Annotated in this window: 31 protein-coding genes (1 of these 31 cut by a window edge); 18 read left to right on the top strand and 13 right to left on the bottom strand. The window is 40.3% G+C overall.

Translation table 11 applies throughout. The features are described from left to right. Positions 1–536 carry the final stretch of a GMC family oxidoreductase gene (locus tag KTJ10_RS03880; RefSeq protein WP_262441392.1) on the top strand. 1,135 nt of this gene lie to the left of the window's left edge, so 536 of the gene's 1,671 nt are visible here — the last part of the coding sequence; its start codon lies beyond the left edge, outside the window; the stop codon is at positions 534–536. 63 nt (positions 537–599) lie between these two features. On the opposite strand, the gene KTJ10_RS03885 is transcribed toward KTJ10_RS03880, so the two are convergent. The 3 genes from KTJ10_RS03885 to KTJ10_RS03895 form a co-directional block, all read right to left on the bottom strand. After that, positions 600–2,798: an OsmC domain/YcaO domain-containing protein gene (locus KTJ10_RS03885; protein WP_262441393.1), complete on the bottom strand. Its 2,199-nt coding sequence runs from the start codon at positions 2,796–2,798 to the stop codon at positions 600–602. A gap of 251 nt (positions 2,799–3,049) precedes the next feature. Next, positions 3,050–4,330: an OprD family porin gene (locus KTJ10_RS03890; RefSeq protein WP_262441394.1), complete on the bottom strand. Its 1,281-nt coding sequence runs from the start codon at positions 4,328–4,330 to the stop codon at positions 3,050–3,052. A gap of 31 nt (positions 4,331–4,361) precedes the next feature. Further along, positions 4,362–5,708 (bottom strand): MFS transporter, encoded by a 1,347-nt coding sequence (locus KTJ10_RS03895; RefSeq protein ID WP_199112041.1) that lies wholly within the window; start codon positions 5,706–5,708, stop codon positions 4,362–4,364. A 372-nt stretch (positions 5,709–6,080) separates the two neighbouring features. On the opposite strand from KTJ10_RS03895, the gene KTJ10_RS03900 reads away from it, so the two are divergent. From KTJ10_RS03900 to KTJ10_RS03920, 5 genes are all read left to right on the top strand, one after another. Beyond that, complete coding sequence (locus KTJ10_RS03900) at positions 6,081–7,766, top strand: arylsulfatase (RefSeq protein ID WP_262441395.1); 1,686 nt, start codon at positions 6,081–6,083, stop codon at positions 7,764–7,766. 25 nt (positions 7,767–7,791) lie between these two features. Further along, a complete protein-coding gene (locus tag KTJ10_RS03905; protein WP_262441424.1) occupies positions 7,792–8,745 on the top strand; it encodes a formylglycine-generating enzyme family protein in 954 nt (317 codons plus the stop codon). A 12-nt stretch (positions 8,746–8,757) separates the two neighbouring features. Then, entirely contained in the window at positions 8,758–9,945 is a 1,188-nt protein-coding gene (locus KTJ10_RS03910) for an OprD family porin (RefSeq protein ID WP_262441396.1), read from the top strand. A gap of 234 nt (positions 9,946–10,179) precedes the next feature. After that, positions 10,180–11,256 (top strand): aromatic ring-hydroxylating oxygenase subunit alpha, encoded by a 1,077-nt coding sequence (locus tag KTJ10_RS03915; protein ID WP_262441398.1) that lies wholly within the window; start codon positions 10,180–10,182, stop codon positions 11,254–11,256. A 12-nt stretch (positions 11,257–11,268) separates the two neighbouring features. Beyond that, positions 11,269–12,213: a PDR/VanB family oxidoreductase gene (locus tag KTJ10_RS03920; RefSeq protein WP_068563220.1), complete on the top strand. Its 945-nt coding sequence runs from the start codon at positions 11,269–11,271 to the stop codon at positions 12,211–12,213. A gap of 38 nt (positions 12,214–12,251) precedes the next feature. Here KTJ10_RS03920 and KTJ10_RS03925 read toward each other — a convergent pair whose 3' ends face one another. The 3 genes from KTJ10_RS03925 to mhpT all read right to left on the bottom strand — a co-directional run bounded on the left by KTJ10_RS03925 (position 12,252) and on the right by mhpT (position 14,831). Beyond that, on the bottom strand, positions 12,252–12,950 hold the full coding sequence (locus KTJ10_RS03925; RefSeq protein WP_199978442.1) for a GntR family transcriptional regulator: 699 nt from the start codon (positions 12,948–12,950) through the stop codon (positions 12,252–12,254). A gap of 123 nt (positions 12,951–13,073) precedes the next feature. Continuing rightward, the gene (locus KTJ10_RS03930; protein ID WP_017386391.1) at positions 13,074–13,529 is read right to left on the bottom strand and encodes a MarR family winged helix-turn-helix transcriptional regulator; all 456 of its coding nucleotides are present in this window, start codon (positions 13,527–13,529) and stop codon (positions 13,074–13,076) included. 69 nt (positions 13,530–13,598) lie between these two features. Then, positions 13,599–14,831: a 3-(3-hydroxy-phenyl)propionate transporter MhpT gene (gene mhpT, locus KTJ10_RS03935; protein WP_262441399.1), complete on the bottom strand. Its 1,233-nt coding sequence runs from the start codon at positions 14,829–14,831 to the stop codon at positions 13,599–13,601. A gap of 248 nt (positions 14,832–15,079) precedes the next feature. Here mhpT and KTJ10_RS03940 point away from each other — a divergent pair, with 248 nt between their 5' ends. From KTJ10_RS03940 to KTJ10_RS03975, 8 genes are all read left to right on the top strand, one after another. Beyond that, a complete protein-coding gene (locus KTJ10_RS03940) occupies positions 15,080–15,919 on the top strand; it encodes a p-hydroxycinnamoyl CoA hydratase/lyase (protein WP_169538806.1) in 840 nt (279 codons plus the stop codon). 37 nt (positions 15,920–15,956) lie between these two features. Then, entirely contained in the window at positions 15,957–17,408 is a 1,452-nt protein-coding gene (locus KTJ10_RS03945) for an aldehyde dehydrogenase (protein WP_262441400.1), read from the top strand. Positions 17,409–17,489: 81 nt separating this feature from the next. Beyond that, positions 17,490–19,376, top strand: a complete 1,887-nt coding sequence (locus tag KTJ10_RS03950; RefSeq protein ID WP_262441401.1) for a feruloyl-CoA synthase — start codon at positions 17,490–17,492, stop codon at positions 19,374–19,376. 74 nt (positions 19,377–19,450) lie between these two features. After that, on the top strand, positions 19,451–20,590 hold the full coding sequence (locus KTJ10_RS03955) for an acyl-CoA dehydrogenase family protein (RefSeq protein WP_262441402.1): 1,140 nt from the start codon (positions 19,451–19,453) through the stop codon (positions 20,588–20,590). 79 nt (positions 20,591–20,669) lie between these two features. Continuing rightward, positions 20,670–21,920 carry an OprD family porin gene (locus tag KTJ10_RS03960; protein WP_262441403.1) on the top strand — a complete coding sequence of 417 codons (1,251 nt, stop codon included), beginning with the start codon at positions 20,670–20,672 and terminating at the stop codon, positions 21,918–21,920. 57 nt (positions 21,921–21,977) lie between these two features. Then, positions 21,978–22,514, top strand: coding sequence for a DUF3237 domain-containing protein (locus tag KTJ10_RS03965; RefSeq protein WP_262441404.1), 537 nt, complete (start codon positions 21,978–21,980; stop codon positions 22,512–22,514). A 40-nt stretch (positions 22,515–22,554) separates the two neighbouring features. Then, positions 22,555–22,944: a PaaI family thioesterase gene (locus tag KTJ10_RS03970; RefSeq protein ID WP_262441405.1), complete on the top strand. Its 390-nt coding sequence runs from the start codon at positions 22,555–22,557 to the stop codon at positions 22,942–22,944. 33 nt (positions 22,945–22,977) lie between these two features. Further along, the gene (locus KTJ10_RS03975) at positions 22,978–24,729 is read left to right on the top strand and encodes a tannase/feruloyl esterase family alpha/beta hydrolase (protein WP_262441406.1); all 1,752 of its coding nucleotides are present in this window, start codon (positions 22,978–22,980) and stop codon (positions 24,727–24,729) included. Positions 24,730–24,793: 64 nt separating this feature from the next. On the opposite strand, the gene KTJ10_RS03980 is transcribed toward KTJ10_RS03975, so the two are convergent. The 4 genes from KTJ10_RS03980 to gudD all read right to left on the bottom strand — a co-directional run bounded on the left by KTJ10_RS03980 (position 24,794) and on the right by gudD (position 29,773). Next, entirely contained in the window at positions 24,794–25,507 is a 714-nt protein-coding gene (locus KTJ10_RS03980; protein ID WP_005042034.1) for a FadR/GntR family transcriptional regulator, read from the bottom strand. A 241-nt stretch (positions 25,508–25,748) separates the two neighbouring features. Beyond that, positions 25,749–27,335, bottom strand: coding sequence for an aldehyde dehydrogenase (NADP(+)) (locus KTJ10_RS03985; protein WP_262441407.1), 1,587 nt, complete (start codon positions 27,333–27,335; stop codon positions 25,749–25,751). Positions 27,336–27,364: 29 nt separating this feature from the next. Then, positions 27,365–28,276 (bottom strand): 5-dehydro-4-deoxyglucarate dehydratase, encoded by a 912-nt coding sequence (gene kdgD / locus KTJ10_RS03990; RefSeq protein ID WP_000339250.1) that lies wholly within the window; start codon positions 28,274–28,276, stop codon positions 27,365–27,367. Positions 28,277–28,438: 162 nt separating this feature from the next. Beyond that, positions 28,439–29,773: a glucarate dehydratase gene (gudD, locus tag KTJ10_RS03995; RefSeq protein ID WP_262441408.1), complete on the bottom strand. Its 1,335-nt coding sequence runs from the start codon at positions 29,771–29,773 to the stop codon at positions 28,439–28,441. 285 nt (positions 29,774–30,058) lie between these two features. Between gudD and KTJ10_RS04000 the strand changes: the two genes are divergently transcribed. The 3 genes from KTJ10_RS04000 (at position 30,059) to KTJ10_RS04010 (ending at position 34,056) form a co-directional block, all read left to right on the top strand. Beyond that, positions 30,059–31,417 (top strand): MFS transporter, encoded by a 1,359-nt coding sequence (locus KTJ10_RS04000; protein WP_000369460.1) that lies wholly within the window; start codon positions 30,059–30,061, stop codon positions 31,415–31,417. 70 nt (positions 31,418–31,487) lie between these two features. After that, complete coding sequence (garD, locus tag KTJ10_RS04005) at positions 31,488–33,035, top strand: galactarate dehydratase (RefSeq protein ID WP_262441409.1); 1,548 nt, start codon at positions 31,488–31,490, stop codon at positions 33,033–33,035. A gap of 124 nt (positions 33,036–33,159) precedes the next feature. Beyond that, the gene (locus KTJ10_RS04010) at positions 33,160–34,056 is read left to right on the top strand and encodes a DMT family transporter (protein ID WP_199997046.1); all 897 of its coding nucleotides are present in this window, start codon (positions 33,160–33,162) and stop codon (positions 34,054–34,056) included. Positions 34,057–34,071: 15 nt separating this feature from the next. On the opposite strand, the gene KTJ10_RS04015 is transcribed toward KTJ10_RS04010, so the two are convergent. After that, a complete protein-coding gene (locus KTJ10_RS04015) occupies positions 34,072–35,142 on the bottom strand; it encodes an AraC family transcriptional regulator (protein WP_262441410.1) in 1,071 nt (356 codons plus the stop codon). Positions 35,143–35,271: 129 nt separating this feature from the next. Here KTJ10_RS04015 and KTJ10_RS04020 point away from each other — a divergent pair, with 129 nt between their 5' ends. Continuing rightward, positions 35,272–36,732 (top strand): coniferyl aldehyde dehydrogenase, encoded by a 1,461-nt coding sequence (locus KTJ10_RS04020; protein ID WP_262441411.1) that lies wholly within the window; start codon positions 35,272–35,274, stop codon positions 36,730–36,732. A gap of 150 nt (positions 36,733–36,882) precedes the next feature. Here KTJ10_RS04020 and KTJ10_RS04025 read toward each other — a convergent pair whose 3' ends face one another. Next, a complete protein-coding gene (locus KTJ10_RS04025) occupies positions 36,883–37,467 on the bottom strand; it encodes an imm11 family protein (RefSeq protein WP_262441412.1) in 585 nt (194 codons plus the stop codon). A gap of 9 nt (positions 37,468–37,476) precedes the next feature. After that, on the bottom strand, positions 37,477–40,797 hold a 3,321-nt coding region (locus KTJ10_RS04035; RefSeq protein WP_410468409.1), incomplete at its 5' end, for a DUF637 domain-containing protein.

Here is a 40,797-nt window from a genome sequence, read left to right on the forward strand (position 1 = left end):
GCCATCCATTTATTTTCCTTCGCATGAGTAATCCGGTCAGTTTTGCACGTCAGACTTTAATTTTCTTGGTGATGCAAACAGCTGATGCCTCAATTAATATGCGCTTGAAACGTAATTGGTTCTGGCCTTTTGGCAAGGTGTTATCGAGCGAAGGTAAAAAGCTACCTGTGTATATTCCGCAGGCCAATGCATTTACCGAAAAAGTTGCCAAAATGTTTAATGGCCACCCCATGACGACTATTACCGAAATTTTGTTTAACGTACCTTTTACAGCCCACTGTATGGGTGGTTGCGCAATTGCTTCAAGTCCAGAGCGTGGCGTAGTAGATGGACAAAACCGTGTCTTTAACTATAAAAACTTATATGTTGTAGATGGTTCAATGTTAGGTGCAAATTTAGGGGTTAACCCAAGTCTCACCATTACAGCTCTTGCAGAACGCGCAATGTCTTATATTCCGGCTAAACATACTTTGGGTGAGCAACAAGATCATAGAGTAGAGGCAGAAACCATAGAGATCACCAAAGCTTCTGCTTAAACTGCGAGTTGTTTTATAAAAAAAGCCTATTAAAAAATAGGCTTTTTTCTTTCGCTTTTTAAATTACACCGCTACGGCTTTAGCACGAGCTGCATGCAACTTTTTATAGCTCTCGATCAGACGTAAATGGCGATCAAGTCCTTCTAGTTTCATGCTTGTTGGTGTTAAACCATAGAAACGAACGCTACCATCGACAGAACCTAATACCGCGTCCATTCGTGTATCACCAAACATACGACGGAAATTAGTCAGGTAGTCTTCAAGCTCTAGTTCTTCATCTAACATTACTTCAAGCACCACATTCATGCACTGATAGAACAAGCCACGCTCAACGGTGTTGGTGTTGTATTGCAAGTAAGTTTCAACGAGCTCTTTTGCTTCTTCAAATTGTTGTAAAGCAACATAAATTAGCAATTTCAATTCTAAGATAGTGAGTTGACCCCAAACTGTATTGTCATCAAATTCGATACCAATGAGTGTGGTGATTTCAGTGTAATCGTCTAACTCGCATTCCTCTAAGCGCTCAACCAATGCCTCAAGCTGCTCATCATCTAAACGATGTAGATTTAGAATATCTTCACGGAATAAAAGTGCCTTATTGGTGTTGTCCCAAATCAAATCTTCAACGAGATAAATTTCTGAGTAATCCGGTACTAAAATACGGCAAGCAGTCGCACCTAAGTGCTCATAGACTGCCATATATACCTCTTTGCCCATCTCTTCGAGAATACCAAACAGTGTTGCAGCTTCTTCTGCATTCGACTCTTCGCCTTCGCCAGAAAAATCCCATTCAACAAAGTCATAGTCAGATTTAGAACTAAAGAAGCGCCAAGATACCAAACCGCTTGAGTCAATAAAGTGCTCAACAAAGTTGTTTGGCTCAGTAACCGCATTACTTTGGAAAGTCGGTTGAGGTAAATCATTTAAGCCTTCAAAACTACGACCTTGAAGTAATTCGGTCAGACTACGCTCCAATGCAACTTCAAAACTTGGATGCGCACCGAAAGACGCAAACACCCCACCCGTACGCGGGTTCATTAAAGTCACACACATTACAGGGAACTGACCACCTAACGATGCATCTTTCACTAATACAGGGAAGCCTTGCTCTTCTAGACCTTTAATACCAGCAACAATACTTGGGTATTTTGCTAATACGTCTTCTGGAACATCTGGAAGTGCAATTTCACCTTCTAAAATTTCACGTTTAACAGCACGTTCAAAAATTTCTGACAAGCATTGAACTTGGGCTTCTGCCAAAGTGTTACCTGCGCTCATACCATTACTTAAGTACAAGTTTTCAATTAAATTTGATGGGAAATAGACAACTTCACCGTCAGACTGGCGCACAAAAGGTAACGAGCAAATACCACGCTCTACATTGCCTGAGTTGGTGTCATATAAATGTGTACCAAGTAACTCATCATCTGGGTTATAAATCTCAAGACAATATTCATCTAAGATTTCTTTAGGTAATTCACCATTTGGACCCGGTTTAAACCATTTTTCATCTGGATAATGCACAAATTCAGCATTGGCAATATCTTCACCCCAGAACTGGTCGTTATAGAAGAAGTTACAGTTTAAACGCTCAATAAACTCGCCTAATGCAGACGCTAAAGCACTTTCTTTAGTCGCACCTTTACCATTGGTAAAACACATCGGAGACTGTGCATCACGAATGTGTAATGACCACACATTTGGCACGATATTACGCCAAGACGCGATTTCAATCTTCATACCCAAATTTGCCAAAATAGATGACATATTGGCAATGGTTTCTTCTAATGGCAGGTCTTTACCTTGAATATAGGTATGGCTTTCTGAAGTTAGACTTGGCAATAACAATGCTTGTGCATCTGCATCGATGCTTTCAACTTCTTCAATAATAAATTCGGGACCCGTTTGAATCACTTTTTTAACAGTACAACGGTCAATCGAACGTAAAATCCCCTGGCGATCTTTCTCTGAAATATCGGCTGGTAATTCAATTTGAATTTTAAATGTTTGCTTATAGCGGTTTTCAGGGTCAACAATATTATTTTGCGATAAACGAATATTATCGGTTGGGATATCTCGAGCGGCACAATACACTTTTACAAAGTACGCGGCACACAATGCTGACGATGCTAAAAAATAGTCAAATGGGCCCGGTGCCGAACCGTCACCCTTGTAGCGAATTGGTTGATCGGCAATTACCGTAAAGTCATCGAACTTAGCTTCCTGTCGAAGATTGTCGAGATAATTAACCTTGATTTCCATGCTGGCACCTAAATATTTTTATGTGTCAGCACAGACACATAAAATTCTAAATATTGAAAAATAAGCCGAATCACAGCGAAGAAATTGACTTAAAAAAATGAGAGATTAAAGCCATGTGTTTAATGAACGACTCAAGTGGCTTTAATAAGATTGGCGGTATTATAGAGGGATTTTGTGAAGTTGATAACTAAAGTTAAAACATTGCTGCTCACAATGTTTTAACTTGTCTTTAATTTAATAAATATTGAGTGTTAAAACTTAAAAGTGTAATCGACATTTAACCGCGTTTCATTTGTCGAATGAAAGGTCATATTGGTAGGCATATCGTTGCGATAGTGAGAAAAACGAGCTCGCACTCCCAAACCTTTTAACTTACCTTCAGGAATTTTATAGCCTAAATCAAATTCCATCGACTCTTCTTTAAAACGCTGATCACCATATTGCAGTAAATCAATGTCTTCGCCTTTTGCATAGCGAGTCATAAAGCGCAGACCGTTTAACGAAACATCCCCTAGTCGTGCATTTTTAAAGTCATATTCATAACGAATCGAATAGACTTTTTCATCTTTATTTGAGTAGTCAGAACTCATAAAATCAAGCACAACCGGACTTTCGGTTCCCGACAAAAACGGCAAACCAGTCGAGCCAAATGACTGCATGTAGCCCAAAGAAACTGTATGGTTTTGATAGTTCAAACCAAATAAGCCACTAATATGTCGGTTATCGACCTCTCCTATTTTTTTACTTCCAGTTTCTTCACTATTAAAAAAACGCACGTCGCTTAAAAAATTAAGTTGATCATTTAAAGGTTGTTTGCCGTTAAAACCTAAAAATTGTTGCTGGTAAATGTCTTTGAGTTCAGCATGGTAAGCCCGTAGACGATAATCCTTTAACTGATAGCTTCCACCTAATGTATAAAAAGAATCAGTAGTTGCCGCCTTGTCAAAACGATGGTTGATATTGTCTGTTCCAACATCGGTATAACGAATCGAATCACGTTGACGTACTTCATCGACATAAAAGCCTTCGAGTTGAAGATTTGGAATTTCATTTGAAACAAAACGGATACCACGGTAAGTCTGAGGGAACAAACGCGCTGGCGATGAAAAAATGGTCGGTAATTGTGGAACTAAGTCCCCCACAAAAAGTTCATTTTTCCTAAATTTAGCCTTTCCTGTAATGCCTATTTTTCCATAATAATCATCACGCGAGTTATCGGTATTCACTGGTAATAAGCCACTACGCGCATAGTCATCAGCACGACTTTCCATCAGGTTAAAACCTGCCATTGCCAGTACATCAACACCAAACCCAACCGTACCTTCAGTATAACCAGACTGTCCTTTAAAAATTAAACCCTGCGCCCAATCTCTGGCTGCTGTATAGGGATATGGGTCCTTTTTATAGTCTCGGTCAAAGTAAAAATTACGTAGTGTTAGCTCAGCTTTACTGTCTGCAAGAAATTCGGCATGCACAACTTGACTAAATAATGGGCACAAGCATACCCCCACCCATACTGGTGTCTTTTTCATTTTTTATCTCAACTATTTAATTTTTAATGGATTAAGGTGCTGTTTTAAGCGAGTAGTTCTGCTCTTTCTTACTTCGGTAAAAAGCACTACCCAAACTTAAAATCAGGAAAATAGCCAAAATAAACACCACACCGTAATAGGCGTAAAGCGTTGCGGGTGCTATACCTTTATCCAGAAAGATACCTGCAACCGTTGGCGATAAAATTGCCCCAATTCGTCCAAAACCAATTGCATAGCCCACGCCGCGACTACGGATTTCAGCATCATAAATTGTTGGAGAAATCGAATATAAACCTGCCACACAGCCATTAATGAGTGTGCCAAGTAATAACCCTACCATGAGTGCAATGCTGACTTGAGATGAGACAGCGACAAATAGGAAAACACATGCCGAGGTTAGTCCTAAAAACAGGCTTAAGGCATAGAAGATTTTCATACGTGATGCCAATAAACCAATAATGGCTGCCCCGAAAATCCCACCAATACTAATTAAAATACCGGTACTTACGCCTTGCTCTGGTGACATTCCCATTGAAATTAGAATTTTTGGTGTCCAGCTCATGACAAAGTAAAAGCCAAACATCACTAAAAAGAATGCAAACCACAAACAAAGCGTTTGAAATCCAAGTTGTCCAGCAAATAATTTGCCCAGCTCACTGCCATTTTGTGTGCTGATTTTTTCATAACGCGGCATAACTGGTAATTCGTTTAGCCCCATACGATTTACAGTTGCATTAATTCGTTCTAGTGCCTGTTTTGGTCGTTTCGCGAGTAAGTAATCTAAAGATTCAGGTAATAACCACGCGCTGATCAGCAGCATTGCAATGGTAGTAACCCCACCTGCTAAAAAGATTGAGCGCCAACCTAAATGCTCAATCAATGCCAGTGATAGTACCCCGCCAAGTGTCGCGCCAATTCCATAACCAGTAGACATTAAACTAACAGCAAGACTGCGCCAGCGAGCATTGGCATATTCACTTGCCAATACATTACTACTCGCAAGGATGCCCCCCACCCCAATTCCGGTAATAAACCGAAGTGCAGCTAACATGCCGTGGCTTTGTACAAAAGCACAGCCCAGCATGCTAAGACCTGCAATTACAAGACAAACTAAGATGAGTAAACGGCGACCGATTTTATCGGCTAAAGGCGCGAGAAAAATTGAACCAGCAGCCATTCCAAAAAGGCCAGCACTTAACAACAAGCCAATTTGTGCGCCTGAAAGTGACCATTCTGCTGACACGGATGGAGCAGTAAATGCCATTACCATCACGTCAAAGCCATCAATAATATTGAGACAAATACAGATCAAAATGACGAACCATTGATAGCGGCTCATATTGTTTTGATTGATCTCACTTAGAACGTCTCTTTCCATTTGTGTATCTCCCTTGGATAAGACATACACACGACATTGCTGATATGAGCGATTGGGTGGTTATGCACATCCGTATCCATAATGACCTAGAGGAATATTTGTTTTTTGAGCATCCTGCTCTTTTTCTATACTGAATATTTGGATCCAAAAAATCAACTAAAATTATAAACAGATTATTAAAAAGTATATAAACACATAAATTATATAAGTATAAAATTATTAAAAACATAAAATTAGAATGCTTGAATATTTTTATGGATCCATATTAAAAAATCTATTATGATCGATTCCAGAGCATTTTTTAGCCAAAAAAGCTCAGTTCATTTTTATGGAATGCAAGATGCATTTTTAAAACTTCAAAGGATTGTTGTTATGAAACTCAAAAGAGTAAGCCAGCTTACATTGGGACTTTTTTTTGCCAGCCAATTGTTTTACACAGCGCAAGCAGCACCTCCCAAAAATCAACAACCACCTAATATCATGATTATTTTGGCTGATGATCTTGGATTTTCAGATATTGGTGCTTATGGTGGCGAAATTAAAACCCCTCATATTGATAGTCTGTTAAAGCAAGGAAAAATGCTTTTTAATTTTCATGCTTCATCAATGTGTTCACCTACTCGTGCACAGCTTATGACAGGTGCAGATAACCACTTGGTAGGTTTAGGTGCCATGTATGAAACTTCAAAACGACAAGAAAAATTGGTTGGAGCAGATAGCCCGCGTGCACTCCTCAAAATTGATGGCTATTCAGGTCATTTAACGCAAAATGCTTATACACTCGCAGAGATTTTAAAGACACAAGATTATTACACCTTCATGGTTGGTAAATGGCACTTAGGCTATGCTCCCGAACAAAACCCTAAAGCCCGTGGTTTTGATCAATCTTTTGCTCTGCTCGATGGCTTTGATTTACATTTTAAAGACCAGCCTAAAAACTATCCGCGCAATACTCAATATACTGAAAATGGTCAAAAAGTCACACTGCCTGATAACTACTACTCGACCGACTTTTTTACACAAAAAGCTTTTGAATATTTAGACAAAAATAAAGCGCAAAAACCATTTTTTGCCTACCTAGCCTATACCGCTCCACACTGGCCACTACAAGCACCTGCTCATTATAGAGACCTATATAAAGGTAAATACGATCAAGGCTACGATGCAATTCGTAAACAACGCTTTGAGAGACAAAAGCAATTAGGATTGATTCCTGCAAATGCAGAATATCCAGTCGAGCGTGGTAACCAAGCTTTAGGCACCAAAAGCTGGAATGAACTCACCCCACAAGAGCGCAAATATGAAGCGCGCAAAATGGAAGTTTATGCGGGCATGGTTACCCAATTAGACGACCGTGTGGGCGATGTCATTCAATATCTTAAAAAGCATCATTTATATGACAATACTTTGATTGTGTTTATGTCAGATAACGGCGCTGAAGGTGGTGATCATAATTTCCCAATGGGTGATGCCGACAATCGCTATGAAAATATAGGTAACGCCAGCTCATATGTTTACATGGGACCACGCTGGGCCGAAGTGAGCAGCACACCATTTACGTACTGGAAGTCAGCCGCTTCAGAAGGCGGAGTAAGAGTTCCATTTATTGTTAAGTCACCTGTGCAGATTTCCAAACAACATGGAATTAACAATAACTTTGCGACAGTCAGAGACATATTCCCAACTGTGATGGAGCTAGCGGGGATTCAAAATAATCAGGTTTATCCAACTTCAAGCACCAAAATTAAACCATCTGGTTTTAGTCTGATCCCTGCGTTTAAAGATAATACTGCCCGTATTCGTCCTGTTAATTATTATGACTTTAAAGAACTACATGGCAGCCGCTACGCTAAAACTGACGAATGGAAACTTGTTGAAAACTCACCTTCTAAATTTAAGAGCCATGGTTGGGAACTCTACAATTTAAAAACAGATTTTAATGAGCAACATAATCTTTATGCAGCCCATCCTGAGATCGTCAAAGTCTTAAATGATAAATATTTAAGATATGCAGACGAAAATGGTGTTGTGGATTTTGAGCAATATAACAAAAAGTAGAGAAAACCAGATGAAACAGATCATGATGCTTTCATCGTTCCTCTTACTTTGTGCATGCCAAAAAACCACGCCTCAACTAGAACAGACCACCTTGCCCGACTTAGGCAGCAAAGCTAAATGTAATTCTTATTCGGGCCTTCCTTCGGGTTGGCCTAAAAATAAAGAAGCAGGCATGGTCAAGCTTCCGCAAGGAAAAATTGTTTTAGGCACCACACAAGGTTATGAAGATGAACGCCCCTTAAATTTACAGGCAACTTCCGTTCCCGCTTTTTTAATTGATGCGACTGAAGTCACTAATGCTCAATTTCAAGAGTTTGTTAAACAAACGGGTTATGTCACCGATGCAGAGAAGCAAGGCGGCGCAGCTATGTTTGTACAACCAGATCATCTAGTTGAAGAATTACAATGGTGGAAATTTGAAAAAGGGGCCAATTGGAAACATCCATGGGGCTTAAACAATCCTAAACAACCCGCGCCTCATGAGCCTGTTCGTATGGTGACATGGAATGATGCCTACGCTTATGCAAACTGGCTAGGTCATGACTTACCGACTGAGCTTGAGTGGGAATATGCAGCCAAAGGTTTTCAGCAAAATTCCGATATTGGCCCGACCCACGAAGGCCATATTGTAGCCAATTTCTGGCAAGGCGAATTTCCTTATAAAAACATTCAGGAAGATGGTTTTAAGGATATTGCCCCTGTGGGTTGTTTTAGTAAAAACCCCTTTGGTTTGTATGACCTGATTGGCAATGTATGGGAATGGACGCAAACACCCTATACAGGACCACGAGACCATCATATGGGAGATCCATCGAAATATCGGCAAAGTCACGAACAGATTTTGCAATATACGATTAAAGGTGGATCTTATTTATGCGCAACCAATTATTGCGCACGTTATCGCGCTGCCGCGAGGCATCCACAGGAACTCGACCTTGCAACTAGCCATGTCGGATTTAGAACAGTAAAACGCTTTTAAACGGATTTAAAAATGAAGCATATTTTTATTTATGGGATTTTCTTCTCAGGGACAACCCTTGCCTGCTGTTTAGCTCATAGTGAAGTAGATGGTAATTTTCAAAATACACTCACACTAAAAACATTCAACTTCGACAGACAATATGAAAATGGTACTAGCCCCGATACTCATAGCTTGAGTCAAGGCTTGATTTATCGTGGTGACTGGACCACCAAGCTTAATGAGGTTCAGCTCCACCTCAATCCAAGCATCCAATATGCATATCGCCTAAGTAACGACCAACACACCAATGATATGGTCATACCCTTTGACCCTAACACTAAGAAACAAGCGCAAGACCAAGTTAAATATGGCTTAGGAGCTGGTGTTGAATATCAAAACTTTCGCATGAATGTAGGTGAAATCACTCCCGATTCACCACTTACGCCACAAGTAGACACACATCAATTACGTGTGAACTATAAAGGCTTAGAATTAAAATATAAGACACCGCAACAAAATTTCGAGCTGGGTTTGATTAACCGTTATTCGCCAAAAAATGAGGAGGATTACCACAAACTCGCCATATCAAAACATGAATCTGACGGGCTCTATTTCTTTCAATGGGACGGCAAAACACCTAGATATCATTGGAAATTTTACAATGGTTACTTAACAGATCTCATCAATCAAAGTTACTTTGCTTTTGATTATCAATGGACAAAACAGCACACCACAAAATTACGTGTGTTTCGCCACGATGATGTCGGCAAATCAAAGCTTGGCGAATATGACAATACATCTGTAGGTGCCATGCATTTCATTAAACATGGAAACTTTACAACTGGAATTGGCTATCAAGAAAACTTTGGCAAAGATGGTATTCCAAAACTCGACAATATGCCCATCCCGCACATGGTGAACTGGACCTTAGGCGCGTTTACCAAAACAGATGAAAAATCTTATCATTTCGTTGCCTCGTATGACTTTAAAGACTACATCAAGGGTCTAAAAGTAACCTACAAATATATTTATGGCGATTCATTTCAAACAATGAATCAAAATGATTTTGAACAAGAAAGTGATGTATTGATTCAGTACGATCTAAATGCTTGGATTAAAAATCTTAAGTTTCTTTTCTTAAATATTAACTACGACACCAAACATGGCAAAAGTCTGGATGAACAGCGCATGATGCTTCACTACACGGTTAATTTCTAAATCTCTACACTCCCATAATGGCTTAACCGTAGCCATTATGGATCCAAATTAAGATGAATAAAAAATTTCAATCTAAAATTCAAAGTAAATACAAAAGTCTTTAATAGCAATTAAAAATATACAAATTAACCAACTCTAAAGAACAATATTTTTGAATAAATATACTGCTTATCAATTGACCAATATTTTTATTTGTTATAAATTGGATCCAATAAGTGATAAGGAGTCGTCACAATGTTTATTAAAAATGCTTGGTATGTTGCCTGCCGTCCAGAAGAAATCCAAGACAAACCATTAGGTCGCACCATCTGTGGTGAAAAAATTGTTTTTTACCGTGGCAAAGAAAATCAAGTTGCAGCCGTTGAAGATTTTTGTCCCCATCGCGGTGCCCCACTTTCACTTGGCTATGTAGAAGATGGAAACCTTGTGTGTGGATATCATGGCTTAGTGATGGGCTGTGACGGAAAGACCGTTTCAATGCCAGCCCAACGTGTAAATGGTTTCCCTTGCAATAAATCATATGCAGTTGTCGAAAAATTCGGTTTTATTTGGATATGGCCAGGCGAGAAAGCTTTAGCAGATGAAGCAAAACTGCCAACTTTAGAATGGGCAGATCATCCTGAATGGAGCTATGGCGGAGGCCTGTTTCACATTCAGTGTGACTATCGCTTGATGGTCGATAATCTGATGGATTTAACCCACGAAACCTATGTTCACTCAAGCAGCATCGGACAAAAAGAAATTGATGAAGCCCTGCCAGTCACTAAAGTTGACGGTGATCATGTGATTACTGAACGCTATATGGAAAATGTGATCGCACCTCCATTTTGGCAAATGGCCCTTCGCGGTAATCACTTGGCGGATAATGTACCAGTTGACCGTTGGCAACGTTGCCACTTCTTTGCGCCAAGTAATGTTCATATTGAAGTAGGTGTAGCGCATGCCGGACATGGTGGTTATCACGCACCAAGTGACAAAAAAGTTTCCTCAATTGTGGTTGATTTTATTACACCAGAAACTGAAACCTCTCACTGGTATTTCTGGGGAATGGCACGTAACTTCCAGCCAAACAATGCTGAACTCACCGATCAAATTCGCGAAGGCCAAGGCAAAATCTTTACTGAAGATTTAGAAATGCTGGAGCAACAACAACAAAATATTTTAAACAACCCACATCGCAAGTTACTGATGCTCAACATCGACGCAGGCGGTGTCCAGTCCCGTAAGGTGATTGAGCGACTACTTGCCGAAGAAAATAAAACACCTCCTGAAACGTCCGCACAGAAGTTTCCAAACATTCGGATTATTTAAAGGAGCATGAACATGGACGTTATTATTCAAAAAATTCACCAGCTTACCCCGACCATTCGTGCGTTTGAATTGGTTGCAGCAAATGGTACAGCGCTGCCGAGTTTTGAAGCAGGTGCGCATATTGATGTGCACCTAAAAAACGGCCTCACCCGTCAATATTCACTTTCAAACTGCTGCACTGAAAAGCATCGTTATGTGATTGGCGTTTTACATGATGCCAATTCACGCGGTGGCTCACGTTGCATCCACACCGAATATCGTGAAGGCGATCATTTAAAAATTGGTGAGCCGCGTAATTTATTTGAGATTCACCCTCAAACCAAACAAGCGGTTTTATTTGCGGGTGGTATCGGTATTACACCTATTTTGTCGATGGCGTATCGGCTTAAGTCGGCCAATATTCCTTTCGAATTGCACTACTTTGTTCGTAGTCATGAAATGATTGCCTTCTATGGCAATTTAACCGAGCACTTTGGCAAGCAAGTTCATTTTCACATTCAAGACCAACCAGACACCGAATGTAATATGGCTGAGGCTTTGGGCCAATCTTCACCTGATAAACACTTATATGTATGTGGACCTACAGGGTTTATGCAGTTTGTCATGAGCTCGGCCGAACAAGCGGGTTGGCATAGCGAACAGTTACATCAAGAGCATTTTGTTGCTCAAAAGATAGATACGTCCAACGATGAAGCTTTCACTATTGAAGTGAAAGGTACGGGCCGCCGAATTGAAGTATTACCAGAGCAGACAGCAACAGAAGCATTAATTGCAAATGGTTTTGATATTCCTGTTTCGTGTGAACAAGGTATTTGTGGTACGTGCATTACCCGTGTAGTAGAAGGCACTCCAGATCATCGAGATATGTTTATGACCGATGAGGAACATGCATTGAATGACCAGTTTACGCCCTGCTGTTCTCGTGCAAAAACTAAACATCTTGTGATTGAGCTTTAATACTCAAGTTCCTTTATTCAGAAATAAAGGAACTTCTTTCACCTTAAAGCACTGAGAACATTTCTTAGTGTTTCACCCAAAATCACCACACTACTGTGTTCACGCATTAAGGTTTCAGCACGCCCTGCCTGACGATGTACCAACGCATCGAAAATCGAACAATGCTGCAAATGTGCATAATGCAAACGGCGATATTCCGACAAAGCTTGATTCTGGTCATAGGTAATGGCTTGAGCAGACGCCATCGGTAATTGATTATTTTTAGCCAAGGCTTGTATGAGCGCAACGTTTTGTGCTCCCTCAATAATCGTGTCATGAAAAATGACATTAAAATGGTGATAACGTTCCAGTTCAGCATCGCCAAACTCGTCTGTTTCATTAAAGAGTTTTTCAGTTTCTTGAATGCAATGTTGCAGTGTCTTTTTCTGTTCTTCGCTTAAGCCTTGTTCTGCCAAAGTTTTTGCAGCCAACCCTTCAAGCACACCGCGCACTTCGAGAGCGTCATGAACAAGTTGCTCTGAAATTTCACGAACCGTGTAACCACGAGTTGGGTTTTTAATGAGGAGACCTTCTTGCTCGAGCAAGCGAAAGGCAATACGAACAGGCTGCCTTGAAACACCAAGTAACTCGGCAGTCGGAATTTCGGCAATTCTGGCACCGCCTTCAAGTTCCCCTGAAATAATCATTTTTCTTAGTTTAAGTAAAACTTGTTGTCCTGAAGACATTCGCTGCCACACATCACCAAAAACGTCACTTCGATGCTAGCAAGTTCATTTGCAAAATGAAATAAATTTTCTGTGTGAATCAGTGCTTAAGCATTTCTGTAGATTTTAAAAAATTAATTTACAAACCACATTCAATTAAAGATTTTTAAGATTATTGACCATAATATCGAGATTATTACGGATTAAATAAGCCAAGTTAATATCAATGCCCTCAAGCATTTTTTCTTCAACTTTCAAAACCACTTCATTACATTTATTTAGCTTATCAATACCACTGTCTGTCAGTGTAATTAAAATACGGCGGCCATGTGTTGGGTCAGGTTTTTTCTCAATCCAGCCATTCACCAGTAAATCTTGCAAAATTTTGTTGGCAGATTGCGGCTTTATAAAAGAGCGCTCAGCAAGCTTGGCATTGGATAAATTACTTTTTGAAGCTAAAACAGAAAGTGCAGTAAATTGCGGTAAGGTAATTTCAAGCTCTTTTAAATGTTCTGTTAAATGTTTACTAATAATTCGGTCAACACGAGCAATCATGTAACTTAACTTAGGCTCATCTTCTACTTTTTTTGGAACTAAATTCGAACGTACCATAACCTTTCAATCATCATAAGAAAAACTGTAGTGAAAGTATGAGGATCTACCCCATACTTTCGTTAAAACTTAGCGAGCACCTGAGCTTTGTACTAAATGTACAGGCTGTTTAGGTTTTTTGACAAGAAGTAATGCAGAGATCGCTGCAATTAAAATCACTGGAATGCTTGAACCAATCACGATGGTCGAGCTTTGTCCAAGCGAGAGTAAAAGACCAGCCATTAAAGGCCCTGCAAAAGAACCAATACGCCCGATTGCAACTGCTGCACCTACTCCAGTTCCACGCATTTCGGTTGGATAATACATGGCTGCCAGACCATACAACGCCGATTGTCCACCCACAATGAATAAGCCACAACCCACTGCCGAAAGTGCTAGTAAAGCCACTGTTGGAGAAATTGCTAAACAGCACAGTGAGAATAAAATGCCGAGATAAATCAGCTTAATCACAAAGCTCATGCGTAATTTATCAAGCAATACGCCCATGAGGATTGAACCTAAAATTCCGCCAACGTTGTAGCCCATCTGTACATAGTTTGCCTGTAGTTTTGATAGACCTTGCGCACCCATCAGCAATGGCAACCAGTTCAACAAGAAATAAAGTACCACCAGCGTACAGAAAAAGCTTATCCAAAGCTGAATGGTTGACATACGACGTTCTTTGGCAAATAAAACTTCAAAGAATGGTGTCGTTTTTTGCGCTTGAACTTTTCGTTGCAGGTAGTCATTTGACTCTGGTAAAAAGCGCATAATCAGTGGAATGAGTAAAATAGGCGCAATCCCACCAATATAGAAAATATGACGCCACTCTGCATCGCCTGCCAACGACATAGCAACAACAGAAGTGAGTAATCCGCCAAAAGGAATACCGCTATACATAATGCTCACTGCGGTGCCTTTGTGCTGGTCAGGTACAGCTTCAGAGGCAAGTGTAATCATCATTGGTAATGCCCCACCCATTCCTAAACCAGTACAAAAACGAATGAGTAATAGCAAACTAAAGTTAGCAGCATAAGCCGTTAGCAAAGACATAATTCCAAAAAGTAAAATACTGAAAATCAGAATTTTCTTGCGCCCGACAATATCGGCAAATCTGCCGCCTAATATGGCACCTGGTAGTGTTCCTAAAATTGCAGCACTAAATGCCCACGCCATCTGGGCATTGTCTAACATAAACTCAGCCCGCATTCGTGGAGCGGCTACCCCCATTGATTGAAGATCAAAACCTTCAAAAATTGCTATGGCAAAGCACAGTAGCAAAGTGATTTTTGCCCTTGAAGGCTGTCCTGATATTTTTTCCATTGTGTTGTCCTTTATTGACTAGTCGTTCCATTTAGCCCTTTGTGTATTATTGTTTAAACACACCAAAAATATCAGTTAAACTTACTAAAAAATCAACATATTTTTATGTTAAATTAATTTAAATAATAATTAATATTTAAAATACAATGAATTAAAAAATATTTATGAAATTTTATAAAAAAGACTTGAATGTAAGTTTAACTGATATTAGATTAAATCCCAGAACAGCAAAAAATCATTCAAGGAGTATGAAGATGAGTTATGAAAACCGCTGGGAAACAGTAGATGTTAAAGTTGAAGATGGAATTGCATGGGTCACCCTAAACCGTCCGGAAAAGAAAAATGCCATGAGCCCAACACTCAATCGCGAAATGATTGATGTGCTCGAAACGCTTGAGCTTGATCAAGATGCGCGTGTTCTAGTTTTGACGGGTGCTGGTGACTCTTGGACAGCGGGTATGGATTTGAAAGAATATTTTCGTGAAGTCGACACTCAGCCTGAAATTTTCCAAGAACGTATTCGCCGTGACTCATGTCGCTGGCAGTGGCAACTTCTTCGTATGTATTCAAAACCAACCATTGCTATGGTCAACGGCTGGTGCTTTGGAGGCGGTTTCTCACCTTTAGTAGCTTGTGATCTCGCAATTGCAGCAGATGAAGCAACTTTCGGTTTATCTGAAATTAACTGGGGTATCCCACCGGGTAACCTTGTAAGCAAAGCAATGGCAGATACCGTAGGTCATCGTGCATCTTTGTACTACATCATGACGGGTAAAACCTTTAGTGGTAAAGAAGCTGAAACCATGGGCCTTGTGAATAAAAGCGTACCGCTTGCTCAATTAAAAGCAGAAGTGACTGAACTTGCAAATTGCTTACTTGAGAAAAATCCTGTGGTTCTTCGTACCGCTAAAAATGGCTTTAAGCGTTGCCGCGAACTGACATGGGACCAAAACGAAGACTACTTATATGCCAAGCTTGATCAATGTATCCACCGCGATACGGAAAACGGCCGTCAAGAAGGTTTGAAACAATTTTTAGATGAAAAATCAATTAAACCGGGTTTACAGAGCTACAAACGTACTGGTTAACTTTTGATACTTTAATGGCAATGTAAGGACGCACCCCATGCAAAATGTACAGTTACTTATTCACGGTCAATCTGTTGATGCATCAAATCAGGCAACTTTTGAGCGTATTAGTCCAATTGATGGAACGGTAGCAACTAAAGCTGCTGCTGCAACATTGGAAGATGTTGATCGTGCAATCGATTCGGCACAGCAAGCTTTTAAAGTATGGTCGAAACTCTCGCCTACTGAGCGCCGTTTACGCTTATTAAAAGCAGCCGATTTAATGGACCAAAAAACCGAGCAATTCATTGAAACTGGAATGCAAGAAACAGGTTCAACTGCAACATGGTATGGGTTTAACGTTCACCTTGCTGCCAACATGTTACGTGAAGCAGCAGCAATGACCACACAAATTGACGGAAGCCTGATTCCGTCAGATGTGCCGGGCAATCTTGCGATGGGTGTGCGAGTTCCTTGCGGTGTCATTGTTGGCATTGCACCTTGGAACGCCCCTGTCATTTTGGCAACACGTGCACTTGCCATGCCTTTGGCTTGTGGTAACACGGTAGTGTTAAAAGCCTCAGAAGCCTGCCCAGCAACACACCGTCTCATTGGTGAAGTGTTACATGAAGCGGGTCTGGGTGAAGGTGTGGTGAATGTGATTACGCATGCCGCCGAAGATGCACCACAAATCGTGGAGCGCTTAGTGTCTCATCCAGCCGTGAAACGCATTAATTTTACCGGCTCAACCAAAGTCGGAAAAATTATTGCCGAGACTGCTGCCAAATATTTAAAACCAGTTTTACTCGAACTCGGTGGGAAAGCCCCTGTTATGGTTTTAAATGAAGCTGACATTAATGAAGCCGTAAATGCAGTTGCTTTTGGAGCATTCTTTAATCAGGGTCAAATCTGTATGTCGACCGAACGTGTTTTGGTTCAAGACAATATTGCCGACCAATTTATTGAAAAACTGATTGAAAAAACCCGCTCTATTCAGGCAGGTAATCCAACCTCAAAACACAATGTACTCGGTGTTTTAGAAAGTCGCCGTGCTGCAAGCCGTATTCAGCATTTGCTAGAAGATGCCCAAAACAAAGGGGCTGACTTACCTTTAGGTATCCATATTGAAGACACCACTATGCAACCGACACTGGTTCTCAATATTAAACCTGACATGCTGCTTTACCGCGAAGAATCATTTGGACCTGTATGCACAGTTCAACGTTTTTCAAGCATTGAAGAAGGCATAGCACTGGCAAATGACAGTGAGTTCGGCCTTTCTTCGGCAGTGTTTAGCCAGAATATTTCACAAGCATTAGAAGTCGCTAAACAGATTGATTCTGGTATTTGTCATATTAACGGCGCAACCGTACATGACGAAGCTCAAATGCCATTTGGCGGAACAAAATCGAGTGGTTACGGACGTTTTGGTAGTAAAGTCTCTGTTGCCGAATTTACCGAACTACGCTGGATTACTATTCAAACTCAAACACGTCATTACCCGATTTAGTCAGGCTAATGCGAATACCGACAGATTAAATAAAAATTGCATGATGCAAAAAATAAAGCGCAGTGATGCGCTTTCCATGGAGTGAAAGAAATGCAAATGAATGCCACTCAATCACAAGACCGCGAACGGTTCGTAAAACTAGGGCAACATGATATTCATTATCACCATAAAGATGACACGCTCTATATCAGCCCAAAAGAGCAATTAAAACCGTATCCACAAAAACTGACAGATCGGTTAATTCATTTTGCACAAACCAAACCCGACCATATTTTTGCAGCAAAACGCAATGCTCAAGGCGAATGGGTCAAACTGAGTTATGCAGAAGTTCTACAACGCGCATGGCACATTGCTCAAGCTTTGCATGACCGTAATTTAAGCCAAGAACGACCACTCATCATTTTAAGTGGTAATGATCTCGAACATTTAACACTCTCTATGGGTGCCATGCTGGCGGGTGTGCCTTTCTCTGCTATTTCCCCTGCCTACTCTCTTATTTCTCAAGACTTTGGCAAACTCAAACATGTGTTTGAAGTACTTACCCCAGGCATGGTCTATGCCAGCGATGGACAAGCCTTTGCTAAAGCTATTCAAGCATGTATTACATCCGACATTGAAGTGGTGACCAATAAAGGAATTGTGGGCGATCAGATTTGCACATCTTTTCAGTCGCTGTTAGATACACCAGTTTCAAATGTTCAAGAATTTTACCAAACCCTTGATGAAAACCAGATTGCCAAATTCTTATTTACATCAGGTTCAACTAAATTGCCTAAAGCTGTACCGACCACACATTTAATGTTGTGTGTTAATCAGCAAATGCTATTGCAGACTTTCCCTGAGTTTGAAGAAACGCCGCCTGTCCTACTCGACTGGCTGTCTTGGCACCACACATTTGGCGGCAGTCACAATGTCGGCATCGCACTCTATAACGGCGGTACGATTTACATTGATGATGGCAAACCCGTTGCAGGAAAATTTGACGAAACTATTCGTAATCTCAAAGAAATTTCTCCAACCGTTTATTTAAATGTGCCAAAAGGCTGGGAAGAACTCACCGAAGCGTTAGAAAAAGATGAAGAATTAAGAGACCGCTTTTTTGCCAAAGTTAAAATTTTATTCTTTGCAGGTGCAGCGCTTTCAGAAGCGGGCTGGAACAGACTCGATAAAATTGCTCAGCAACATTGCGGAGAAAAAATTCGCATCATGAGCGGATTGGGTATGACCGAAACTGCTCCCTCTTGTGCTTTTACAACTGGCCCACGCGTAATGGCTGGTTTTATTGGTTACCCTGCTCCGGGATGCGAAATTAAGCTAGTTCCATGTGGTGACAAACTTGAATTCTGTGTTCGTGGCAAACACGTCATGAAAGGCTATTGGCGCTTAAAAGCAGACCAGCAAAGCACTGTGTTTGATAATGAAGGCTTTTTCCATACGGGCGATGCCGTTCGTTTAGTCGATGTCAATGATCCCACCAAAGGCCTAATGTACGACGGACGAATTGCCGAAGACTTTAAACTCAATACAGGTACTTTTGTGAATGTGGGCACATTACGCAACAAAGTGCTTATTCAAGGTAATTTACTCATCCAAGATGTTTGTATTACTGGTTCAAACCTGAATGTGGTTGGCTTTTTGATTTTTCCAAAATTAGAAGCGTGTGCTCAACATGCAGGTCTTAAGCTTGGTGAACATTCTGCAACAGAGATATTACAACACCCTAAGGTTCAGCAATGGTTCCGCCAATTTTTAACGACCTTTAATAAAGATGCGACTGGCAGTTCAAATACAGTCTCAATGCTTTATTTAATGACCGAACCACCTCAACTCGATGCCGGCGAAGTGACCGATAAAGGCAACCTCAATCAAAGCAGTATTACGAAACGTCGTGCCGCTTTAATTGATGAGCTTTATCAAAAGCAGACTGATAACCCGCTGATTATTCGGGTACCCACCTTAAAGCAATAAGCAATTGAAATAAAAAAGGAAGCTCAAACTTCGGTTTGGGCCTTAGCCTCACTTTTGCCTAAAAAAGGTTCAACATGCCACACGATACAGAATTTGAACTATTTCGGGATAGCTATCGCAGGTTCTTAAAAGAACAGGTTGCCCCGTATTATGAACAGTGGGAACACGATGGCCTTATCCCACGTGATCTATGGCTTCGTCTTGGGGAAAATGGCTTTTTGTGCGTAGATGTTCCCGAAGAATACGGTGGCTACGGTGCTCCTGTTCATTACTCCCTCATGCTGGTTCAAGAAACAGCTCAAGCGGGCTTTGCGTCTTTGGCAGTTGCGATTGGCGGGCAAAATGAGCTGGTCTCTCCTTATCTGCAAAATATCGGATCCGAAGAGCAAAAACGTTATTGGTTACCGAAAATGGTGACAGGTGAAGTCGTCACTTCAATTGCCATGACCGAAGCCAATGCTGGTTCAGACCTACAGGCTATACGCACTCAAGCGATTTTAGAAAATGATCATTACCGTATTAATGGTTCAAAAACTTTTATTTCAAATGGTTTGCATGCCGACCTGATCGTTTTAGTAGCGAAAACTGATCCTCAAGCTAAAGCAAAAGGCATATCAATTTTATTAGTCGATGCCACTTTAGACGGCGTTAAAAAAGGTCGGTCTTTGCAAAAAATCGGGCTGCATGCCCAAGATACAGCCGAACTATTTTTTGATGATGTTTGTGTGCCTGCAACTCAGCGTTTGGGTGAAGAAGGACAAGGCTTTGCTTATTTAATGCAAGAGTTACCTCGCGAACGTTTGAGTATTTCCATGATGGCTTTGGGGTCAATTTTAGGCGCCATCGAACTGACCCAAGACTATGTATTAGAGCGTAAAGCTTTCGGACAACCTTTAAGCCAAATGCAAAACACACGCTTTGTGCTGGCAAACGCGCAAATCAAAGCCAAAGCCGCTCAAGCTTTTGTAGACCAATGTGCAGCGCTGTATCAACAACACGAGTTAAGCGTGACTCAAGTTGCCGCACTGAAATGCTTTATCACCGATGTCCAATGTGAAGTGATTGACCAATTACTCCAGCTTTTTGGTGGCTACGGTTACATGCAGGAATATCCGATTTCACGCTTTTTTGTGGATGCGCGGGTACAAAAAATTTATGGGGGAACCAATGAAATTATGAAAGAAATCGTCGCCCGAGAACTGCTCGGAAAATAATTCGATTTAAAAGCCGAATAAGGCACACAACAACTATGCCTTGTTGAAAACAAAAAATGATATTTCAGGAAGAAATGCTATGTCGAAATTATGGATATACTCCACCCTTATGCTCTCAGGTTCAGTGTGGGCTGGCAGTTTTATTGATAACAGTTCAGTAGAACTCACCACGCGAAATTTCTATTTTGACCGCGACTACCAAGAGCAATCTGCTTACCCTGCCGCCAAGGACTGGACACAAGGGTTTATTCTTAAAGCCAATTCAGGTTATACCGAAGGGACTGTCGGTTTTGGGCTGGATGTACTTGCGACGGCAGGCTTTAAACTCGATGCCGATGCCGAACACGGAGGAACAGGAAACTTACCTAGAGACACCCGCACCAACGAACCTGCCGACTCTTACGGAGAAATTGGAGTCACAGCAAAAGCGAAAATGAGCCAGACCGAGCTACGCATCGGTACATTAATGCCAATGAATCCTGTTTTAGTAGCTTCACCTGCTCGTTTGCTTCCTCAAACCTATCGAGGCATTTCACTGACCAGTAAAGATATTAAAGATTTTGATTTACAGGCAGCCTACCTCGATAAAGTAAATCATCGTGATTCGACCAACTATGAAAAAATTAAAATTTCTGGGGTGAATGGACGATTTAAAAGTGCCGAAACTGATGGACTTTATTATTTAGGTGGAAACTATCAGTTTAATCCTGCACTCAAACTCACCGCTTTTTACATGGATGTTGATGATCTTTATAACCAAACCATGGTCGGCGCTTTACACCAACATAAAATTAATGACACTACCAACTTTAGTTCACAATTACGTTACTACCGCAGCCGCGATGACGGACAAGCAAAAGCAGGCTTAGTCGATAATGACCTTTATCATGCGCATTTCGAACTTAAACATCAAAACCATAAATTTATTTTTGGAACTTTCCAGCATCACGGCGACACCGCCTTTCCGTATTTGACTGGAGGTGAAACTGGGCTTCTCATTGACACATGGCCGGGTGAGTTTTTAAACCCAAAAGAAAAAGCCTATAGCTTCCGTTATGAATATGACTTTAAAGTTTATATCCCGGGTTTACGTTTTATGACTCGTTACACCACAGGTCACAATATTTATGCACCTAACTTAGGCGGAACCAATTTAAAAGAACGTGAAACAGACTTTGATTTAGGCTACACCGTTCAAAGTGGCTGGTTGAAAAATCTAGGGTTACGCGCGCGTTATGCCATTTATGACAACAACATGCTCTCTACAGCCAACATCAAACCTGTCAACGAAACCCGCATCAACATCGACTACACATGGAAATTTAAATAATTCAAAACGAGAGGTTCTGTCACACATAGAACCTCTTTTTATTTCGGGAAATTCATCATGAAGAAAGTTGTAACGTTACTCTGCGGAATTTGTTTCATTGGCCTAACTCATGCCGAAACACAATATAGCCCGCCACCTATTCAGCTTGAGCCTTTAGCAAAATTTAGTGTTGATCTAAATGCGCCTGTTTGGGAGTTAGGCACCACCAGTGATGCAGGTAAACGCCGAATTATTCCCATTACAGGTGGGACATTTGAAGGGAAATCACTTAAAGGCCGTATTTTAAATAATGGCGCAGATTGGCAAATTGTCGACAGTAAAGGGCTAGCCATTATTGATACGCGATATCTATTAGAAACCAATGATGGTGCGCTTATTTACCTTCAAACCAAAGGTTACCGACATGGCTCGGCAGAAACACTAAAACAGCTTGCTCAAGGCAAAGATGTCGACCCGAAAAATTACTATTTCAAAATTACCATGCAATTTGAAACCAGCTCACCTAAATATTCATGGCTTAACCAGACCGTTGCGGTAGGTAGTGCAATGCGTTTGGGCAAAGCGGTTATTTATGATGCCTATACGCTGAAATAATAACTTTTATAACACTTACAAAAAGGATGGAGCCTTCATTATGGATCAAAAAACTTTAGAACACTTACCACCCATCCATCACCATTTAGGTGGACACAATATCCATTGGAATGAACAAAACACTGAACTCACCATCCACTACACGGCGCTAGAAAGCTTTACCAATCCACGCGGCACCGTTGAAGGTGGCATGATCTGTGCCATGCTTGACGATGTGATGGGACTTTTTGCATTTTTCGCCAATAACCGTAAACCAGCTACTACCATCAACTTAACAATGGATTTTTTAAGGCCCTGTGCTGTGGGTGAAGTCATTACAAAATGCCGATTCATTAAACAAGGCAAAACTGTACTAAATCTCGAAAGTGAAGCTTGGCAAAACAACAAAATGATTGCACGAAGCACAGCTAATTTTTTGGTTTTAGATTAATTGCAAACATTCATTCAATAAGGATATGAATAAATGAATTACACCAACAATAAGCGAATTTTGGCCCACTCCGCTTTAGTACTTGCCATGCTTGGTTCTTTGGCAGGCTGTGGAAGTAATAATGATGATACAACGGTTCCCTCAACAACCAAACCACCGCAGTTATCTCCTGCTGTAGGCGCAAAACTAACTGGAAGCTGTTCAGACTTACTTGGATTTAAATATAACAATACTGTCATTAGCTCAGCTACCCTTCAAGAAGCAGGCACATTGACTGTCGCCAATAAACCGATTGGCGCACATTGTTTGGTCAAAGGTTATATGGATCAACGGGTAAGCCCTGTAGATGGACAAACCTATCAAATTGGTTTTGAAATGCGCTTACCTGTTGATTGGAACGGCCGTTTTCTCTATCAAGGCAATGGTGGAACCGATGGTAATTTAGTTCCTGCAACGGGTCAGGTCGGCAGCGGTGGCCCACTCACCAATGCCCTGCATGATGGTTTTGCTGTTATTTCTTCCGATGCCGGACATAATGCTTCACAAAATCCAATGTTTGGTTTAGACCCTCAAGCCAGAATTAACTACGGCTACGGTGCAATTACCAAACTCACGCCTATGGCAAAAAACCTAATTAAAGCAGCATATGGTAAATTGCCAGACCGCTCCTATGCAGGTGGTACATCTAACGGCGGACGTCATGCCATGATTGCTGCAACCCGTTTAGGCGATCAATATGATGGAATTTTAGCAAGCACACCGGGTTTTCATTTACCTCGTGCGGCCGCAGCTCAACTCTACACAGCACAGCAGCTTCGTCGTGTCGCAACAGATGAAAATGATTTAAGTACCGCTCTTACCCTTTCAGAGCGCAAAGTATTAGCAAAAGCAATTTTAGATCGATGTGATGCTTTAGACGGTGTTGCAGATGGCTTGGTTCAAGATGTCGAGGCTTGCCGTACGGCTTTTGATATTCACAAAGATGTACCCGTTTGTTCAAGCACACGTGATGGTACTTGTTTAAGTACCGAACAAATTGATGTATTAGCCAACATTTACCGTGGTCCTGTAAATTCGGCTGGACAAGCACTTTATGCAACCCAACCTTTCGACCCCGGTTTAGTTGGCAGTAACTGGGCAAGCTGGAAATTCGAATCTTCGGTGGGAACAGCACGTGACCCCGTTGCAGTCGGCATTCTTTTTCAGGTTCCACCAGACCCAACTGTGACTCAAAACTCTAGACAATTTGCCTTTAATTTTAACTTCGATACTGACTATCCAAAACTCTCGGCAACTAATGATATCTACACCGAAAGTTCGATGTCATTCATGATACCACCCGATGAATTGAATCTAGATAAACTCCGTAATCACGGTGGAAAAATGATTGTGGTACAAGGCACAGCAGATGGAGTTTTCTCTGTAGATGACACTCAAAATTGGTACGATCAACTGCTACAACACTATAAAAATGATGCAAAAGGCACAGCACCTGAATTCGCACGTTTCTTTAGAGTTCCGGGCATGAACCATACCCGTGATGGCATTGCGACTGACCAATTTGATGCATTGACTGCTTTAGTCAACTGGGTGGAATATGGGCAAGCACCTGACAAAATTATTGCAACCGCACGCGGCGCAGGTAACCCGAGTGGTCAAATCAATACTGAGCTTCCAAAAGATTGGGCGCCAGACCGCACCCGTCCACTTTGTCCTTACCCACTGATTGCCCGTTACAATGGTCAAGGTGATAGCGAAAAAGCTGAAAACTTTAGCTGTAAATAGCACCCTAAAAATTAAAAGAGAGCTTAAATAAGCTCTCTTTTTTATCTTAGTCTTAGCTCAAGCTTTACTGCTTAAACTTTTTAATACTTTTAGACAAATGAGCTCGCATCATTTGTCGGGCCAATAAACCGTCCTGATCGACAATTGCGTTATAAATATTGACATGATCATGATGAACCGCTTTTAAATATTCTTCACGGTTTTCAGGGCTTTGCTCAATAGATTTTAAGCGTGCACGCGGTATAATTTTTTCACCGAGATACTTTAGAAAATCAACGAAATATTGGTTTTCAGAAGCTTCAGCAATGGCAATATGGAAATCATAATCAGCTTTTACCGTGCCATCATTTGCATCTGATGAAATATGACGTTCAAAGTCTTCAAGCGCAGCTTTCATTTTATCAATATGGATTTGCTTACGGCGCTCAGAGGCTAAAAAAACAGCTTCAGACTCAAGGCTAATTCGAAGCTCAAGTAAAGAAACAATATCGTTAATAGTTTCTAAACTGGCATTAGACAGCAAAAAATTCTGTTCAACAGTTTGCTCTTTTACAAAAGTACCAATCCCGTGACGAGTTTCGACAAACCCTAAAGAACGCAATTCAGTAATTGCTTCACGAATAACGGAACGGCTTACTTCAAAAGTTTCAATTAATTCAAGTTCGGTCGGAATTTTCTCTCCGACTTGGAAGTCTCCAGACTGAATTTTTTCGATCAGTTGTTCTACAATAATCTGGCTTAGTTTTTTTGTTGATCTAGGTTTAATTGCACTAGACATAATCTGAAGAACTCATGAAATGTTGAAAAAATTAGAAAATTCATTTTACTATAAACTTAGACGATAGTCATATTCGGTTTTTATACCTCTAAGTTATTAAAAATAAAATATTTTATCTCCCTTATCAAGCTCTCACATATATTTAAAAAGTAAGCAACTTATACTTCTGTTGATATTTAATAATGCGTTGAATAAGTTAAAAAATATGCAGCTCAATAGCGTTGATTGAGCTGCACAACTTTTAAAGTTGAGCCTGACTTAACTGCCCATTGACCAGACGAGTAATCTGTAGTGGATTATTATCTTTTAATGCATCGGGTAATAAAACTTGTGGTGTATTTTGGAAACATACTGGACGCAAGAAGCGCTCAATTGCTCCCGTACCTACCGAAGTTCCGCGTGCATCACTGGTTGCAGGGAAAGGGCCACCATGCACCATGGCATCAGACACTTCAACTCCTGTCGGGAAACCATTAAACAATACACGGCCTGCTTTACGGGTTAACAAATCAAGAAGCTCGCCTGCTTCGGACAACTCATTTTCATCACCAATAATGGTTGCCGTGAGCTGTCCACCTAAAGCTTCTATCCCTTTTAACAAAGTCGCTTCATCCTCTACGCCAATCACAATCGACATTGGCCCGAAAACTTCATGTTGTAGTTTTGGGTTGCCTGACAGTAAAACAGATTGGTCCGCTTTAAATAGATGTGCTTTTGCTTGAGAAACTAGCTCGGCCTCTTGACCTGTCGCAATAACTTCAAAACCAGCTTCGCTGTTTAGAGCATCAATACCTTGACGGTAACTTTTTAAAGTACCTTCATTCAACATAACCTGAGGTACAGCTTTTTTCGTGCTTTCAGCTAAAGCTGCTACGAAACTCTCAAATTCAGGACCTTGTACGCCTAAAATTAACCCTGGTTTTGTACAGAACTGACCACATCCCATATTGAATGAAGCAACCGTATCCTGAGCAATTTGTTCACCACGAGAACTCAGCGCTTGAGATAAAACCACTACAGGGTTCACACTCGACATTTCAGCAAAGAATGGAATTGGCTGAGGACGGCTCTGCGCAAGGTTATAAAGTGCCATTCCTCCTTCAAGAGAACCCGTAAAACCAGCTGCCTGAATCAGTGGATGTTCTACCAAGTTTGCTCCAATACGGCCGCCAAAAATCATATTAAATGTGCCTTTAGGCATATCACAAACTTCAATTGCTTTTTCAATGGCTTCTGCAACAAGCTCAGCAGTCGCCATATGGCCAGAATGTGCTTTAAAGACAACCGGACATCCTGCTGCTAAAGCAGCTACGGTATCACCGCCTGCAGTTGAAAATGCAAGTGGGAAATTACTCGCGCCAAATACAGCAATCGGTCCTACCCCAACTTTATACTGACGTAGATCGACACGCGGTAAAGGCTTACGTTCTGGCAATGCCACATCAATACGGGCACCATAAAAATCGCCGCGGCGTAAAAGTTCAGCAAATAGTCTTAGCTGGCCAGTAACCCGCCCTGTCTCTCCTTGAAGACGAGCAAGTGGCAAACCTGTTTCAAGTGAAGCGACCTCCTGCAAGTTGGCACCCAATGCTTCAATTTGGCGAGCAATTTCTTCAAGAAAAGATGCACGTTGTTCTTGAGTCGTTTGGCTATAAACTAAAAAAGCGTTATGCGCAGCTTGAGCAGCCTGATCTACTTCTACAAGTGTTGCCTGACTAAATACATAACCTGTTGGCTGATAGTCTTTTGCACCTATACTTTCTAAAGCTGGTGCATTTGCAGCAACGCGTTGGCCATTAATAAACTGCCGACCGTTATTTTTACTCATTTTAAAGCTCCACTACCTAAACAGTTAAATTATTGCGGACCGAGTGTCGCAATAAGCGCGGCCAAATCTTCATAGTCTGCTTGAGTTAAATCACTTAATGGTGGACGCACAGGACCAGCATCGTGCCCAACAATTTTGGCACCAGCTTTAATCATGCTTACTGCATAACCTGATTTACGGTCGCGAATTTTAATCAGTGGCAAAAAGAAATCTTTAATCAAACGATTGGTTGTTTCAAAGTCATCACTGCGAAGCGCGTTATAAAACTCCATAGCAGTCTTTGGAATAAAGTTAAATACAGCTGACGAATAAACTGGGCAACCTAAGGCTTTATATGGTGCTGCAAAAACTTCTGCTGTCGGCAAGCCACCTAAATATGACAAACGGTCTCCAATAGTTTGAGTCACTGCCGTCATCATATCGATTTGACCAGAGCTGTCTTTAAAACCGATTAAGTTCGGGCACATCTCAGTTAACTTTTGGATCGAATCGAGATTTAGTCTTGATACGCTACGGTTATAAAAAATTACGCCAAAGTCTACTGAGTTACATACTTGCTTAACGTGTTCAATTAAACCTTCTTGGCTTGCTTCAGTTAAGTAATGCGGCATTAACAAAATACCGTGTGCACCTAAGCGCTCTGCTTCTTTTGCCTGTTCAATCGCCTGACGTGTCGGACCACCTGCCCCAGCAATAATCGGTACACTGCCTTTGCATGTATCTACCGCAGTTTTAATTACTTCAGAATATTCATTGCCAGTTAATGAGAAAAACTCACCTGTACCACCTGCAGCAAATAAAGCACTTGCGCCGTATGGAGCTAACCACTCAAGACGTTTTGCATAAGAAGACTTATTAAAATCTCCGTTTTGATCGAAATCTGTTACCGGGAAAGACAGTAAACCATCAGAAATAATGTTTTTTAACTCAAGAGCATCCATTTGCAAGTTTCCATACGTGTTTATGTTGTCAGACATCTTACATCATCAATCTAATTTCTTTCAATATCTTTTTTCTTTTTAAAATTAATTTTTTTATAGCAATAAAAAAGCTGCCCCAAAGGACAGCTATCAATTCAATATTTAAATACGAATCGAGTCAGATTAACGAACCAAACATGGCTTTTTATTATTAAAAGTCCAATTAGGAATCAGAAATTGCATCGCATCCGCATCATTACGAGCCCCTAAACCTTTTAACTTATAAAGTTCATGGGCTTGATTAATTCGGTCCCAATCAAGTTCGACACCAAGTCCCGGTGCTGTTGGTACCTGAATTTTACCGTCTTTAATTTCAAGCGGTACTTTAGTCAGTTGATCTGTACCTTCTTGCCAAATCCAGTGCGTATCAATTGCAGTCACATTACCCACGGCAGCCGCTGCAACATGGGTAAACATGGCAAGGGAAATATCAAAGTGATTATTTGAATGCGATCCCCACGTTAAGTTATACATTTTACATAACTGAGAAACACGCACCGAACCTTCCAATGTCCAGAAATGCGGGTCTGCTAATGGAATATCAACAGCTTGCAATTGAATACTATGCGACATCTCCCGCCAGTCGGTCGCAACCATATTCGTGGCGGTCGGTAACCCCGTTGCTCGCTTAAACTCAGCCATAATTTCACGGCTTGAATAACCTTGCTCTGCACCACACGGGTCTTCCGCATAGGCCAGCACACCTTTTAAATGTTTACCTAAAGCAATTGCTTCATCTAAAAACCACGCACCATTTGGATCAAGCGTCACACGTGCATCCGGGAAACGGCGCGCGATAGCTGTAACAGCTTCGGCTTCTTGTTCACCCTGTAACACGCCACCTTTTAACTTAAAGTCTTTAAACCCATAACGGTCATAAGATGCTTCTGCTAAACGCTGCACAGCCTCAGGTGTTAACGCTTTTTCATGACGGACTTTATACCAGTCATGGTTATGCTGAGATGTTGTTGCATAGTCTAATGAAGTCTGTTTGCGGTCACCAATAAAGAATAAATACCCTAATACTTCAACTTCACTACGTTGTTGCCCTTCACCAAGTAAACTTGCGACATTCACATTTAAATGCTTACCAAGCAAATCAAGTAATGCTGACTCATAAGCCGTTACAACATGAATTGTGGTACGTAAATCAAAGGTTTGATTGCCTCTGCCACCACTGTCACGATCGGCAAAATTTTGCTGAATTTTTTTGAGCAAATTTTTATATTCGCCAATCGGTTGTCCTTCTACCAAGGCTTTAGCATCATTTAGTGTCGCTAAAATTTTTTCTCCGCCCGGAATTTCACCTACACCAATATTTCCAGAATTATCTTCAATAATGAGTATATTACGAGTGAAATAAGGTCCATGCGCACCACTCAAATTGAGCAGCATACTGTCATGTCCGGCAACAGGGATTGCTCGAATGGATTTAACAATAGGTGTTGAGGTCGCCATTAAAATACTCCTTGGCATACTGATACTATTTTTTCATACTTAAAACTTATAAGACATCAGACAACTTGTCAATATAAACTCGCACAAAAATTATTTTTCGAGCCTACTTGCCAAAATAATATTTTTAATCATATGATGTCATACATCTAAAGGCGCGGTTTTAGAATTAGGACTATAGAGTAGATACAACATTCCGTTTTCTCATCTATTCTATCGATGAATTTGACATGACGTCACCTATTTCACGGATATGCAAATAGGTCGATTATTAAAAAGAGTTTGTATATGGATAATCTGCAAACAAATATTGCTGTAGTGACTCAGCAAAGAGCCAAGCATACAAAAACTCGCTATTACATTCTTGCGATGATTTTTTTGGTCACGGCTTTTAATTACGGTGATCGTGCAACTCTATCAATGGCAGCAACGCCAATGTCTCATGAACTGGGAATTGACTCAGTCACTATGGGATATATTTTCTCGGCCTTTGCATGGGCCTATGTGATTGGTCAAATTCCAGGTGGCTGGCTACTCGATAAGTTTGGTGCTCGCCGTGTATATTTCTGGAGCCTGTTTTTATGGTCTTTGTTCACTGTTTTAATCGGTTTTACCGACATTTTAGGTGATACTGCGACCATCATTACTTCACTCTTTATACTCAGATTTTTAGTCGGTTTGTCTGAGTCACCTGCTTTTCCGGGTAACAGTAAAATTGCTGCTGCATGGTTTCCAACCAAAGAACGTGGAACTGCCGCTGCCATTTTTAACTCATCCTCTTACTTCTCGACCGTACTTTTCGCTCCCCTCATGGGCTGGCTTGTTGCAACCGTCCACTGGCAGTCTATTTTCTGGGTCATGGGTGGTCTTGGAATCATTCTTTCCTTTATCTGGCTCAAGGTCATTTATAGCCCGACCAATCATCCAACAGTAAATCCTGAAGAAGTAAAATACATTGCTTCAGAAGGTGCTTTACTCGATATGGGCGAAAACAGCCAAAACGCTAAAAAAGAGAAAATTACTTGGAGTAAAGTTAAACAACTGCTTGCTTCACGTATGATGCTCGGTATTTTTATTGGTCAATATTGTGTAAATACACTGACCTATTTTTTCTTGACTTGGTTCCCTGTTTACCTTGTCAAAGAAAGACATCTCAGCATTTTAGAAGCGGGTTTTGCGGCGGTTGCACCAGCACTCTGTGGCTTTGTAGGCGGAATTTTAGGTGGCTTAATTTCAGATAAGTTAATTCGAATGAATTACAGCTTAAGCTTTTCTAGAAAGCTCCCTATCGTAGTTGGCTTCTTGGTTTCAACCTCAATTATTTTATGTAATTACGTAGATTCTCAAGCAGCAATTGTATTCTTTATGTCCTTATCATTCTTCGGTAAAGGAATCGGCTCTTTAGGCTGGGCAGTGATGTCTGACGTTGCCCCCAAAGAAATGGTTGGTTTATCAGGTGGAATGATGAATGCATTTGGTAATACGGCAGGAATCGTGACCCCAATTGTGATCGGCTATATCTTGGCAAGTACAGGCTCTTTCAACCTTGCATTAACTTATGTCGGTATACATGCCATCGCAGCTGTCATTTGCTATACCGTTATTGTCGGTAAAATTCAGCGCTTCGAGTTAAAACCTACTTCTTAAACCTTTACACCATAACGCTTAAACACATTAAGCGTTATGGCCTCTCTTCAAATGTATACAAGGAACGATCATGCTGAAGCCTCTCCTAATAAGAATCAGTCCTCTCGATAATGTAGCCATTGTGGTCAATGACGGTGGCTTACCATCCTCTACATATATTGAAGAATACCAACTCACCTTGGTTGATGAAGTACCACAAGGACATAAGGTTTTATTGGAGCCGTTAAAGCAAGGTGAAGCAATTGTTCGTTATGGCGAAATCATTGGCTATGCCAATAAAGATTTAACCGCAGGTTCTTGGGTGAATGAAGCCGTTACCCAAATGCCAGAGGCACCTGAGCTAGATGATCTTGAATTAGCAACTCGCCCCGATCCTAAGCTTCCTCCACTGACCGGATATACATTTAAAGGTTATAAAAATAAGGATGGCAGCGTCGGCACAAAAAATATTTTAGGTATTACGACCAGTGTTAACTGTGTAGAGGGTATTGTCGATTATGTCGTTAAAATTATTGAACGTGATTTACTTCCAAAATATCCAAATGTAGATGGTGTAGTTGGATTAAACCATTTATATGGTTGTGGTGTGGCAATCGATGCACCCGCTGCAATTGTTCCTATTCGTACCATACATAACCTTGCACTCAACCCTAATTTTGGTGGAGAAATTATGGTGGTGAGTCTGGGCTGCGAAAAAATGCAACCCGAACGACTTTTAAATATTCCTAAAGAAAACAAATATATTCCCCTAGCAAACGAAGATATTATTCAATTGCAAGATGAACGCCACAACGGTTTTGAAAGTATGGTGAACCATATTTTAACCGTGGCAGAACAACACCTTGAAAAGCTTAATCAACGTACTCGAGAAAAAGTTCCAGCTTCTAATTTAGTTGTAGGCATGCAATGTGGTGGGAGTGATGCATTTTCGGGAGTCACCTCTAACCCTGCCGTTGGTTTCGCAGCTGACCTAATTGTGCAATGTGGCGGCACCGTCATGTTTTCGGAAGTTACAGAAGTCCGCGATGGCATTCACCTACTTACTCCACGCGCAGTAAATGAACAAGTTGCCAAAGATCTAATTCGAGAAATGAAATGGTACGATGACTACTTAGCAGCAGGCCAAGTAGACCGAAGTGCCAATACCACACCGGGTAATAAAAAAGGTGGACTAAATAACATTGTAGAAAAAGCGATGGGATCGATCGCCAAATCGGGCCGCTCACCGATTGTAGAAGTTCTCGCACCGGGTCAAAGACCGACTAAAAAAGGATTAATTTTTGCAGCAACGCCATCAAGTGACTTTATCTGTGGTACGCAGCAAATGGCATCTGGAATTACGGTCCAAGTCTTTACCACAGGCCGCGGTACACCTTATGGGCTGGCAGCTGTGCCGGTTATTAAAATGGCAAGCCGAAACAATATTGCAAACCGTTGGTATGACCTGATTGATATCAGTGCCGGCGATATAGCTATTGGGAAGAAAACCATTGAAGACGTGGGCTGGGAACTTTTTGAACTGATTTTACAAGTGGCTAGTGGTGAGCAGCAAACGTGGTCGGACCGTTGGGGTATTCATAACTCACTCGCTGTATTTAACCCAGCACCCGTGACCTAATAAGGTTTATAAGATGAGGTTATATCACCTCATCTTTCTTATTTCCCATATTAATTACGACACATTTCACTAAAACTTAACAGCGCTGCTAAAATAACATCGAAAATTAAGAACTCATTTCTCTATGCAAAATCAGGCTGCTTCAAATCTCCCCTCAACTCAACTTGGAAAAGCGCTCCTTTGTCTTATGACATCGGCATTATTATTTTCCATTATGGGAGTGTGCATTCGTTTTGCTTCAGAAACGGTAGACAATGCGACCGTCGTATTTTTTAGAAATGCTGTAGGTTTATTTATTTTTATTCCGATGCTCTTTAAACAGGGGCTAGATTTTATTAAAACCGATAAACTCTGGATGCATACGTGGCGAAGTATTGTCGGCCTAGCCGCCATGTATGGTTTTTTCTATGCTATTGCGAACTTAAAACTATCGAACGCCATGGTTTTTAGTTATTCATCTCCTATCTTTATTCCACTGATTGCATGGCTTTTCTTAAAAGAAAAAATTACCAAATCGATGATTTTTGCCGCTGTGATTGGGCTCATTGGAGTTTTATTTGTCGCTAAACCCGATCAAGGTCTATTTAACGCACTATCATTTATTGGCTTGGGTGCATGCTTTTTATCAGCAATGGCCTTTGTGACTGTAAGAGCTTTAACCAGTACAGAGCCGCCTGAACGTATTGTTTTTTACTTTTGTGTTTTTGGTAGTTTAATTTCCTCTATTCCAATGTTCTGGCATTGGCGTATTTTCACTTGGCACGAATTAAGCCTACTCATTGCCGCAGGACTTTTAGCAAACATTAGCCAACTATTTATGTCTTATGCTTATAGCTTAGCCCCAGCAGGACAAATTGGTCCCATGAACTACATTGCTATTATTTTTGCAGGAATTTGGGGATTTGTTTTTTGGCATGAATTACCGGATCTATTCAGCATTATCGGCATATTTATTATTTTATTTGCGATTTTGCTCTGTAATCCATTTTTGCAGAAAAAGTTACTTTCTCGATTTAAGTAGCAGACAACGCTGATTCTAATTTAGGTACTGTATTCGATACTCATTTGGTGAAATGCCTGTCCAATGACGGTAGGCTTTTCTAAAATTAGAGGTGTCTGAAAAGCCGATTCTCTCAGCAATTTCATCTACGGTTAAAGTTGTTCCTCGCAAATATTCATCCGCAAGACGACGCCGAGTTTCATCTAATAACTCTTGATAAGTCAGACTAAAACCTGCCAAGCGCCGATGTAAAGTCCGCTTTGACACATGTAAGCGTTCAGCCATTTCTTGAGCCGATGGAAAAAGCCCTGTTCCATCCAATAGTATTAAACGAATCGTTTTCACCAACTCAGGCTCTTCAAGTTCAGCAGCACCTAGCATCCGCTCACAAAACGACTTACACATGTCCGCAGTAATCGGGTTGGCATTTGGGCAAGGTACATCGAGCCACTTTAAATCAAAGTGCCATTGCATCACCCCAGCATTAAATTGAACGGGGCAACGAAACACTTTTTCATATTCTTCTGCATAGTCAGGCGCTGGATAGGGCAATAAAAGCTTCTTGGCTTGAAATGGTCCTTCAAGCACGCGTTCAATTAAGGTTTGCATTGAGCTAAACCAAAACTCACACACTAAAGGCAAAAGCTTACCAAGTGCAATAATGTCCTGCCCTTCAAAAACGGCAACGTCATCCCGAATATAAAAAGACTTCTTTAAAATAGGCCCTGCAAGCTTAATGTGTCGAATGCCAAGCTCGACTGCTTGTCTAAAATTACGTGAGGAATATAACGCATAGCCATATACCCCAAAATCAGACAACCGCTGCTTTTGCCCTGCGCGTAGTCCGATCAAGGGATCATGAGATAGCTTTTGAATATTTTGAAATAGCTGAATTTTTTGGACTTGGGAAATATATAAAGAGGATTGATTCATCGCATCTGGTGAAATATTTGTGCCAGATAGAACATTTGATATTGAATGGCCTTGCGCACCCATTTCATCAAATAAACTGGTCAAACCCAGCAAATATGTATTGGCACCTAAGGATGTATTATCATAATTTCCTTCGATAACCGCATTTGTATTTTTATAAACATTATTAGGCATTTAATTCACACCATCCCTAGAGTGACGTGCATAATGGCACTAAACTACCTCTTGTTGTCTCAATTTAACATCGACCATACAACGCTTCAAGCATAAAGTATGATAAGCAAAAGTATGGAAGGAATAATAATGGAACAGTCTACCTTAAAAGAATATAGCGGCTCTGCCACTGAACATATGGAGCTTATTTTTTCCAAACAACGTGCCAATTTTGAGGCAGATCCCTATCCAAGTCTTGAGGCACGCCGCACCAGACTGCATCAACTCAAAAAACAAATTATCCGTTATCAAGATGCTTTAGCTGCTGCGATTAATTCCGATTTTAGTTCTAGATCATTTGATGAATCTAAACTACTAGATTTGCTTGGCTCTGTGTTGGAAGCCGATCATGCCATTCATTATTTACGCCGCTGGATGCGCCCAAGTAAACGCCGTACCGAGCTTTTATTTTTATCAAACCGTTTAAGTGTGCAATACCAACCTAAAGGTGTGGTTGGTGTGATTGTGCCTTGGAACTTTCCCGTTTATTTAGCACTTGGCCCCCTCATTGCCGCTTTGGCTGCGGGCAATCGAGTCATGATTAAGCTGCCTGAAATTACACCGAATACTAATGCCATGCTTCGACGCATGCTTGCCGAAGTTTTTAATGAAGATGAAGTGGCCGTGTTTGGTGAAGAAATTACAGATCCAGCTAGATTCACCACTTTGCCATTTAACCATATTGTCTTTACTGGCTCTCCAGCTATTGGCAAAGTCGTCATGAGAGCTGCTGCTGAAAATCTAACACCTGTTACACTTGAGTTAGGTGGCAAATCACCGGCCATTGTGAGCCGTAATTATCCGCTTGCCGATGCTGCAAAACGTATTACCCATGGTAAAGCAACTAATAGTGGTCAAATCTGTGTAGCGCCTGACTATGCGTTGGTTCCTAAAGAAAGTATTGATGAGTTTGTGGATGCAGCGAAATCAAGCTTTATAAAAATGTTTGGTCAAAACATCACAAACAATGAGAATTACACATCGATTGTAAATGACCGTCATTTAAAACGTATTCAAGATATTTTGACCGATGCGCAAGAAAAAGGTGCTCGTGTTATTCCTTGTGACACTTACAGCTTTGACCAACAAGGCCGTAGAATGCCCGTACAGATTGTGCTGAATTGCACACCAGACATGCGCATTATGAAAGAAGAACTCTTTGGCCCTATTTTACCTGTGGTGGCTTATGATTCTTTAGATGATGCGATTACCTATGTGAAATCGGACGAACGACCTTTAGCGCTTTATTTCTTTACACATAGCTCGGTAGAGCGTGATCGTATTTTACGTGAAACTCATTCGGGTGGCGTGACCATTAATGACTGGGGCTGGCATGTAGTCAATCATGATGCTCCTTTCGGTGGTATCGGCAATTCAGGCATGGGGTCATATCATGGTGAGGAAGGTTTCCGTGAACTTTCACATGCTAAAACGGTTTTTATTCGCCATCGGTTCTTCCCAACTCAGCTTTTCCACCCTCCTTATGGAACATTTTTACAAAAGTTAGCGATTCGCTTTTTCTTGAAAAAAGGCGATCCGAATATTAAATAAAGAGTATAGAAAAAGCCTCGTAATGAGGCTTTTTTGGGATTTTAATTGATCAACAATTAATATAAATATTTATCACACTATTTATATATCAAGTCATTCATATATTGAACTAATTTATTCTAAAAAATAATAAAAATTTACTATCTAAAATTACTGGCCTACAGTCACCTTAGTAAAACATGCTCCTGTAAGATGATTTGTCTCATAAATATCCTTTATATTCTGACTTACAATGATAGTAGCATTTTCTTTATCAATTCGAAAAAAATCAGCATTCTCAGTTTTTTCGGCATCAATAATTAACTTAAAGAATGCCCTATAGTGCCCCGCAAGATCGGGCCTTACAGGATCGTTTTCAATAAACTTTTGGAAATCAGAATTAGTTTCATCTACACAATCATATCGCAAGGGATCTATTAAGAGATAAAACTGCTGAGATAATTGCTTATTAAACTCTAATGGAACAACCATACAATCAGTAAGCCTATATTCCTCTAATAAAAGCTTGAATCTATGGCTAATGACACAAAAACCATAAAAGGTTGTAGTAAAATCGACCTCTTGGTCTCCACTATCAATAATAGCAATATATTTCTTTCCCTTATTGACACTATTTTCTAACAAAAACTCATCCCAATCTATCTGAGCTCTAGGATTATCGAATCCTACAATCTCAGTAATAAAATATTGATGAGGAAACTCATAGAAATCAGCTTTCATTTCATAGTAAGTCATTACATCATCCTATTTTTTAGTTAGCCATTTATTAACTTGTGATCCAGATACTAATGCTTCTGATTTTATTCTGGATAATGTTGCTATCACTGCATTTCGGTATTCTGCTGTATTAGCTTGTTTTCCACTTACAGCTAATCTTAATTCTTTCTCAACATAAGCATGATATTCTTTCGGATGAGGACCTTTATGGTCAGCTAATGCCACTAAATTTTCAACAGATTTATTAATATCCAAGCCAGCACCGTCGAAATATTTTTGAAATTGTGGTGTCCAAGGTCCCCCTCTCGCTGTACTCAAACAATTTTTGTTCGTACAAATATGATGGATAGGGCCAGGATCTTTAAGTTGGATTATGTGCTTATCTTTCATTGCTAAAGCAACATCTTTACCAGCTTTAATATCAATACCTACAGCCAAATCTACAGCAGCAGATATTTTCTCAAACCATGTGGAGGTAGGACTAACCAAAGTTTTTATATTATTAGCAACATCTACTATTTCCTGCACGCCAGCATCTTTAAACATTTTTGTAACATCATTTGGCTCTAAAGGTTTATTGCTAGGCCATTTTTTTATTTGATCTAATACTTTTTTAGCAATCTTAGCACCAGAAGTTGCTAATTTAGGTAATGAGTTATTGGAAATAGCAGTATCTGCACTATTTGCAGCTGTATTAACATCATAACCAGCATAAGCAGATATCGACCCAGCAACTATCTTGCTTACTCCTTTTATTCTATTAATTTCATTATCATCTAAATCTAATGCAGTTTTCCCATAGGGGATCATAAGTTCAGCGATAATTTCACCTACACCTGCTCCAATTGCGCCAGCTTCACAGCTTTGTTTAGTTGCTGCAGCTACAGCACATCCGGCGGCTGCATGAGCAATCTTATGAATTGTATATTGTAATACTGTTGGATCCGCCTTATATAAACTATCTCCAATTTGACTTGCTAACTCACCTTGTAAAGCTCCCGCAAGTCCTGCAAGTAAAGCAACTTTAAGATTTTCTTCTAAATCGCCTCCTTTAATAGCTGTTTGTACAAGAGTTGATCCTACTGAGGTTGTAAAATTATTTATTAATCTATCTGATAAAACAGTACTATCTGGCTTTAAATTTAGAGCTGTACTAACTTGACTTAATAAACCGGCGGTCACAACTGAAGCCGCCAAATTCTTAACTGAGTCTTTACTTCCTAACTCTTTAAGTGTTTTTCCTATATTTCCACCATTATTGATTAAACTCACACTTGCTTGAGTAGCTAAAGATGTTAATGCCGCTTGTGTCATAGCAATAGCAGATCCCCCTAAAGTAGCCGCAGATCCACCTAAAGCACCTACTACTGCCGCTCCAGCTCCTGCAGTAACCATTGTTACTACAATTGCAATAATTGCAGCTCCGGCTCCTGTTAAACCTTGTGATTTATAGTCCCAATCTTTTTGAGTTAATAATACTATTTGCCAATCTACATCTTTTCGATTAACAAACTCTTTTAAATATTCATTTCCTGGTTGCTTAGCTAAATTAAGAATCGCATCACGTAGCTCTACCTTATTAGTATCTTTTTCACTAATTGGAACTTGTACACTCAAACCACCTGCAGCTTTAAACGTAGGTAAAACTGGGCCGTTAAAACTCGGTAATTGAGCGGTTTCAGTAATTGAGCCTTTATCTTGCATTGACTGCCAAGCTAATGAGCTTTTTTCTTTTTTTAAGAGCTCTGTAATAGATGTCTTTGCGGCTATTAACTCAAGTGTTCCTCCAGTTTCAATCGTTGCCCCTTTTAAATATTCAAACTCAGTTCCCACAAGTTTCGTCTTATCAACCGCTTGCGTATTAATATAATCTGCTTTTAAATTTGCAGGTAATTCACTAATCTGAGTTCGTGTTGTATTAGTAGTAGTTTTTGATGAACCTAAAAGTGAGATAAGTTTAGAATATGAAGTTTTCTTTGTAACATCTACTGTACTGCTAGAAGATTCTTCCACAGTGTAAAAGTTAAGATTTCCCCCAGATTTAATCGAAATTGTTCCACCCTCAGCAGTAAAACGCCCAGAATAAATATCAATATTATTATCTGGAGTTTTAGCATTCACTGACGTATCTAGTTTCTTCGTTTCAATCGAAATATTCTTTCCAGAAATATCGACTGAAGCAGCATTTGTGTCATTATTTTCAGAAACAGTCGTAATATACTTTTTCTTTAAACCACCCCATGATTTTTTCTTTTCAGTCGTAGTTGTCAGGTCATAGCTTTGCTCAATAGCTGCATCAAATAAAATACTTTTATTTGATTCTATTTTTACGTCACCATTTTTTGAGGTAATACCAGTAGCTTGTAAAACCAAATTATCATCTTTGGTTTTACCTACAGTTCTTATATTAACGCCTTTATCACCATTAATAATGGTAGGGCTGACTAATGTTCTGAAACTATAATTCCCTTCACCTTCTGTACCATTCTCATAAAAATCTGTATGACCATCAATAATAACACTTGCATTTAAGGATTTTGGAGGCTGATTAGCTCCACTGTTAATTGTCGATTTATACTGTTCAGCTAAAGCACCACTCGCCTCAATAGACACTGAACCTTTTTGAGCATCAATTATAGAGCCACTAATACTTCCTCCTTTAGATGAAATAATATTAATATTTCCTGTTTTACTCGTAAGACTTGATCCTCGGTGCTCATTTCCCGTAAATTTTTTGTTATAAAAATTAATCGACTGGTCCAGTTCACTGATTTTATCAGTGTACTTTTCATATGCATCAATGAAGAAAACCTTTTTACCTCTTCGACCTGCACCTGCCTCAATATCTATTTTTACTAAATATCTTTTCTCTAAGGCATCACGTAAAGCATACATCTTCTCTACATCAACTTTATCCTCATATTTCAATCCTCTACCTTTATCCAATTCATTAATTAAAAATAAATAATCTGGATCTTTTCGCATTTTTTCATGTTGAATTTCCAGATCAATTTTTTCTGACTTTACTGCTGCCAACCTTTCAAATGAAGTAATTTTCGTAGAGTCTAAAATAGTATTTTTAACACCATCAATCAGCACATCATCTTTACTTGAAACGATCTTAATATCTTTTTGCGCGGTTAACTGTGAACCTTGAATATCAACTTTTGCGCCTTCTAAATTGATACCACCATTTGCTGTATCCAAATTAACGACTTGTTCCGATCCATTACCGGTTGTTCCACCATAGCCTTTTAAAGTCAAAGTACCGGTTTTAGAAACAAGTTCAATATCACCCACCGCTTTTAAACTATAAACTTTTGGGTCAATGGTTAAGTTAGAATTGGT

It is taken from the genome of Acinetobacter sp. WU_MDCI_Abxc222 (genome assembly GCF_025514755.1).
Taxonomy (GTDB): Bacteria; Pseudomonadota; Gammaproteobacteria; order Pseudomonadales; family Moraxellaceae; genus Acinetobacter; species Acinetobacter geminorum.

Excerpts from the sequence above, each read along its gene's own strand:
- KTJ10_RS03885 (WP_262441393.1), bottom strand. The coding sequence starts at position 2,798 with ATGGAAATCAAGGTTAATTATCTCGACAATCTTCGACAGGAAGCTAAG.
- KTJ10_RS03890 (WP_262441394.1), bottom strand. The coding sequence starts at position 4,330 with ATGAAAAAGACACCAGTATGGGTGGGGGTATGCTTGTGCCCATTATTT.
- KTJ10_RS03895 (WP_199112041.1), bottom strand. The coding sequence starts at position 5,708 with ATGGAAAGAGACGTTCTAAGTGAGATCAATCAAAACAATATGAGCCGC.
- KTJ10_RS03900 (WP_262441395.1), top strand. The coding sequence starts at position 6,081 with ATGAAACTCAAAAGAGTAAGCCAGCTTACATTGGGACTTTTTTTTGCC.
- KTJ10_RS03905 (WP_262441424.1), top strand. The coding sequence starts at position 7,792 with ATGCTTTCATCGTTCCTCTTACTTTGTGCATGCCAAAAAACCACGCCT.
- KTJ10_RS03910 (WP_262441396.1), top strand. The coding sequence starts at position 8,758 with ATGAAGCATATTTTTATTTATGGGATTTTCTTCTCAGGGACAACCCTT.
- KTJ10_RS03915 (WP_262441398.1), top strand. The coding sequence starts at position 10,180 with ATGTTTATTAAAAATGCTTGGTATGTTGCCTGCCGTCCAGAAGAAATC.
- KTJ10_RS03920 (WP_068563220.1), top strand. The coding sequence starts at position 11,269 with ATGGACGTTATTATTCAAAAAATTCACCAGCTTACCCCGACCATTCGT.
- KTJ10_RS03930 (WP_017386391.1), bottom strand. The coding sequence starts at position 13,529 with ATGGTACGTTCGAATTTAGTTCCAAAAAAAGTAGAAGATGAGCCTAAG.
- mhpT (WP_262441399.1), bottom strand. The coding sequence starts at position 14,831 with ATGGAAAAAATATCAGGACAGCCTTCAAGGGCAAAAATCACTTTGCTA.
- KTJ10_RS03940 (WP_169538806.1), top strand. The coding sequence starts at position 15,080 with ATGAAGATGAGTTATGAAAACCGCTGGGAAACAGTAGATGTTAAAGTT.
- KTJ10_RS03945 (WP_262441400.1), top strand. The coding sequence starts at position 15,957 with ATGCAAAATGTACAGTTACTTATTCACGGTCAATCTGTTGATGCATCA.
- KTJ10_RS03955 (WP_262441402.1), top strand. The coding sequence starts at position 19,451 with ATGCCACACGATACAGAATTTGAACTATTTCGGGATAGCTATCGCAGG.
- KTJ10_RS03960 (WP_262441403.1), top strand. The coding sequence starts at position 20,670 with ATGTCGAAATTATGGATATACTCCACCCTTATGCTCTCAGGTTCAGTG.
- KTJ10_RS03965 (WP_262441404.1), top strand. The coding sequence starts at position 21,978 with ATGAAGAAAGTTGTAACGTTACTCTGCGGAATTTGTTTCATTGGCCTA.
- KTJ10_RS03970 (WP_262441405.1), top strand. The coding sequence starts at position 22,555 with ATGGATCAAAAAACTTTAGAACACTTACCACCCATCCATCACCATTTA.
- KTJ10_RS03975 (WP_262441406.1), top strand. The coding sequence starts at position 22,978 with ATGAATTACACCAACAATAAGCGAATTTTGGCCCACTCCGCTTTAGTA.
- KTJ10_RS03980 (WP_005042034.1), bottom strand. The coding sequence starts at position 25,507 with ATGTCTAGTGCAATTAAACCTAGATCAACAAAAAAACTAAGCCAGATT.
- KTJ10_RS03985 (WP_262441407.1), bottom strand. The coding sequence starts at position 27,335 with ATGAGTAAAAATAACGGTCGGCAGTTTATTAATGGCCAACGCGTTGCT.
- kdgD (WP_000339250.1), bottom strand. The coding sequence starts at position 28,276 with ATGGATGCTCTTGAGTTAAAAAACATTATTTCTGATGGTTTACTGTCT.
- gudD (WP_262441408.1), bottom strand. The coding sequence starts at position 29,773 with ATGGCGACCTCAACACCTATTGTTAAATCCATTCGAGCAATCCCTGTT.
- KTJ10_RS04000 (WP_000369460.1), top strand. The coding sequence starts at position 30,059 with ATGGATAATCTGCAAACAAATATTGCTGTAGTGACTCAGCAAAGAGCC.
- garD (WP_262441409.1), top strand. The coding sequence starts at position 31,488 with ATGCTGAAGCCTCTCCTAATAAGAATCAGTCCTCTCGATAATGTAGCC.
- KTJ10_RS04010 (WP_199997046.1), top strand. The coding sequence starts at position 33,160 with ATGCAAAATCAGGCTGCTTCAAATCTCCCCTCAACTCAACTTGGAAAA.
- KTJ10_RS04015 (WP_262441410.1), bottom strand. The coding sequence starts at position 35,142 with ATGCCTAATAATGTTTATAAAAATACAAATGCGGTTATCGAAGGAAAT.
- KTJ10_RS04020 (WP_262441411.1), top strand. The coding sequence starts at position 35,272 with ATGGAACAGTCTACCTTAAAAGAATATAGCGGCTCTGCCACTGAACAT.
- KTJ10_RS04025 (WP_262441412.1), bottom strand. The coding sequence starts at position 37,467 with ATGACTTACTATGAAATGAAAGCTGATTTCTATGAGTTTCCTCATCAA.